Source organism: Pseudomonadota bacterium, assembly GCA_039193195.1.
In the GTDB taxonomy this organism is placed as follows: domain Bacteria; phylum Pseudomonadota; class Gammaproteobacteria; order Steroidobacterales; family JBCBZW01; genus JBCBZW01.
The window spans coordinates 1-46,882 of record JBCCWS010000047.1 but is presented as its reverse complement, the minus strand read 5'-3'; the positions used below and the strand labels follow the sequence as shown (position 1 = coordinate 46,882).

The following is a 46,882-nucleotide window of genomic DNA, read 5'->3' as shown; positions in this document are numbered from 1 at the left end:
CTAGTTCGCAAGATGGCAGCGGGAGTTGCCACCCTGGCGCTGGCGCAGCCTCGCTGTCCTAGTCGTGAGCCCCCAGCAGCCGGCACGGTCACCACCCACCCTGGCTGACTATCCCGCCGGTCCAAGGACATCATCTGCATGGGCGAAGCAATCCCCACGCAGGATCCCAAAGCCGTAGTCCTCCGCCCAACCATTGGCCTGCGCATTTGGCGGTCGAGCACACTGCAGAAGGAAGTCCCTGATTGCCTGTGGCGAACGCTTGGGGTTGCCGGGCTCGTAGGGGTAGCGCGATCGCAGTGCTGCCACGATGCCTGCGGCGACAGCGCACGCAGTCGAGGTGCCCGTGTCGACGAAGCCACTGCCCTCGGCCTCAGAGCCAAGAAAGTGGGTGTAGGTGACGAGGTCAGGTTTCTCGCGAGTCAGCGTGCCTGGACCGCGCGACGAGTAGCCTATGACGGCATCGTCCTTGCGAACTCCCCCAACACACAACGCCTGCGGATGCGAGTTGGCGCCGTTAATCACGTCGAAACCCTCAACATCCAGCGCGCACCCGTCGTGCGGACATTCGGCGCCGCAGTTGCCAGCAGCGAACACGATGTCCGCACCAGCCGCCGCCAGGGCCGTGACGGACTTGTTGAAGGGATGATTCGGATTGTCGTGATAGCGGCCCTCATGAGTCGCCGGAAAATCCGTCGCCGGATCCGTGACAGCCCAACTGTTGTTGACCACCAGGGAGCGAAAGCCCCTAACCTCAGGCGAAATCTCCGTGAGCAGTGTCGTCAGATGCTTGTAGGACTGGGTGGCAGCGGCGAGCGTGTCGTCGATGTGCGAGCCATCCCCAATGTCCTCTCTCTTGCGACGCATCGCATGATCGAGCAGCGTTGCCTTTGGGGCGGACAGGAGTGCGGCGAATGCGCACTGGGTGCCGTGCCCTACCGGCGCCTTGCCAACGGGGAAGTCGTGACATGGGTCCGGCGTCCAGCTGTACTTGGACTTGAAGCGTACTTGGTGCGGAGGATGATGCGGCAGCTGAGTGCCCAAGTGTTCGACGTTGATGCCCTTGTCCACGATGGCGATCGCTACACCGTCGCCCACCATGGGCTCGAGATGGCTGCTGGGAGCAGGCGCGCCGTGCAGCTGATCCAGCTTTAGAAGGGCTGACACTTCTTCCAAGCTAGCCACCGGGTGGCCGGCTGGGCAGGACTGGGCCCAGCTGACTCTCGGGTTGGAGAAGACCTTGCCTGCTGCGCGCTTGACGAGGCGATCAAGATCGCTCAGATCGATGCGCCCGCGCGCCAGAAAGACCTTGTCAGCGTCCTCCCCACCCCGTGAGGGCGCGATGAGCGACGGGATGACCTCAAAGGTAGTGGGCAGCGTGCCCAAGCGATCGCGAAACAGCGATAGCACCGATTTAGCGTTATCGGATTTGCCTCGTGTGCGGCTGCCAATCGCCCTAGCAACAGCGACCACCTTCGGACTTGCGGGCAACTCCAGCAACACTTCGAGGCTTCTCTCAACGGGCATGGCTTTTCCTTACAAGGCTGGCAATCCACGGTGTGGTGGGACGGCTGCTTTAGCACCTTGGGTTAGGAGTGGACTGAGAACCTGGATCCTCTCACTACCGGCTCGACACTCGAGACCGACGAGCAGCCAAACGACGATGCCGGCACCACCCAGAACACCTCCGTCCGCCCTCTTCCGGCTCACTCAAGCTGGCGTCGCAGGCAGTCCGCGGGATGTCCATCTAACATAATCTAACTCATGCGCCCGCGCCCCGTTGGGAGATACTCAGCTGGTGCGGAGCAGCCAAGAACCGCCGAGCGCGGACCTTAGGAAATTGACCTCTACCGCAACCGCCGACACCGACCGCCAACCTACTCTTTAACCTAGCTTGGCTCCCCGATCCGCCGGAATCTAGCCAATGAGGCGGGCCCCGATACACTTCAATCACTATGATAGCCTAGCAGTGAGAAGTGATAACAACGCCGGAGAGAGGGAGATCAGAATCCTCACCGGCTGGCTCAACCAGCAAGGAAGGCGAAGTAGATGGCAAGCGCAACGATGACATGCCTGGGCGTCATGGGTTTGGTTCAGGAACGTCAGCCGGAGGGGCAAGGCTTCCACACCTGGCAAGCGGTCCTACCCGACGTGCGCCGTGGGGTCGGGGATTCGAGGCGTCTGCGCCGTAGCATTTCACCCCACCTGGCGGGCGTCGCGATTGAGGCAAGCAACATCATCCCCGAAGGCACTACCCGGACACCTGACCATAGGAACGTCGGCGGCAGCCCGTTTCCCCAATCCAAACGTTTCGATATCTTTCTTTTCGACCGCGAACTGCTAACCGTTGAGGGAATCACCGACCCGGTGCTGGAATCCTCGTTAACGCCCTTCAAGTCGACTTCTACCTTGTCGTCTGAGGAGGTTCACAGGGACCGCAGCCATAGTTTCCCCCTGCAGCACGACATGCGCTGGCTTCCAAGCCTTCGAGACCTACATGCCAACGACCCGGACGTGGGTGTCTTCGACCGCGCGCGAGTACTAGACGGCGCTTTTCCTAGGGCACCCACTGACAAGCGCGCACACCGCTGGGCGGTGGCGACGGTGCCGATCACAAGGGGGCAACTGCGAGTCCACAATGTCGAAGGCAGCAAGTTCGAATTCATAGACGACAAGCAGGCAATCGTCTGGCATCAGGACGTCTACAAGTCGTTGCGTTGGTCCTTCGAAGCGGACGCGCCGAAGTTGCGCTTCCGAAGAGCGGCCGATGACGAGGGCACGGTGATCGCGTTAACCGGCGCATCGATCAACATGATGCTACTGAACTGGGACAAGGACGACGTTTTGGCTCCTGCGACCCGCCAGTTCGAGTCTGAGTGGAACGCACTAGTGAGTCGGGGGCCCTACAGAAGCCGTCCGCAAACGCTGGAGCACAGGACTCATATCACCGATTACGACTTTGCCGCCGCGTACTTCTTGGGCCGCGACCTGCCAAACCGACACGTCGTCGTACCTCGCCGACGCTCCGGCCTTGAAGGCGTGTCGACGCGCACCAGCACGTGCAAGAGTCCGAGGCTTACTGACGGCGGTTAGGGGTACGGCGCTCCCCCGCGCGCTCACACGGCGATCGGGCTTCGGCACGATCGCCACTGCGCGAAACTGCCGTCGACTCGACCGGTCGCTGGGCGGCGCCCGGTCAGCGCCACCCTAAATGCCAACGATGTGCCTGGGCGGTGAGCCTCAAAGACCGCTCTCCTGCGACGACTCCAGCGCCACCCCTAGGTGACGCGCAGTGAACGCATACTCGTCCGCCAGCTCCTCGATCACCATCCACGTGGGCTTACCCGAGCCGTGACCAGCGCGCGTCTCGATGCGGATAAGCACGGGCTTGTCGCCCTCATGGGCCTCCTGTAAGCGGGCGGCGAACTTGAAGGAATGCCCCGGTACAACGCGGTCGTCCGTATCGGCCGTGGTGACCAACGTGGCCGGATACGCCGTGCCGTCTTTCAGGTTGTGGTATGGCGAGTAGCCGAGCAGGTAGCGGAACATCTCCTTCGACTCGTTGCTGGAGCCGTAGTCGTCGGTCCAGTAGCGCCCCGCCGTGAAAGCATCGAAGCGCAGCATGTCCATGACGCCCACTGCGGGCAGGGCCACGGCGAACAGGTCCGGACGCTGCGTCATAGCCGCGCCAACCAGCAGACCTCCGTTGGAACCGCCCTTGATCGCCAAACGTTCGCGCGAGGTATAGCCCGCATCGATCAGGTGCTCGGCGGCGGCAATGAAGTCATCAAAGACCTTCTGCTTGTTCATCTTCTTCCCAGCGTCGTGCCACTCGCGGCCGTACTCGCCCCCGCCGCGCAGGTTGGCGACGGCGTAGACCCCGCCCATTTCCAGCCAGGCGAGGCGACTCACGCGGAATCTGGGCTTGAGCGAGACGTTAAACCCACCGTAACCGTAGAGGATCGTTGGGTTAGTGCCGTCGAGATCGATGCCCTTGCGGTGGGTCACAAACATCGGGATCTTGGTGCCATCCTTCGATGCGTAGAAGACCTGCCGTGTCTCGTAGTGCTCTGGGTCGATGTCGAGATCGGGACGGAAGTGCAGACTGGTCTCACCCGTGAGCAGGTCGTAGCGGTAGATGGACGGCGGCGTAGCGAAGCTGGAGAACGTGTAGAAGGTCTGGGTGTCGCCGCGCTCACCGTTGAAGCCCGCTGCCGTGCCGATGCCGGGCAGCTCCACCGCGCGCACTGCTCGCCCCTGCAGCGTGTAGAGCATCACCTCTGACTTCACATCGCTCAGGTAGCGACATACCAGCAGGTTGTTGACCATGCCCACGGTTTCCAGCACCGCCTGCGACTCGGGCACGAGCTCGCGCCAATGCTCCACTGCCGGCTGGCGCAGATCGATGGCAACTACCCGTCCCCGAGGGGCCTTGTAGTTGGTCTTGAAGTAAAGCACCGGGCCATCGTTCTCAATGTAGCGGTAGCTGTTGTCGAAATTATCGATGAGCGGCACGGGCGCCGCGTGGCGCTGCTCGAGGTCTTTCACGTACACGCGGGATCGGTCATCGGTACCGACGCTGATGGCAATCAGGAGATAGCGGCCGTCCCCAGTGACCTGGGCGCTGTAGTTCCAACCGGGATTCTCCGGTCGCCAGTACACCACCACATCGTCTGCTTGAGGAGTACCCAGGCGGTGGTACATGACCTTGTTCTGCAGATTGAGGCCTGTGAACGCCGCGCCTTCCTGCGGGTCGGGGTATTTGCTGTAGAAGAACCCCTGGCCGTGCTTCTCCCAGGAGACCGTCGTGAATTTGAGGTACCGAAGTTCGTCTGCGAGGTCTTCACCTGCAGTGATGTCGCGCACACGCCAGGTGCGCCAGTCCGACCCCGACTCCTGGACGGCGTAGGCTGCGTAGCGCCCGTCATCGCTCACCACCACTTCGCCGAGGGCCCTGGTGCCGTCCTCACTCCAAGCATTGGGGTCGAACAACACGCGCCAGGGCCCCTCCGCGCTGGCCCCTTCGTACATCACGTAGTGGTCCTGCAAGCCACCGTTTCGGAAATGAAACCAGCGACCGCCCACCTCGTAGGGCGCGGACTGCTTTTCGTAGTTCCACAGTGCTGTGAGGCGCTGGCGTAGATCGTCGCGCCCGGGAAGTTGTTCGAGATAAGAGAAAGACACCTCGTTCTGAGTTGACACCCAGTCGCGCACGCCCTCGGCGTTGCGCACATCTTGCTCAAGCCAGCGATAGGGATCGGGGACTCTCACCCCGAAGTACTCGTCGATCTGATCGACCTTCGTCGTGTCGGGATAGTCAACTGACTGCGCCTGAACTCGAAGGCTCGACGACGTGCACACGAGCAACGCGCAAAGAACAGCGGGGAAGGCACGCGGCGCGAGCGGTGGTCGAAGCGTCATGAACATCATGGGTCCTCCTACTGGGGTCGAGACTAGCGCGGTAGGCGCAGTGTTAGGGTCGCGGACGCAGGGCAGCCTCGCGGCCAGGGATAGGATCATCGAAGGAGAAGGGCGTCTCCACCGGTGGGTTCTCCTCGGCTTGCGATATGAGCGTTGCAAGCCTATCCGCGTCCAAGGCAGTGAACGTGCCCATTTGCCGAATGCTCTCAGCCCCACAGTAGCCGACCCAGATAGCCTGCGACAGGACCTCCAGCGCTGTGTCTTGCTGCCCATACTCGGCGCGCACGCGCGCCATCTCGAACAGCATCTGCGCCGTGAACGGATGGCGCTCGCCGTGGGTTTCCCGTGCACTCGTCAACGCCTTCGTGATGTACCCCTCTGCGTCAGCGAGGCGGTCGAGTTGAGCGAGGCAGAGGGCCAGTCGAAAGTAGGCCTTGATCGTGGAAGCGTGCGTTGGGTCAAAGCTGATCGAGAAGCCATCTCCCGCTTCGAGATAGGCCTCGCTCGCTTCCATAGGAAGCCCCTGCGCTAGGTGCGCATCCCCGAGGTGCAGCAGGGACAAAAGCGTGTTGGGGTGGATATCGCCCTCAACCTCGCGCTGCGTCTCGATCACCCGGTTCAGGCGCTCGACGGCCTCGCGAAGGCGACCGGTGAGCAGGTAGACGCGAGCCAAGTAGTACCGGGTGAGCACGGCCCTGGGATGATCCTCGCCCTCCACCCGATTGACTACCGGGATCAGGTCGGTGAACAGCGCTTGCGCTTCGCCGTAGCGTCCCATGTCGGTATACAGCACGCCAAGGTTGCCGAGCGAGCTCAGGGTGCTGGGACTTTCCGGGCCCGTGATGCGCCGCGACGCCTCAATGACCTCCCTCAGGAGCAGGGCAGCGGCTTCGTTGTCTCCCAAGGTCGCGAGCGACCCGGCGAGACTACTCATGGCGTTCAGCGTGCGGGGATGATCGGGCCCCAGCGTGCGTCTCAATCCCTCATACGCCGTCCTGATGTAGGGAAGCCCATCCTCCGCACGTCCCGGCACGCGGTGGCGTCGCACGAAGCGCGAGGCGTGGTAAGACCAGGCTGGCGGTCGAGCCTCGATGGGCTCGTGCCGCAGGTACCGCTCGATATCGCGCGCGAGATCGCGGGTGGAGGCGTAGCGTTGCGCGGAATCCGGGGCGGTCGCCTTCAGCACGATCGCATCGAGATCGCCCGCGATCGTGCGCGCGAGCCCTGCAGGCGCAACGCGTCGCAGGCGCGCGATCACGGCTAGGCACTCTTCAGGCTGCTGAGATAGCAAGTCGCTGGACCGACAGATCGACCGCTGCGCAGGCGTTCGACCAATGCGCCGATCGAGTCGCTGCGGTCGAAGGGCAACTCCCCACTGACCAACTCGCACAGCACCAAGCCGAGGGAGTAGATGTCGCTTCGGGTGTCGAGGACCGTTGCTCGCTAGCGCCTAGCGCCTCCGGGCTCATGTAAACGGGTGACCCCGCGATCGACGCCTGACTGACGATGCCGCGCATGGGATTGGAGAATGCCCGAGCGATGCCGAAGTCGATCCCCTTCGCCACAGGCTCGCTGTCCACCTCGGCGATCAATAGATTGGCGGGCTTGATGTCGCGGTGAAGCACGCCCTTGTCGTGCGCGTAAGCCACGCCGGCGCACACCTGGAGGAATAGGTTCAGGCGCAATTCGATGCTAGCGCGAGAGTCGTCGCACCACATGATCAGGCTGCGCGCTTCCTCCACCAACTCCATTGCCACGTAGGGCGTCCCCTCGCCCGTCGTACCGCTGTCGTAGAGCGACGCACTGTTCGGGTGCTGCATACTCGCCATCGCTTGCGCCTCTAGGGCGAAGCGGGCGCGGTCACGTTCCGTATCGAACGCGTGCGTGACTTTGAGGGCGACGCGCCGTTTGATCGGTTCTTGCTGCTGAGCTAGGTACACGGTGCCCATGCCACCAGCGCCGAGATGGCGAAGAATCTGGTACTGACCGATCTGGTCGGGCACGACGGTACTTCTCGCCGGTGGGATGCTATCCGCTGCACCCTCTGCGTCGGCCGTCTTCGCCATGAAATCCGTCCGCTCTAGGCGGGCGTCCCAGGCGAGCGACCACTCGATGTGGGGCGGCAGCTGGGGTGATGCTCGCCCGATCTCAGCAAGCCGAGCCGCCCGCCTCTCCTGGGGTTGATCTAGGACCTCGTCGACCAGCGACTCGATGAGCTTATATTGTTCTTCGGTCAACATCGTGATGGCAAGCTTGCGCCGCGAATGGAACCTTGGAGGAGACTACCATGCTCGACTCGCCTTCTCGGCTGCAGCGCGCCCTGGTGGCCGCCAGGTATTGCCCGGGCCCAACAGGCTTTCGCCGGACGCCAACCATCACCGGTGGTGTGTGAACCCGGCAATCGACTGTTGGAGATGTCATGTCCTGACTGTGCCAGAATTCCGCAATGGAATTGACGATTGTGAAAGGCAAGACGTGTGACCTCATCAAGGTAGTGAGAGACAACGGCGCGGTCGACATCAGTGAGTTTCCAAAAAAGGGGGTCGTACCCCACGATGCCGTGCATTGGATCGTCGAGCGGCACATGGGGATGGTCGCCGGGTTCTGGGGGACTGTCTTCTCCGGGGTAGGCCTAGATGCGGTCGCGGACCGCACCAGGGCTGGGGGTCACGCCAGCTCCACGCGCGCGGTCGCGCCTGATGCCACCATCGTCGAACTGGTCCAGGCGGAGCGGCTGGTGGAGTGCTTCGAGGCTGACATGTGGAGTGTGCCGTCGGCACCGGAAGTGTTCCGAGACGTACTTCGTGCTGCCTGCCTGCAATCCCAGGTTGCGGCACCGGCGATCACTGATGCGGACATCCTGAAGATCCGCAAAGCATTGAAGGCCCTGCACGAATCATGGGGCGCGATACCCCTGGGCACGTCGTTGGGCTTCGGCGTCTGGTCCGCTCCGATCAAATAGAAGCGCTGCCTGGGCGCGCGCGCGCCGGAAACGCCCGACGGACGACCTATCGATGCCCTATCAGGCATCGGCGCCACGAGCAAAGCTAGGGTCAGCGCGGCGGCGGCGCCGACCCTGGCACGTTTAGAAGCGCGGTAGTTCGCCGTTGGCGATCCAGGGCATGCCAAATGCCAAGGCGACGCTGACGAGCAGACCGATCATGGCGCGCACCACGTCGGTCCCCACATCCTTGAGCGCGGCGCGGCGCCCGCGTAGATCCGTCAGCACGGCAATGGCCAGCTCGCGCCCCGCCAGCAACCCGAGGAACACCCAAGTGGTACTCATCGGAATATCGTTCAGCTGCTTGAAGTAAAACAGTACGCAGCCGTAAACGAAGTCGATCAAGGTAGCGGCGCGGATGTCGGTGGTGTGCGTCTTGGTGAGGACGATCTTCTGTATCTCGCCGCCCCGTGTGGCGAAGACGTAGGCGTGCAGAACCAGCATCGTCCCGGTAGCGAACAGCAGCAAGGTGGGAGTGAAGCTCACCTGCACACCGTCGGCAAGCTGTACCGTTTCCCGCGGGAGGTAAATGAATATGTTCGCCAGATCCTGCATCAGCCACTGGGACCAGAGGAAGGCCGTAGAGCTCCATTGCAGGATGGCCCAGTGCACGCCCGGGGGACGGTCACCCGTGCGACGAATCCACCGCTCGAAGGTTCGGCTAATGAGTGCGTAAAGTAATGCTCCAGAGGCGAAGGCGACGAGCCAGCCGAGCGCCGACTTGGTCAGCATGGACTGGAGCACGCCCTCGGTGGCTGCGCCGCCAGTCACCGCGAACATCGTGAGCACCATAAACGTGGTGGACACAGGGATGCCCAGCTGCGTGAGGGCGAGGAGGAACAGCGGGGGCACGGCATGCCACCACTGGATGCCCGTCTGCGGGTATGGAATGGTGTTTAGGCGGCCGAAGGCTATGTCGCCGTCCAGCGTAAAGAAGCCCCAGACCATGATGGCGACGATGATCGAGCTGGCGTAAAGCCAAAGCACCCACCAGGGACGGTTACTGTTCGAGCTGAGGAAGGTGCCCAGCGTTTGAATAGCGTCGTTGGCAACGATGGAGTACGCCGCGAGAAGGAAGCCTACAACTGCAAAGATCTCGATGCTCAAGGAGCTGGCCTGGTGCTAGTCCTGACTTTTGTCCACCGGTAGACCGGTCCGTGTCAAAGGCAGCAGGCTGCCCGAGCGGGATTCTACCGATCTTCGCCTTCGAGTCCATAGAGACGAACGAATCTCCATTAGTCTCCGGGCGTTGCCTCTGCCGCCGGGTCATCTACGCGCAGCTTTCGAAGTGGCTCAGCCGGTGGAAGCGCATCCGTGTGCCCGGGCCGAAGGGGCCCGTGGCCTGAACATCAAGAGCCGCTACGGCTCTCGCCATAGCAGACCATCGGGATCAGGGCGTTGGATGATGAGGGTGTCCGCTGGGTCCTGAAGTGGAGAGAGCCCCCTTCGGGACCCGGGTTAGCTGGGGTCGCAGAGTAGTCGCGACCAAGGACCCTGCCAGCTCGGCGCCCGCCAGGCACCCCAGAACTGCACGGCATCATCGGCGCACATTCCGGGCGAAGCGGATTGTTAAAGTCCGATGACAGTCCCCCGGAATGGTCCGACCTCGACGGTACTTCCCGCCCCAGCCATGGCACGAAGCCCCACAGTTGGCTGGGTAGGCTGGGCGTTGGGCCACTTCAACAGCATCCGCGAAGACGATGAGCATCGGCAAGGCATCGCCATCAGGATTGCCCAGCGGGCGCAGGCACGTGGCCACTGCAATGGCCTTGAACAGGAGTCAGCACGCAATAGATGCCCACTGGCGCCGCCGGCTCGGCATCTGCTGGCGCATTAGTGATCGCTGCTCCTCCTGGACCACACCAAGTGCTCTTCCATCTGCGAGTCGGTCAGCACGTCCGATAGCTGGGCCCGTACGCTCTCCTCGATCTTCTAGATCTCATCGCGCAGCGCGTGCATCTTCTTTCGGTCACGGCGCGAGCGGCCGCCACCGCCTTCGATGCCGCCTTTTTCGTCGCTGAAAGGACGTACCTCCATGCTGTCGCGCAAAAATCGACTCAAACTCCGGTTCCTGGTCCGCCGTTAGCGCTAGTGCCCTGAGTTAGAAGTTCGTTGATGAATTCGCACGCGAGTTTTTGTCCCTGAGCGCGGCGCGAGGACGAGCGTGGCAGGTCCCACGGGAGGAGGAGCAACGTGTTCTGGGGCGAAATGGGGCCGCGAAGTCATCAACGAACTTCTAACTCAGGACACTAGGCGTTCCTTGATCTCACTCAGCTGCGTCCGCATTTGCCCTGCATCGCGCCGCTGTGTGCTTGAGCATGGACGGCGTTGAAGGCCGGCGCACCGGCAATGAACGCCAGGGCGACCGCTGTTGTCAGATTTCGCATCGCTCACGCCTTCGGATAGGGTCGAGGCCTCCAGAACGGCCTCACCTCCCTTTTGACGCTTGGCTGGGTCCTTTCCTTCCACCGCTACCCGCAGATGACCGCCCGCAAGCCAAGCGTCGGACCGGAAGGCGATGGGCGCGACTGCGCATGCAGCTGGTGCGAAGGCGCCCGCTCCGGTGCGCCGGGAAGTGCTTCGCGCGATACGAACCACCCACGACGCTCTTCTCTCCCAGTGCGAAGTGGGCTAGCGTTTCCTATCCCTCAGCCGTCGAGCGTCAACCATGCGACTGCACCTCTCCACCTGGCAAGAAGTGGAATCCTATCTCCAGTCCAGCACGTCGATTCTCATTCCCATCGGGTCCACAGAGCAACACGGCCCTACTGGCCTCATCGGAACGGACGCGCTATGCCCAGAGATCATCGGTGCTCTGGCCGCCGATGAAAGCGGTCTGTTGATGGCACCAACATTCAACGTGGGTGTCGCGCAACACCACATGGAGTTTGCGGGTTCCATGACCCTAAGACCCTCAACGTTCATTGCCAACATGGTGGACTGGGTCGACTCGCTGGCGAAGCACGGCTTCACCCACTTCTATTGGCTGAACGGGCACGGCGGCAATATCGCCACCATCAATGCCGGCTTTGCAGAGATTTACGCGAGCCGTTCTTTGCAGACAGGCAACAGCAAACCCCGGGTTAGGTGCCTACTGCGTAATTGGTGGGACGGCAAGGAGACCTTCGCGAAGTGCAAGGCGCTGTACGGAAGGGCGCACGGTGCTCATGCCACGCCTTCCGAAGTCGCTGTCACGCAGTTTGCCTATCCAGAGCACATCAAGCGCGCGGCGCTGTCTCCTCAGATTGCCCCAAGCGGGGAGTTTACCGACGCTGAGGACTATCGGCAGTGTTTCCCGGACGGTCGCATTGGCTCCAATCCAGGGCTAGCGACCCCGCAAGATGGAGAGGTCATCGCCAAACTTGCGGCCCGAGAGGTCGCCGAGGACTTCAAGCGCTTCGCCAGTGCTCGTTGAGCTCTGGTAACCGATCCGGGCAGGTAGCGATGCCTTGTCGAACTACATACCTCCGCTTGCGCGTGCGCCGTGAGAGCTTCGCCGCGAACCCTTGAGAAGCCGCTCTATGAAAACACTGATTGTGCAGGGCTCTTCCCGCCCGTTTGGCGATACCTACCAAATCGCTATGCAGTTGGCCCGACAGCTCGATGCGGACCATATCGATCTCCTCGACTACCGGATTTACCCGTTTCGCTACGAGCAGAAGTACCCCTCTGACGATGACTTCATTCAGCTTGTGGAAACGAAAGTGCTAGCTTGCCGGCAGACCGTATTCGCCAGTCCCATCTACTGGTACTCGATGTCTGGCTCCATGAAAGTCTTCTTCGATCGCCTGAGTGACCTACTCAAGAGCCGCACAGACCTTGGGCGACAGCTCAGGGGCAGGCGGATGTCCGTATTGTCCGTTGGTGCAGATGCAACGGCTTACCCTTCTTTCCTCGCTCCCTTTCGTCTCTCCGCGGAGTACTTGGGCATGGACTACGGCCCGCAGTGGCACGGCTGGCTCGAGGACGGGGAAGCACAGATCACCGAGCAGTAACCCAACCCGCAGCGGAACGAGCGTTGCCGGTGGCGCGCAGCCAGAAGACGGCGGAGGATCGACGGGTCGAGGCCGCCCCCGTTACCTGGCACTGGATGGCCGCAGCGTTGATGCCAGCACCCTTCGAGATGAGCGCGGCTAGCGCCTATTGGCGTGAGCCACCCTTACGGTATTGGCGGTCCGAAGAGTACGTAGACCTCGCCTGTGTTTTCCCGGGTGCCGCGGTCAGCGCCACCAGCGCTCACGGCAAGATCGGGACGTCCATCGCCGTTGAAGTCCTGGAGCACCGCCATGGCGCGACCGCTGCTGTCGTCCGGGTCAATACCGTACACCACGAAGCCCTCGCCGCCGTCGCCACCATTTTCCGCCAGCAGGCGATCCACTGGCGCGATGGAGGGCCAATCGGTCAGCCCAAAAATCACGTAGGTGGCACCCGCATCGGCGCCCCCCGGCCCGTCATCACCAATAGCTGATACCAGGACGTCCGAGATGCCATCACCATTGAGGTCGCCGCCGGCGCCCCTTGCACCGATCAGCGCCGATATGTCGCCCTCGCCCTGACCGTCCTCAAGCGTCCCCACCAGTACGCCGCGGCTCCCGTCCCCGCCCTCAAAGGGACTGAAGGACTCGACGAAGATGTCCGAGGGCAGGCCGCCGGCACTGCCAAAGACAAGGTAGACCTCACCGATGCCGCCATTGATGAGGCTGTTGTCAAACAACAGATCACCAACGCCATCGCCGTTTGCATCTCCAGCGGATACTACGTCGGCGATGGCGTCGATCGTATTGGGTTGACCGTGGATCACAGTGCCTATGGACCCGTCACCGCCGTTGATGCCGTACAGGTCAATCGTGTCGATGACCGGTTCCCCGACATCCCTTCGGCCAAACACGATGAAGCCCTTGCCCGGCCCGCTTCTGTCTGCGGGCTCCAACCCAAGCGCGGCAGTCATGGCGACATCGTCGATACCATCGCCATTTACATCCCCGGCGCATGCGACATCTGTGCCCAGGGCATCGAAAAACGATGGACCGAGGATTGCAAAGCCCTCGCTGCCGTCACCGCCGAACTCGGGATACAGGCGGTCGGTCCAGAACTCTGCGCCGAAGCTCTCTTCACGCCCGAACACGACGAAGACCACGCCCCGCGCAAAGGAATCGCCGTCCGGAGCTTCACTGCCTGGCGCCCCAACGATGAAGTCGCCGATGCCGTCCCCGTTGACATCGCAGTTGCCGGCGATGGCGCTGCCGAAGTAGGCGCCGGGTTCCAGTCGTCCACGCAGTACGAAACCCTCGCTGCCATCACCACCGCCAACTGTCAGCAGGTCCTTTAGGTCAATCAGTGGCGCGAACCCATCAGCGCGACCGAAAAGCACGAAGACCTCGCCACCGAACGGGCTCTGCGAGAGGTTGTGACGCGTGCCGATGAGCAGATCATCGAAGCCATCGCCGTTGAGGTCACCTGCAGAGGCCACGTCCGAGCCAGCCTCGCCCTCCGCAAAGGCCCCCCGTAGAACAAAACCGCGACTGCCGTCACCGCGCCCAGGCAGCAGGTTTGCGAGATCGAATATGGGTTCGATGGGCTCGCTCCGCCCAAAGATGACGAAGGCGAAACCGATATCGCCCTGCCCAGTGCCCATGCGATCGAGCGGTGCGCCCAGGATGAGGTCGCTGAGGCCATCTCCGTTTACATCGCCCGCACTGCTCAGCGTGTACCCGATCTGCTGCCCCTCAAAGGGCCCCACGAAAATGGTGCCGCGCGTGCCGTCACCGCCCGCGACAGGCCGAAGGTCGCTCAGCAGGAATTCCGCGGGCCAACCTTCGTCAGCCGCCAGCGCGGCGCTAGTGCTCAGCAATGCTAGTCCGCAGAGGCTAGCGGTCACCTGATACAGGGTGCGCGCTACCATCGTGTTGCTTGGTTTGCTCTTGTTACTCATCTCGGGTCCCTCTGTAGTCGGTAAGCGACAGATGAGTCGTCAGCCGAGGTATCTCTTGGGCACGAGCTGCCGACGAGTGAGTGGCTGCTATAGGTCTGTTGGTCTTACCACTCGATTAGCGCGTTCCAAGTTACCACTGCCCCGCTCCAGTTCCAACGGGGCTGAGGCCCCGAGTGTCTCGCGGCATCGCTGACGCCACGAAGAGCGGACGGCGGAGGAAGGCCTGCACGGCGCCTTGCATACGCCTCAGCTTTAGTCACTGATCATGGCCGCTAGGCTGTTTCTGCTGCCGTGCAGACCATTATTGGCAAATGGATCTGCCGGTGGCTCTTGAGCGCAGCGCAGCGCGCCAGGCCGACAGCCCACGAGACTGCCCGGACTTGGCGCGCAATCAGAATGGCCCTAAGTCCCAGAGGAAGGCCGTGACGAGCAGCACGATAGCCGCCGCGCCCATGAGCACAAAGCCCAGTACGGTTCCCAGTCGCACAGGTTCCTGCAACCGCCTAGTAACCGTTCGCACCGTGAGCGCGAGACCGCACAGCGCCGCCAGCAACAACAGCCAAGGCCCGATCGGCGCGGGCCACGCCATCCCGGCGACGAGGGATTCCTCAGCGATCTTGTAAGCCTTGCCAGCGCCAATCCCGAGCAGGGCGAGGCCGCCAACGCCGGTGAGCGCAGTGACGAAGGCCAGCAGCCTCGTCGAGCCGTCGCCGATCGCAAGCCCCTGAGCGCCACCGAAGACACGGATACGGGCAATGACACCAGTAGGGATGAGCAGCAGTCCGATTAGTAGAATCAGCGCCGATGTGCCGGCGGAGACGCCAGCGATGATGAGCGGCTTCTTCTCATCGAGCGCCAGAAGCGAGAACGCGCTGAGTGGCAGGTCTGTCGTCTTGTAGCGGGTGAACTCCGGCGCGCCCGGACCTTCCTCAAAGCACAACGCATCCAGTTGGCCAAGGTCCTGACTCGGGTCGTCGTAGAAGGCCGTGAGCACCTTACCGGAACATTCACTCATGGATCGGGTGGGGCCGTGTCCAGCGTAGGGCACTAGAATCAAACGGCCGTTGGAAAAGCCCGGCGCAATCAACTCGGCAAGCGGCGGCGGCGTGATCGGATCCCAGCGGCCGTTGATGATCAAGGTGGGAATGTCCGTTTGCACTAGCTGATAGTCCGCGCGGTCGCGGGGGGCGGCGCCCCCATCGATGCACGCCTGCGCCAGCGCCTGTGCCCCCTCGAGCGACGACACCGCCGCAGCGACGCGGGGATACTCCTCGAGGTCCTTCGGGAGATCATCGGCCGCCGCCTGGTAGTAGCCGTCGTTGCACCTAATGGCGGAACTCATCCCCTGATCGCCACCGCCTGACAGGATGCCGCCCAGTCCCGTGAAGAGATCGGAGTCACCCTGCTCAAACTTCTCCACGAGATGATCCATCACCGCAGGGATCGCTGGGTACTTGTCCTGCTCATACAGCATCGAGAAGGCAAGGAAGCCGCCAATGTAGGGCGGAAGATGGAACTCCCCCGCCGGGACTACCTCTTCATCCGGCGCGTCGACTCGCAGCCAGGGCGCGTCGAACAGCGCGTCAAAGCGCTCCTCCAGCCCCTCGCAGTGAGGGCCTCCCGTCTCGTCGCACCGCTCGAACAGCTTTTCGAAATCCAGCGCGAGCCACTTACCGAACCGCATGAGCTCTTCGAGGTTGTTCGGAACGATCGCATCGATGACCAGCGCGCGAATGCCGTCGGGATCGATCTGGGTGAGCATCTGGCCGAGATGCGAGCCGTAGGAAATGCCCCAGACATTCCAGGTGTCAAAGCCAAGTGCGCGTCGTAGGGCTCGCACGTCATGGGCGTTCTCAACAGTGTTATAGGCGGAAACATCCACTCCGCGCGCCGTCGCAGCGTCGAGACAGTCACGAATGCGTTGGGCCATCTCCAACTCCGCCTCACGCATGCTCTTCGCCACGGACAGCTCCGGGCGGATTGTGCCAAAGAACGGGCAGAAGGCGCCGCTCTCCTCGATCCCGCGCTGCTGCAGGATGTAGATGTCGCGCGTCTTCAGCAGGTCGTGGTCGATGAAGCGTTTGACGTAGTATGCGACAGGAGCCCCGGGACCGCCCGTGAGATAACCGATGGGGTCGTCGCGCTCCACCAGCTCCTCTTCGTCGTCGTCTCCGTCCTTGTCCTCATCGTCCGGATCCGGTTCCAGCCCGGCCTTGGCGTGCAGCTTGGTGAACAGGAGGCGGATGGTGCGGCTGTCGGGATCGCTGCGGTTCTCCGGCACCTCGATGAACCCGCAGGTAACCTCGCCAGGCTTGTAGTCGACGTCGTCCTTGAATGGACAGACGACGTTGATCGGACCGTTGACACTGTCGTTGAACATGGTCGGGATGGTCAGGTCGAGGGCGGCCGTCGTGCCTCCACCTAGGCCTTCGGACGGCTGAACGTCAAACGCCCTTTGCAGCTCGCGGGCGGGTTGGTCCAAGGCAGGGTCGTCCTGGGCCAGGGCGCCGTTGAAGAGGATCGTGATGAGGACAGCGGTACGGACGAACATGAGAGCAGTTCCGAAAAATTAGGCAGACGCGCAACGGTAGCGGTGCAGCTTCTGTTCCACAAGCGGCGCTAGCCGTCAGAGAACTGCTGAAGCAGGCAGGCGCGTCGCTCGCCGACACCAAAGTGCTCGGCTTGATCCCCTTCGCGTTACCCACTCTCGTATGCCCCACCCTCCCTAGGGGCATGCCACCGCTGACAGGCAGGCCTCCTGCGGGCCTCGGCGCGACGGTGAAGGAGGATCTGTACCCAGTGCTATAGTCTGCGCGGCCGCTGGCGCACTGGAGTAAGGCAATGAGCAACGGACCCGATGTCATCATCCTCGGAGGCGGCCACAACGGCCTGACCTGCGCCGCTTACCTCGCACGCGCGGGGCGCAGCGTCCTGGTGCTGGAAGCGCGCTCACGCGTCGGCGGCGCGGCCGTGACCGAGGAATTCCACCCCGGCTTCCGCAACTCCCTCGCGAGCTACACGGTCAGCCTCCTCAACCCCAAGGTCATCGCCGATCTCGACCTGCACGGCCACGGCCTCGAGATCCGCAATCGGCCCATCGGCAACTTCATGCCCCTCGACAGCGAACGCTCCCTGGCTACCGGCACCGATCTCGCCGGGACGCAGGCGGAGTTCGCCCGCCACTCCAAGCGCGATGCCGAAGCCTTACCCGCCTACTACGACTGGCTGGAGCGAGCCGCCTCCGTCCTGCGCGACATGCTGCTCGAGACCCCACCGAACGTGGGCGGTGGTCTCCTCGATCTGTGGCGCGCAGGACGTCTCGCCAACCGACTACGCAAGCTGCCGCAGCACGATCAGGACGCCGTGTTCCAGCTCTTCACCGCCAGCGCGGCTGACGTGCTCGACGGCTGGTTCGAGAACCCCCACATCAAAGCCCTGTTCGGCTTCGACTCCATCGTCGGCAACTTCTCTACCCCCTACTCGGGCGGCAGTGCTTACGTGCTGCTCCACCACGTGTTCGGCGAGGTGAACGGGGTATCAGGCGCCTGGGGCCATGCCGTGGGCGGCATGGGCGCGATCTCGGAGTCTATTGCTGCCGCTGCCCGCGCGGCGGGTGCAGAGATCCGCTGCGATGCACGGGTCGCCGAGGTACTGGTGAAGGACGGGAAGGTCGCCGGCGTGCGGCTAGAGGACGGCACGGAGGAACGCGCACCTATCGTCTCCGCTAATGTCACGCCGAAGCGGCTGCTGCTCGACCTCTTACCGGCGGGGACGTTGCCATCTGAGGTCCAGCGGCGAGTAGAAAGCACGCGGTATGGCTCTGGCACGTTCCGCATGAACGTCGCCCTCGATCGCCTGCCCACCTTCGCCAGCCGGCCCGCCCCCGGCCCGCACCACAGCGCGGGGATCATCGTCGCGCCGACGCTGGACTACATGGAGCAGGCCTACGTTGACGCCCGTCGTGAAGGCTGGGCGCGTGAGCCCATCGTGGAGATGCTCATCCCCAGCACGCTCGATGACTCACTGGCGCCGCAAGGCCAGCACGTGGCCAGCCTGTTCTGCCAGCACGTGAGTCCCCAGCTGCCGGACGGACGAGAATGGGACGAGGTGCGCGATACGGTCGCCCGGCACATGATCGACACGGTCGATCGCTATGCGCCCGGGTTTGCTGACAGCGTCCTTGGGTATATGGCGCTGAGTCCCGCGGATCTGGAACGCAAGCTCGGGCTTACCGGCGGAGACATCTTTCATGGCGCGCTGGCACTGAATCAGCTTTACAGCGCGCGGCCCATGCTTGGCGCGGCCAACTATCGCATGCCCGTGACGGGGCTCTACTTGTGCGGTAGTGGCGCGCATCCCGGCGGCGGCGTGACGGGGGTGCCCGGTCACAATGCGGCGCGAGAGATTCTGCGGGATCGGGTGGGATGAGAGCACGCAGGGTTGATGGCGCCCGAGGCGAGCGAGCGGCCGCGGACGGGCAGACGCTCGGAGCGAAATGCACTGCGTACGGGCCAGGTCAAGACGCCCAACCTCATGCTGCATCCCCAAGGGTGCAACCCGAAGAGGGTTCAGTAACGGCTAAGGTGCTATCGGTAGCATTGCCCGTACCCAAGTTCACCGTCACCGATAGTGATTGGGGATCCCACGCACCGAGCGCCGCCCGCGCCCACCAAACCGCCGTGAGAAGGATCCGGGATCAACCGGTGTCTGCGGCAAGTAGCAAGTCGCGAACGATGCGCGCTGCTACACATAGGTAGGTGCTCCTCGCGTTGGTCAAGCGAGCGGGCGCGAAGCGGCACGCTTGGGCGCAGTCACTCGCCGGCGTTGTAGAGCACGGCGGAGTAGCTGCGCTTGTCCGTCACGTCCACGTTGCGAGGTTCGCATCGGCGGGACTGTGGGGCAGCTTCAAGGATACACCTGACGGCTGACGCCGTTCGAAAGAGCAGCGGGCAATCCCCTCTCCCGCTATTACTCACGGTTCGCCACCACGCACGCCCGAAAGGCTTCCGTCCAGGCGGGAATTCGGTCCCGCCTTCTGCCGGCGAATTCCGTGTCGACAACCGTTTCGCCTAACGCGTTCTTGAAGACCAATCGGACGGGCTCCCCTTGAGCCACGCGATACAGCAACTCATCGGCCTTTGCGCCGTAGAACCAGAAGCCCGAAAACGCCTGACTGATGTTATCGCTGCCGCGTCGCTTTCCGAACTCAGCTGCCTCTTTCCTATAGCCACCGAATTCGAGGAAAGCCAACTGCTCGTTGGATTGAATCTTCTCGTGGGACCAGACCTTTACGCCGAAGATGGTCTCGCCGATTCGATAGCGGTCTGCGTCGCGGTAACTGGTCTTGGCGAGTATATGGAACATCATCGTTCCAAAGTGGGTGTTGGCCAAGAAACCTTGTTCCTCCGGACGAGCTGAGTTGCCCGAGTTGTACTGCCTCGTCAGCTCGCAATTTCGCTCATCGATTCGAAACCGCCAATCTTCCCAACGCGCGGGCTGGGAACTCCCAAGGGACTCAACACTGATGAGGGCGCCCGCGATAAACACGACGAACGCTCTGGGCAAACGGCGCAGCTATCGCTCCGTTAGTCAGAATCGCCGAAGCACCAGCCTACACCATCGTGTGCATTCGGGGGGACGCCGAATGCACTCTCCGCGCGTGACCACGCTCCTCAAACGACCTCCACCACCAAGGATGATCCGCACTGAAATTGACCGACCGCAGCGACAGCGAAGGGGGGTCAATTTCCCGTGTCGGACTCAATGCGAATATTAGGCTTCACCACGCTAACCAACAACGGCCAACACGCCATACAACCCCAGGAAAGCGCCGACGATGTAAGGGGCATAGTATGTCAACTTTAGAGCAACAGGCACCACCCATCGCTCGAAGCCACTGTGCGAACCCCAGCGACTACAGGTCTTGCTTCGCAAGTTAATCTCGTACCGCTCGAATACAGACTCGACCATATGAACCGGAATCATGGCGACGATAAACCACACGCCAAGGAAGACGAGCTTCCAATGACCATCCGGGATGGAATCTCTAATGCGGCCAACGCGGCAAACGCCGCCGCCGCATAGAGCAGGAGAAGAGCGCGAACCAGGACCGGTTTCCTCGCGAATCCGTGGCTTGGGCCGAGCTGCGCATCACGAGAAGTCACCCCAGCCGCCCAACGCACAGCTCAGTGGCGCTCGCCCCTGGCGTAGGGGCCGTGGGGACAGGGTCCAGCGACCACTGCAGCTGGTTGCTGGGCGGCGCACCGCCAGCAGGCTCCGTTCGCCACCTTGCGAGTCGGTCTCTACCGGCGAGCCTGCAATACACATCAGCTTCATACCAGCCAGTCTACACCGCGATGCAGATCCATATTCCAGCACCCAAGAGCGGACGAGGCGATTCGCCGTGATACACACCTTGGCGAAGGCCCGGACGGTGCAATGGGCACGTGTTCGAGAGTTGGCTTGCCAAGCTGCTGATGCTGAGGAGCGATGTAGGGAAGCTGCGCGTTCAGGGTGCTTTCGCCACCCACCCGCGCCACGACATCGCAGCGTAGAACAACTCGGCGTCGACGAACCCCGCCTCGGCGATCAGCTCGGCTTCGCGCGTAGCACACAGCGTGCTTAACACTTCTTTGAGGCGTGCGCGAGTGGTAGCAACGTCGGCGGCATCAGCACCTGCGTTGAGCGCGAAGCGTGCGTAGCGGTCGCGACGCATATCGAAGTCGGGGGCGTCGCGGTCTAGGCATAGATCCACCAGGACGAGGCGGGCACCGCGTGGCAAGCGTTCGCGGATCGCTGTCAGCGCATCGCGCTTGGCGTCCTCGCCCTCGAGGAAATGCAGCGTAAGGAGGCAGGACGCGCCGTCGAAGGGGCCCGGCGGTGAATCGCGCATGTAGCCACACGTCAGTTCGACGCGATCCAGGACGCCCGCCTCCCGTAGGGTGATGCGCGCTTGCTCGAGCATCGCCTCGTGGGGATCGACGCCGACGAAGCGCCACCCCGGCTGTAGGCGGGCAAAGGATGCGGTCTCCAAGCCGCCGCCGGCGCCTAACACCAAGATGCGAGCGTCAGGGCCCGCGTGTTCTGCGATCAGCTGGGCGGCCATGGTGTGCATAGCGTCGTAGCCGGGGACGAATTGGCGGGGACCCGCCACGTAGGATCTTGCCTGCAGCGGGTCGGCGTAACGGCGGTCGGTCATGGGCGGCTACCTCGAAGCGCTTGCCAATGGTCATGAGGTCACTGCGGCGCATCCGCGGTGGCCAAAGCGCTTTGTGGCGACCGCTGGCAACCTCACCTTGGTACACGGCGCCCGGCGACACGTCCTTCGTGACAGGCCATCTCCACCACGGCCTTCAGGATGGGAACAGTCTCGTCTTCGGCGCCGGCCACAGCCCGAACAGTGACACGAGGGAAATCACGTGCCGCCGCCTGGGGCGCTACAGCTGCTGCCACTCCGTTGGCGCCATTCCGAAGCCCCGACGGAACGCTGCCGCAAATTTGGAAGGATTCGAGTAGCCTGACTCAAGGGCGATGTCGAGCACCGTCCCGCGGCGCTCGCGGAGCAATGCGGCCGCTCGATGCATGCGCACCTCATTCACGTACTGCGACGGCGTCACGCCAAAGGTCAGGCTGAAGGCCCGGGAGAAATGGGCGCGACTGAGATCACACAGTTTCGCGAGCTGCTCGATCGTGGGTGGCAGCACGCCGACGTCGTTGACGTACTCGCGCACGCGCGCAGCGTGCAGGGCGGACAGGGGGCGCTCGCGCACCTTGGGCACTACGCGAGTCGCACTGTGTTCAAGCAGCGAACCAGCAACCGCCAGCAGCTGCTCTTCTCGCTCGAGGGCCGAAGTCACAGTGTCGGTGACCACCGAGGCGCATCGGATGAACTGCTGACGTAGGGCCCTCGAATCCAACGCACGGGACGCCAGCGCCTCCACGTCGATGCGAGCGTCTTCGCTCGCGTCCGCCATCAGCTCGAAGAGTAGCGCGTCGTCCACGCCCAGCTGCAGCGTGGTGGCCTCCGGCCAGTGCCCCTGCGCCCGACTTCCCCCAAGGCGTACGGCCATGTTGCCTGGGATCATCGGGCTGTCGAAGGCGATACCGTCGTAAGCGAAGCGAAAACGGCCCCCACCGTTCAGGAGCATCACCAGGTGGATGCCCAGGGGGCCCGGCGAGTCACCCGAGTACGGCCGCAGATGCGACTTGTACACGAGCGCCTTGCTGTCTTCCGACAGGCTGAAGGACTCGATACGGGTGCCCATCGCCTGCACCTCGGCAATCGTCTCAGCCTGTTCAGCGGTAAGTGAGGACAGCTCTGGGTTTCGCACAATTGGAGCAGACCGCACTCTCGCCGGCCGCCTTTAATAACGAATCTCATTCGTATATTAGCGGCGAAAATATGGATTTGACCAGTACTTTCGGGCCGAACGCGTCGGCGCGCTCTGGCCTGTGGGCCCTGATTTCCCTCATTGCCACAAGCCCCGCGACGGTGTGGGGACAGGACGGCCCTGCCGCCACCGACGGTGATAGCGACTTGCCCGTGGACGAGATCGTCCTGGTCATCGGCAGCAAATTGGGCCAGACACGCGCCGAAGTGGCGCAGAGCGTGGCGTACCTCGACGAACAGCGCCTGCGCGATGACTACATCCTCAACGTCGAGGACGTCTTCGACCGCACCGCCAACGCCTTCACCGGCGCCACCCTGTTCGGGGCGTACAGCATCCGTGGCGTGAAGAGCACCAACGTCACGGACGGCTTCAGCCGAGCGAACGCCCTCTCCACCGTACTCATCAACGGCACGGCCCTCGGCATTTCCGCCACCGACTACGTGAAACCGTCGCTCTTCGATGCGCGCGTAGTAGAGATACTGCGCGGACCCCAGTCCGTCGCTCAGGGGCCGAATGCGCTGATCGGCTCCATCGTCATCGACTACAACGATCCCACCTTCGATGGTTACGAGGGCAGTGCCGTGGGCGAGTTCGGCGAACTGGGCACGCTGCGCCTGGCTACCGTTCAAAACCTTGCCCTAGTGCCGGACGTTCTCGCGGCGCGCATCACGCTGGAAACACGTCAAAGCGATGGGGCTGTCAACAACCCCACCACCGGTCAGGACGATGTGCAGCGTACGGACGAGGAGACCATTCGCACGCAGTTCCGCCTGCAACCCCTGAGCGATGAGCGCCTGGTGATCGATCTGACCTACTTGCGGAACCGCTCGGACTCTAACCCTTTCGCCAACAGCGAAGCCAACGATTCGATTGGTCAGAGCTTGTTCGACCGCGTGCAAACGGTGGACGAGCCAGACAGCTACCCCTCGTCCTTCGACTTCCTCTCCCTGGAGGCCGATTGGAGTATCGACGATCGCTGGGCCCTTCGAAGCGTTACGGGCTACGGCGACTTCAGATCAACGCAGCGCCTCGACGGCGATGCGAGCCCCGCCCCCTTGTTCGTCATCGACTTTGATGTGAGCGAGGAGATCCTGAGCCAGGAGGTGCGCTTGCACTACACATCGCCACGCCTACAGCTGCTCACGGGTCTGTTCTACTCCGATGCTCGCTTCGAGAACGGTTTCGATTTCCAAGGACTGCTGCCCGGCGAGAGCGGCGAGTTGATTCCCTTCAGCCAGTTCCAGACAACGGCAGAGGACGTGAAGCAGCTCGCCGTCTTCGCCAAGGGCAGCTTTGCCCTCACGCAACGCCTACACGCGACGCTGGGCTTGCGCTTAAACCGAGAGGAGCGTGCCCAGCGCCTGCTCACGGACCAGCTGGGTGCACCGCTCAGCTTCGACGGCGACGCCGACTTCACGCAGATCTTGCCAAGCGCCTCGTTGCGGTACGACATCAGCGAGCAGAGTGCCATCGGCGCCCTCTACAGCCGCGGCTACCAGGGCGGTGGCTTCGCCGTCGGACTGATCCTAAATGAGGTCCAACCCTACGATGAGGAGTTCATCGACAACTACGAGATCTTCCTACGCCATCGCACACTCAATGATCGCCTCACGCTGAGCGCCAACGTGTTCTACTTCGACTGGCGTGACCAGCAAGTGCCGTTTACGCCCGAGGGTGGCTTCCCCGGCCTGGACGAGTTCATCGCAAACGCTGGCTCCTCCTCCGTATTTGGCCTGGAACTCGACGTGCAGGCGCAGGTCACCGAAACGCTCTCGATGTTCTTTTCTATAGGCGTGAGCGACACACAGTTCGACGAGTTTACGGTGGATGGGCAAGACCTTAGCGGTCAGCCATTCCCCGGCGCTCCCGACTTCAACCTCGCACTTGGGTTGACCTACCAATCGCCCACGGGGTGGTTCGGCGCCGCCACGTACACCTACGTGGATAGCACCTATACGGAGCTCGCATCGCCGGACTTCACGGCCATACGTGCGCGCAATCTATTGGCCGGGCGGGTCGGCTATCGGCGCGAGCACTGGTCTGTCTTCGCCTTCGGCCAAAACCTGCTCGACGAGGACTACGAACTGGCGGTGTTCGATCGCCGCGTGCTCGGCGTTCCGGACCCGATCGGGCGCGTGGCCGATCCACGCGTGGTCGGCGCCGGCTTCAGCCTCAACTGGTAGGGACACCGCCATGGACACCGCCAACCGGGGGCTCGCGCGCTGGTACTGGGTACACAAGTGGTCGAGCCTCATCTGTACGGCCTTTGTACTGCTCGCTTGCATCACCGGTCTTCCCCTTGTGTTCGCTGAAGAACTCGACTCACTTGGTCACGCGCACGCGGGAGCCGCAGACGAGAGTAGCTGGCTGGACTTCGATACCCTGCTCCAGCGAGTGCAAGCCGCTCGACCGCAAGCGGTGCCTCAGTTCGTGATCCGCGAGCCGACCACGCCGGGCATCACGGTCGTCGGAATGGGGAAACGCGTGGATGCCCCCCTGGTGGAGAGCGAGCAGGTGCAGCTGGACAACGCCACCGGGGAGATCCTTGCCGCGGGTGGCGAGTTCGACGGCGTGCTCGGGGTTTTGGCGCAGCTGCACATCGAACTGTTCGCCGGGCAGCTCGGCACCCTGTTTCTCGGGTTGATGACCGTGTTTCTACTCATCGCGCTGATCAGCGGCGTCGTCATCTACGTGCCCTTCATGGGCAACCGCACCTACGAGCGCCCTCCGGCGCGCAGCAGCCAACGGCAGCGTTGGTCCTGGCTGCACAACGGCCTCGGGATGGTGTTGGCGGTATGGTTGTTCACCGTGGCACTCACGGGCGCGATCAACACGGTGGGGGCGCCGATCATTCAGCTGTGGCTGATGACTGGCGTCAGGGATGCCGTCGCCTCGGATACGGTGTCCGTTGAAGCGAACGCTACGCTTAGCTCCTTCGAGCAAGCCTACCGCCGAGCCGCCCGGCAACTGCCCGACTCCGATTTCTACTTCGCCATGTTCCCCGGCACGGAATTCTCCAGCGATCGCCACTACCTGATCTTTCAGACCGGGCGCTCGCCCCTGGCCTCGCGTTTGTTCAAACCCGTGATCGTCAACGGCTATTCGGGGGAGTTCGTCGGCGCGCCCGAGTTCCCTTGGTATCTCAAGGCTCTGCTGCTCTCACAGCCTTTGCATTTCGGCGACTACGGCGGGCTAACGCTGAAGATCGCCTGGTTTGTGCTCGATGTGGGAGCGATCGTGCTCCTGTGGAGCGGGGTGGCCTTGTGGCTACGTCGCCGACGGGCGCGTCATCAGCAGCACGGCGTGGCCGCGGCGCCCGCGCAAGGCGTCTCGTGAGCGAGCACGAGGGCGGCGTGTTGAGGCGCCTGTGGGCCGTCCCGCTTGCGGCTGGGGCTGTCAGCGCCGTTGCCCTCTACGCAGCGCTGGTCAGCGAGGCGTGGGTGGACGTGGTCTCGGGCGTTGCACTGGCTGCCGTGGGCGCCTACGCCGCGAGGTTTACCTTCCGCGCCTTTCTATCGCGCAAAAGCTAATATATCTGATAGTATCAAGTATAAAAGTGATAAGACCTACACTGGTAGCGAGGACGTCGCCAGAGGCAACCGATCAGGAACCCTCAACCGCCCAAGGTCGCGAGACTGGCAAGGCGCGTTGCCCGAGGATATGGCCAGTTGACGATGCCATGAGTACCCCTCGCCCGTACTCCGACGAGGGCGTTCGTCGAGAACCGGCGCTCGCACCGGTGTACGCTCGCGACGGAGGGCGCTGGTGCAAGCAGGGCGGACCCATGGCCGCGTGTCAAGGGCACAGCCCCGCGCCTAGGGCAGGATCACCTCGAAGTTGACGATCTGAGTCTCTACGTCGCCGACGATTTCAGTGTCGGTTAGCGTATCAACGTCGGTGCCGCCATCGAAGCTAGCGATGCCCGCTGCCTGCACGCGGGTGCCACTCACCGTGTCCATACCGTCTGCAAACTGCGCTCGGAAATCACCGGTAGCGGTGATGTCCGTCAGCGCGGCAACGTCATCACCGCCTGCCGTGTTGAGATCGATCATTCCGAACGCGTCGGTGAGCTCGATGCGTAGAGAATCGGTGCCTTCACCGGTGTTGGTTTCCAGGGCGTTGACCCTCACCCCCGACAGCGTCACCGCGTCGTTGCCGACGCCCGTCTGGATGTTGATTGTACCGGCAGTAGCCTCACGCAGCGTCACGGAATCGTCGGCGGTGCCAGCATCCACCACGAGATTCCCCCGCACCTGCACACCCGTCAACTCCACGTTGACGGGCCCCTCGTCAGTGCTGATGAAGAAGTCCGTGCCGACGAAGGTATCGGCGAGTGCAATGCGATCGGACCCCCCGGCCTCGCCCGTGACAATCCGAAACGTGCCGCCGACGCGCAGCGCGGCGAAGTCCGTGATGACGTCGCTACCGGGGCCGAGGTCTATCGTGAGATCGCCCGCCAGCCGCAGACCGGCAAACCGGATCACATCGCCGCCGCCGCCGAGGCCCATCTGAACCGAGTTGATGGCCCCGAAACCCACCGCGGGCAGGCCGTTGATCGTGGTGCCGTCCCGACCGATGAGGACCACCACACCAGGCGCCGGCGAGGTCATGTAGATGGCGTCCGAAAAGCCACCGCCCACGACGGTGAGCGTGCCGCCCAGCTTCGTGGCCGAGATATCGTCGGAAGCGAGAGCCAGCGCCGGTAGGAGCAGCAGGGCTGCAGCGGCGGTTAGGGAGTTGCGCGTTAGTCGCATCGTCGAAGCTCCTGCGGTTACGGCCAGCACGTCCATGCCCGGCCATACCAGCAGTTTAACGACGCCGGCAGTAGAAGAGAACGCCCGCGTCTGTCTTCGCCACGTTGGGAGGAGGGCGGACATCCGGTACATCGTTCCCCAACGCAGGTTGTGCCCGGCCCCTGTGCCACGCAGGCTCCCGGGCCTGGCACACTGGCGGGGTAAGGGCGCGAGTGTGTGTCTTAACTGGATCGCACCCCATTCAGTTGCAATCCGCAAGCGCTCCCCCGCTGCAATAGCGTTGCAGGCAATCGTCGTAGTGCGATCGATGGTGCCCAGACTGACCGGTGCTCCACACAAACGTCGAAGCTTCCAGCTTCGATAGGGAGACAGCAGTCGCCACCGTAGGCCTCTGGGCACGCCCGTGAACGCAACCCAAGTACCCTGCCCTTTCGCGGGGCAGGCCGCGGGATCACTCAAGGAGGACGCCTGATCCGCCGAGACCCGCCGCTCGCTTGCGAGTCCGCGACGCCGAGCGGAAACGTGCTCTCCCCGCGGCGCCGCTCACTTGCGGTCGCCGAACCCCTAACGACGATTGACCCAAATCTGCAACAGTTCATTCACTTCGCCAGTAGCGTCTTCCAGGAGCCCGGCGGGGAATCGAACCGCGAGCGGCTCGCCTGACACGTTCAGGCAGAGCTCGTGATCGCTGTATCTATCATTCAAATCGCCAATGGCGAATGGCCGCACAAGCCGTTGCGGCTGCCGATAGCACCCTACAGGAAGGGCGCGAACTGAGCCCGCAGATCCACCGCTTCGCCAAGCTTGCGACCGATTCGCTGAAGATCGGGAATGGCCTTGACGTTGTCCATTACCAAACCGTCCGGATCGATATCCCCCAAGCCTGCCGTCGCTAGCGCCTGCGCAGACGTTTCGACATCGTAGCGCGCATAGAGGAAGCGGCGGTCCGTCTTTGCTCCGTCGGCGGGAATCAGATCACCCACCTCCCTGTCCAAGGGCAGACCGGCAACGCATCGGCCAAGGCAGCGACAACTCAGGTCGTTCTCGATCGCCATCGCCAGCATGAACTCCCGCGGGAGGGTCTTAGCGGTGGCAATGAGGCCCTCACCACCAGAATGGGGATCGGGCAGCAGCCGATAGCTGTAGCTAGTGCCTACGGAAATCAGCATCATCTTGTCTTCGCCGCTCTCCCAACCGCATCGGTACTCGGGAGCGGTCGCCATCTTGAAGAGCAAGAAAGCGGGATTGTTGTAGGGCGTAACGCCACCGTCCTCGAAATAGAACTGCTTGTCCGGATCGCTGGGGTCCCACTGCAGCCGCTCCGGTGCGAAGTACGTCGGTGCCGCCGAGCTCGCGCGCACCAACTGCCAAAGCGGGATCTTGAGGTTGCAGTCTTTACGCTGCGGATCGTTGTACTTCGCCGCCGGATTGGTGCTCACCGGCCAGGGGCTGTCGGTCTCCACATTGCGCGTCACAACCATAAGGTGCTTGTCGCGCGACAAGCGCGCCTCATTCTGCAATTCCAGAATCGATTTCTCGGTGTACTCGCGCTTCAGTCGAGCTGTCAGCTTCTTGTGCGAATAGCTGCTGCGGCCGCGCGTCCAGAGGCGCTTTGCCAAGCCCTTCTTGTCGAAGATATCCGCGCCCTCCTCCACGTAGAGCTTCTCGAGTTCGTCCACCGTCTTTCCAAGTGACAGGCCCGCCGCGATAATGGCGCCGGTGCTGGTGCCCGCGATGTAGTCAAAGAACTCGTTGAGCCGCAGATCGGGCTTTCCGGTAACCGCGCGTAGATCCTGTTCGATCTTACGCAGCGCACCGAGGGAAATGACACCGAGGATGCCACCGCCATCGAGAGAGAGCAGGCGTTTCTGGTCGGGGTTGAACATGGTGTGCTCCTGTTGCGACCTGTCTCCAGACCGCGTGTGCTTCCTAACGGCTAACTCAAATGATACATGTGGGCCGCGGTCCGCGCCGCCGTTCGCCTACCGCGTTGCGGCAGTACACGGCGCCCTTCACAGCGCCCGAAGGTGAGTTGGGTGCGGTTGTGCGCATATCTTTCCATGCAAGGTATCATGGTCATCCTTCGCCCGCGGCGGTCGACCATGGATTCAGCCCCCCGCACGATCAGCCTTCGACCTGGGCCTAGCCCGACTGGCGGCGGAGACTGCCCAGCACTGGCCAAGCAGGGCACTGATCGCACCACCAAGTCACTTGCAACTTGTGGGCAACTTGGAATCTGTGAGTTCTTGATCACCTTGGCACACCTGAGGACACCATGGAGGCCGCTGGGCTACGGGGAGCACACGATTGGCAACGCGCAATCCTGAAACTCCACGCGAGCGAGTGGTTTCGTTTGCGAAGGGACTCCCAGGGATCCCTGAGCGCCTACTGCTTTCTCACTCTCGAGGCGGAGTTCTTTTCATCGCTGGCGCAGGTGTTTCGGAACCCTCTGGTCTGCCTGGCTTCAAGCGCCTGGTTTTGGACATCTACGCCCAACTCGACCCGCGCGCTCACACGTCTCTGCAACTGATCGCTGAAGCCGATGATGCGAAGAAGAGGCTGGAAATCTCGGAACTCGACCTCTTCGATCTATCCGATCAACAGATCGTAGAGTTGAGGCGATTCCAACGATCCGAATTCGATGTGACGCTAGGTATGCTCGAGAGACGAATAGACTCTCAAGCGAGCGAGACTAGCAAGGTCAGGCAAGCCGTAAGAGACACTCTGTCCAAGCTGAACCCCAAACCATCACCTATCCACAAGGCCCTCATTCAACTGTCAAACCGTGGCGTTGCTACGGCGCTTGCCACGACCAACTTCGACCTACTCCTGGAGGATGCCGCGCAATCGCTAGGGCTGCAAACAACGACATCTTCCCTCGGCGCCATTCCGAGGCCCGGCCGAAGTAGAGAGTTTGCCGGCATCCTTCACATTCATGGTGCCCTCAAACGCGACCCGGTGGATCCATCTGACCTCGTGTTGTCTGATCAGGACTTTGGCGAGTCTTACCTGCGACGACGAATGGCAACAGACTTCATCCACGACGCGGCTAGGCTGTTCAACCTCGTGTTGGTGGGATATCAGGCAAACGATCCCCCGATGCGCTACCTGCTGAATGCTGTGGCGGCAGACGGGTTGAGGTTTCCAGACGTGAGAGAGCGTTTCGTGTTCGTCGGCTCCGAGAGCATTGACAGGGTCGAAATGCAGGACTGGAGGTCCCGAGGGATTACGCCAATTTGGTACGACAGCAAGAACTCGCACGCCGCACTGCTGGACACGCTGACACGCTGGTCACAACTATCTGCAATCAACGGCGAGCAACAAGTCATAGAACGCACGCTCACGAGCATCGTGAACAAGTCCGTTGACGCAGCCACGGACGCGGAACGAGACCTCTTTGATCACCTTGTTCGGCGAGGCAACTCGAGAGAGAGAAATCGATTGACTAGGTTAGCGTCGAAGTCTAAGCCTGACCTGGGCTGGCTCGATCGCATAGTTGCCATTCTCCGGGAACCCAGAGGCGAAGAACGGAAATGACTCGTCATTGGCACTCCCTAGATGACCGCGATCAGAGCGTGTACCAGGCCACGTCTGCTTTCCTAGAGAGTAGGCTCGAGGAACGCCGGACAATCAATTGGGCCTTGGCCCTATCAGGGGGCGACTGGCCACAGCGGCGCGCAATCATAGATCTGTTGCGTGGGACAACAGACCGCCCGCTCATCGAACCATGGCGAACTGCCTGGAGCCTCATTGCCGACAGCTGGACTCAACCGTTCGCGGAGGAGCCTGGCTCGACCGCGGCACGTCAAGCTCAGGCGAGAATCGATGCTGGCGATAGCTCAAGCGACTTAATCGATTCGATCGTAAAGAGAGTTGCACCGCGACTAAAGGTAGCCCGCCTCTCAGAGAGGTACTGGAATGACTCACAAGAGCCAACGGAACCCAAAGGAGTGGAAGACCTGTTCCTCGCGTCGTTGACAAGTGGGCCGCAGATCGATCCGAAAGTTCTAAAGCTGAGTGAGGTCTCGGATCCAGGGTTTGCCCTCGCCCTGGCAAACGCCCTAGAAGACGCCGTGGTTAGAGGACTCGATGTTGCGCGGCGACTCGGTTGGGATGGCGAGACCACAAGCTGGAGACTAGGCCAAATCAAGCGAGTTTACTATGTGCCTGCCGATCACTACCACGCTGACGATGAAGAGCCGGATCGATTCAGCTCCGGGGTATCGCCGGCAACGAAACTACTTCATTTGGTGGTGAGCCGACTATTTGAGATTGATAAGCGCGGCGCAATGGAGTTCGTTGAGAAGTGGAGAGCTTGCCTCGACCCGATCCGAACCCGTCTGTGGGCAGCCCTCGCAAGAGACCCAGCAATTGCTCACCACAGCACTGTAGTCAGCTTTCTCCAGTCACGGAGCAACCGACAGTACTGGGACGTAGGGGAGTTCCCAGAGATCGCCGAGCTGCGAGCGCGCAGATTCCGTGACATGAGCGTTACTGCCCAAAAGCGGGTAGCGAATCGTATCCGCAGACTGCCCCCGAAGAACCTATGGGCGAGAGACTTCCCATCATCCGCGTTGGACGACGCGAGACACCATTGGGCGGCACGGGAACTCCAGCGCATCAGAGCCGCCGGCGCAGCGCTTCCTGCAGAAGATGAGGCGTGGCTAGCCGAAAGGATAGTCCGCTTCCCAGACCTGTCCGCAATGACGCAGGTCGACCATGGATTCCCCGAGTCTATTCGAGTCGAGAGCGTACCCGACACCCCCGACCGTCGCTTCGATTCGCTCACTGGACTCCAACGGCTGACGGCACTCGAAGGGGCTCTGGGAAGCACCCGAAGCAGTTGGCGCGATGATCCAGCAAAAGGGGCGGAGGACTGGATCAACCAAGCAGGAAACGCCGACAAGCTTGTCGATGACTTCTATGCGGCTGGAGATCGCGCTGGGGAAGCTCCAAGGGTGTGGGAGCGTTTCGGCTGGGCACATCAGCCATCCGATCAGCGACCAGATGGCGCCAAGCAGAGGCTCGCCAGCCGACTCATGGATTCACTACACACACTGCCCGATGCGACCACTTTGCAGGCAGTCAGCGGCATCACAACCTGGATTTCCAACTGGGCTGCGTGCGTGTGGAGAGATCCGAATACCATGGCCGTTTGGGAGCGCCTCTGGCCCGTTTCAGTCACAGCCACGAACAATGACCCGAGGACGGAGGGAAGGACCGACCTCGATACCGTTATCGAGTCCAGCTCCAGTTCCGAGCCCATGGATCTAGATACACTCAACACCCCCACGGGCAAGATGGTGGGGTTGTTTCTCGCTGGGCTCCCCAAGCTCCATGCAGAGCCGACTCCGTTCGCCACCAACCCTGACCTAGCACGGATGAGAGACGACATCGCTAACGCCCCTGGACACTCGGGCCGAATCACTCGTCACCGGCTAATCGCCGAGCTACCTTACTTCCTGGCCGCCGATGATCGATGGACCCGAGAGCACCTGGTTGAGCCTCTGCTATCGGACTCATCGGAGTCGGTAGCGCTATGGAGGGCGGTTGCTCTCAGAACACGCTATCACGAGGTGCTGAAAGTCATTGGGGCGAGCATGGCAGAGCGGGCTCCAGATAGAGGACTTGGTCGTGAGTCTCAGGGATCTCTCATCTTCAGTCTCGTCGTTGAATCGTTGCATTCACTGCGATTATCGAGAACGCCAGCCGTATCTCATGCAAGGGTTCAGCAGGTGCTTCGCTCACTCGACGGTGAAGCTAGAGTACACGCTGCCGGATCAGTCAGTCAGTTCCTCCGCGAGATGGCTGCGGGGGCTCCAAGCGATCCAGCGCTATCGCCAGAGGCCATCTTCGACTCGGCAGTGGAGCCCTTTCTAAAGGAGGTGTGGCCGCAAGAGCAGTCGCTGTCGACGCCCGGCGTGAGCAAGTCATTGGTGGAAATTCCCGCCGCGTCAGGCGATCGTTTCTCGGCCGCCGTCGCTGCGATCGAGCGATTCATCGTGCCCTTCGACTGCTGGTCCAGCCTTGAGTACGGGCTCTACGGAGACACCGATGGGCAACCCAAGATCAGGCAAGTGGATAGCAAAGACAAGGCCAAAGCACTGTTAACGCTGTTGGACCTGTCCATCGGTACGTCCGATCGTGCGGTTGTCCCGTTTGATCTCCCAGACCTGCTAGATCACGTAGAGAGTGTTGCGTCAGATCTCGCCACAACGTCGACTTTTCGTCGTCTCGCCGCGCTGGCGCGGTAGTCCCCCTAAGGGCCGCGCGGCTGGCTTAGATCACGAGACCGCGGGCGCAAGTCTGCCCCACTTAGCTCCCGGCAAGACGAGTGATCACCTCCTCCAAGGTAACCACATCCGCATACCGCCGCCCCACATCACGCAGATTGTCATGGTGCGGCCCCTCCGCCATATCCCCACAACAATCCTCCGGCACGATCACCCGATACCCATTAGAAAACGCATCGATGATCGACGCCCGAATACAGCCACTAGTAGTACACCCGGTGATGATCACCGTATCAACTTGATGCTTGATTAAAAACGTCTTCAGCGGCGTCTCGAAGAAGATCGAAGGCGCCGTCTTGCAGAAGGTGAAGTCGTGCTCCGGATCGTGCACACGCTCATCGATTTCCGTAGAGGGGTGCCCGTAGAAGAAGTCCTTGTACAGCACCTCCACCTTCCAGTAGGGAATGTCTCGCTTGGACTCGTAAGCTGTGTAGCACTTCGCCACGGGCAGCCCACGTGGCCGCGCCACTTCCAGCAGCTTCGCTGTGTTCGCCACGGCACGGGCCACATGCTCGGACTTGCCCAGCTCGTACTCAGGTTGGGTAAACCCCTTCTGGAAATCCACCACCAACACGGCGGCGCGCTGGCCGAAGCCCACCGGTACTGCGCCGTATCCTGCATCCTCGTGCTCAGCCATTGCTTGCCTCCCCGCCGCGGCGGCTCCGGTTTAAACGAGTCCCTTAGGCCGCGCCGCGGGTCGCGCCGCGCGTAAAGCGGGCGAGGAACTGCGGTTTGCTCGGAGGCTTCAGGCCAGTCTCAGCTTCACAGCGCTCGATCAGCTCGCTGAGCTCGCCGCCGCGGTCGAAGAGCTTCTTCTCCGGCCGCGCCGCGCGCAGTTTCGTCCGCAGAGCCTCGGTCGCACCCTCGTCCACCGTGTAGTCCTCGTTGACAACGACTCCGTAGCGACGGGCACCCTCCTGGGTCACCAGGCCCCTTTCCACGTCCTGCGCCACCCGTTCGGCCGGGCGCTCATACGGGTCACCCCAGCCGCCACCGCCCCAGGTGTCGAAGTAGAGCAGGTCGCCGTTCTTCACCTTCACGTGATCGCACTTGGAAGGCATCAGCTCTTCGGAACCGTCCGTGCGCACGAGGATCTTACGGCTCCGCTCGCCGGGCAGCCCGCCGTTCACCCCCCACGGGTAGGTCAGCCAGCGATCGTCATGGATCGAGATTTCGCCGTCGGCCAGGAAGCGATAGCCCATGCGCAAGCCGTTGCCACCACGGTGCATCCCCGGTCCACCACTGTCCGCCAGCGTCTCGTACACATCGATACGCAGCGGGAAGTTGCACTCGAGGAATTCGTTGGGCACGTTCGTGAACGCAGGCCACAGCGAGTGTCCATCAGGCCCATCACCCATCGGCTTGCCGGGAATACCGCCGAAGCCGATCTGATACAGCTGGTACCACTCCCCATCCTCCTTGTACCCCGAGTACATGAAGTGAGGACTGTCGGAGAAGCCCGCGGCGCACAGGAAGTCCGGGTTGCCCTGGCCGAAGAGTCCAGAGATCACATCGAAGATCCGACCCAACGCATGCGTTCGGCATGACAACGCCGCCGGCCGCTGCGGCTTGAGCAGCGTCCCATCCGGAATCCGCACTTCCATCAGGTCATAGAAGCCGTCGTTGAACAGGATCTGCGGGTCGAACACCATGATCATGAACACGCCGCAGAACATCTTGAACATCTCTTCATTGAGATAGAAGTTGATGCTGCCGATGGACTGCGGGTCGGTGCCCTCGAAGTCGAAGATGACCTTGTCACCCTCGCGCCACATGGCACAGCGAATCTTGTAGGGCCCCATGCCCATGCCGTCGTCGCAGATGTAGTCCTCGAAGAACTGCTTCTTCTCTGGGATTTGCGTGGTGATGAGGTGATGCATGGCGCGGTGATTGCGATCGAGGAGCTCCTGCATGGCGCTTACGATCACGTCCTCACCAAAGCGCACGGACATCTCTTGGATGCGCCGGTCGGCGGTACGGCACGCGGCAAGGATGGCGTTGAAATCCGATAGGTTCCAGTGCGGCAGACGGCAGTTGTGCAGGATGAGCTTCAAGATGTCCTCCTGCAGCTCGCCCTTCTTCACGATCTTGGTCGGCGGCACCACGATGCCTTCCTCGTAGATCTGGCGTGCGTCGGTCGGCAGGGAGCCGGGCACCTTGCCGCCGATGTCGGTCATGTGGCCAAACATGGCGGCCCAAGCGATAAGGCGGCCGCTGGCGAACACGGGGCGTAGCACGAGCCAGTCGTTGGCGTGGGAGATGGCGCCGCGGCACTCGTAGGGGTCTGTCGTGAGGATCACGTCGCCCTCTTCGATGGTGCCGTCGTAGCCTTCCATAAAGCCGTGGATGAAGGAGCCAAACTGGCCGACGACCATCTTGCCGTCGGGGTTGGCGATCATCGGGAACTCATCGTGCTGCTCGCGGATGCCTGGGGACATCGCCGTGCGGAACAGCACCGTGTCCATCTCGTAACGCGCGTTGCGCAGGGCGTTTTCGACGATGTCGAGGGTGATGGGATCGACGTCCACCTTGGCGAAGGGCGTCTCGTTGGTCTGAACAACTGTTGCGGTCATGGTGCTCTACCTACCTTACGCGCCAACCGGGCGGATGATGATGTTGCCGTACTCGTCAACGGTGCCGTTGTGGTCGGAGAGAATGAGTGACGTCGAGTCCATCTCCACCACGATGGCGGGCCCTGGGACCACGTTGCCGGCCTTCAGCTTCGAGCGATCGTAGATCACCGCCTCCCGATCCTCATCGTCCATGAAGACGTCCTGCTTGCCGATGGCGGCCGCCGCGGCATCGGCGCCGCCGCTCTCCACCTTCTCGGCGGTCACTTCGGTACCTGAGCCTTCTACGACGGCGCGTAGGTTGACGATCTCGAGCTCCACGGGCAGGGCGAAGGTGAACAGCTGCGTGTGCATCGCTTCGAATTGCTTGCCTACAGCATCTAGGCCCTCGCTGCGCAGGGCGTCGAGGGTGGTGTCGATGGTGAGCTGGAAGCCCTGGCCGAGGTAGCGCAGGTCCACCTGCACGCTTCGATTCTGTTCGGCGCGCGGCACGTTCTCCGCGTCCAGTGACGCGGCGGCCTGCTCGCCCAACTCTTCGAGGATATCGACCACCTCCTGCGGGGAGGTTTCGGAGAAGCGACGGATGAAGGTTCGCGACGCTTCATCACGTACGCTCGTGGTGGCGTCACCGTACGCACACAGCACGCCCGGGCCCGGCGGGATGATCACCGGCCAGGACGACATCAGCTTGCCCAGGGCATTCGCATGTAAGGGCCCGGCCCCGCCGAAGGCGATCAGGGCGTAGTCGCGTGGGTCATGCCCCTGCTCCACCGATACCAGGCGCAGGGCGCCGAACATGTTCTCGTTAACGATATCGATGATGCCGGCGGCCGCCTTCTTTAGCGGCAGGTCCAGCGCGTCGGCCACCTTCTGTACGGCCTTCTCGGCGAGCTCGCGGCTGATCTCCATGTCGCCGCCAAGCCGTGAGTCGCTCGGGAGGTAGCCGAGCACCACGTTGGCGTCGGTCACCGTCGGCTCCTCGCCGCCCCTTTTATAAGCGGCGGGGCCGGGATCGGCACCGGCAGATGCGGGCCCTACGCGTAGGGCTTTGGTCAGTTCGGGCACGTGGGCGATCGAGCCGCCGCCGGCACCGACGGTGCGCACATCGACGGAAGAAGCACGCACGGTCACGTCGTCCACGCTCGTCTCGCGGCGCAGCTGGGCAGCGCCTTCGCTCACCAGCGCCACGTCCGTGGAGGTGCCACCCATGTCGAGGGTCAGCAGGTTCTTGTAGCCGCCCTGCCCCGCGATCCACACGGCGCCGGTCACGCCGCCGGCGGGGCCGGACATGAGCAGGCTCACGGGCAGCTCCTGGGACGCCTTGGCGGAGGCGAGGCCACCGTCCGAACGCAGGATGTGGAGCTTCACATCGTTCATCTGCTTGGCGAGCTCGTCGCTCAAGTTCTTGACGTAGGCTGCGACCTTTGGCCTCACGTAGCTATTCGCCACCGTGGTCACCGTACGCTCATACTCCTGCATCTCCGGGATCACTTCGGCAGAGATGGACACGGGAATCCCCGGCATCTCCTCGTGAGCGATCTCGCGAATGCGCTTCTCGTGCGTGTCGTTGGCGAAGGAGTTGATCAGCGAGACCGTGAGCGCCTCGATGCCCTTGGCCTTGAGCTCCTGCAGCGACGTGCGCAGCGAGTCCTCCTGCAGCGGATCGACGATCTCACCGCTGGCGGACGTACGCTCGTCAGCCTCGCGCGTCAGCTCCAGGGGCGCGAGCGGCTCAGGCTTGTTGAAGATCACCCATCCGCCGAGGCCACCGGGCACGTAGGAGCGTGCGATCTGCAGCACCTGACGGTAGCCCTTGGTGGTGATGAGGCCCACGCGAGCCCCGGTGCGCGTGAGCACCGTGTTGGTGGCGACGGTCGTGCCGTGCATGACGTGCGAAATCGCCGTGGGGTCCACCCCCGATTTTTCGCAGACCTTGTTGATTCCGTTGAGCACGCCGATGGAGGAATCGGCCGGTGTCGATGGCACCTTGGCTGTATGAATCTGGCTGGATCGCTCGTCGATCAACAGCACGTCGGTAAAGGTTCCCCCGACGTCCACTCCCAACCGATAACTCATCGCCCTCTCCTAGTCGTATCGGTCGACGCTGAACGCCGACCGGTGCGCGACGACACGGGTCGCCGCGCGGGTGAATGCTGCTCATCGTCCTCAGGCCGCGGGCGGCGCGGGAAACACCCCTGCACGCGTGACCATGGCCGGCATGGTCGCGTCGAGAATGTCGCCCAGCCAGCGGGTCGTGTCCATGATGCCCTCGATGTCGATCCGCGCATCGAAGCCCATGCGGTCGATCATGTACAGCACATCTTCCGTTCCGATATTGCCTGTGGCGGCGGGCGCAAAGGGGCAGCCGCCCACGCCACCGCAGCTCGCATCCAGGGCGCGCACGCCGGCTTCGAGGGCCGCGTAGGCGTTGGCCAAACCCGTGTTGCGCGTGTTATGGAAATGGCATCGCGGCGGCGGCGAGCCGGCTTGGGCCAGCAGGTCGAGCATATGGCTCACATCACTGGGTGCCGCCACACCGATCGTATCCGCTAGGGCGACCTCGGCCACGCCGTAGTCTTCCAGCGCTTTCACCAGGTCCACGACGCGCGGCGGGGAGACTTCGCCCTCAAAGGGGCAGCCGAAAGCAGCGCCGATGGTGACGCCACAGGTTACGCCATCGCGCGCCGCGGCCTGCGCGATGCGGCCGACGGCTTCCAGGCTCTCCTGGGTGGTCACGCGTTGGTTGCGTTGATTGAAAGTGTCGGTAGCGACCACCACGCAGTTCACTTCATGGATCTGCGTGGCAAGGGCGCGCTCGTAGCCGCGCTCGTTCAGCACCAGGCCCAGGTAACGTACGCCCGGGGGGCGTGGCAGACGGGCGAGTAACTCATCCACGTCTGCCATCTGCGGCACGCGTTTGGGATTGACGAAGCTAGCGACCTCAATTCTGCGCACCCCTGCGCTGATCAGCCGTTCGACGAACGTCAATTTTTGCTCGGTGCTCAGCAGCGTGGGTTGGCTCTGGATGCCGTCGCGCGGCCCCACTTCCACGATCTCCACGCGCTGCCGCGGTTGGCTCGCGTTGCTGCTCAATACGCCCCCGTACGGACGCCCCCGGTCAGCTCCTATTCGGATAGAGGCGGCATCTCATTGTATACGATCTGAAGAATTTGATCTCGTAAGCCCGCGTAGCATCGCTGAAACGAGGCAGGTTGGATACAATCCTGGCATATCCCCCCTGCTTTGGCGACAGCCAACAAGGAATGCTTCTTATGTCGGACAGCCCCGCCGCCCCCTTCGGTCCGCTCGCTGGACTGCGCGCCCTCGAGATGGGGCAACTGCTCGCCGGGCCTTTCTGCGGCCAGCTGCTCGGGGATTTCGGCGCCGAGGTGATCAAGCTCGAGCAGCCGGGCCGCGGCGATCCCATGCGCGACTGGGGCCGAGAGAAGGCGAACGGCGAATCCCTGTGGTGGCCCGTCGTCTCGCGCAACAAGAAGTGCATCACCCTCAACGCCCGCGAGAGGGCCGGCCAGGAGCTGATCCTCTCGCTGGTCGAGAAGTCCGACTTCCTGGTGGAGAACTTCCGCCCGGGCACACTGGAGCGGTGGAACCTCAGCTACGACGCCCTGAAGGCGGTCAACCCGGGACTGATCCTCGTGCGCGTCACCGGCTACGGCCAGTCGGGCCCCTACGCCGCTCGTGCGGGATACGGCGCCATCGGCGAGGCCATGGGCGGCCTACGCTACGTGGTAGGTAGCCCGGATCGTCCGCCGAGCCGCATGGGCATCAGCATCGGCGACACGCTGGCCGCCACCTTCGCCTGCGTCGGCGCCCTCTCCGCCCTCCACCACCGCCACGTCACCGGCGAAGGCCAGGTGGTGGACTCGGCGATCTATGAAGCCGTGCTCAACGTGATGGAGTCGCTGATCTCCGAGTTCGACGCCACGGGCTTCGTACGCGAGCGCACCGGCGCCATTCTGCCGAACGTCGCCCCGTCCAACGTCTACCCCACGAGCGACGGCGAACACCTGATCGCCGCCAACCAGGACTCCGTCTTCACCCGCCTCTCCGCCGCCATGGGCCGCCCGGAACTCGCGGAGGACGAACGCTACGTCTCCCACAACGCCCGCGGCGAGCATCAGGAGGAACTCGACAACCTCATCGCCGACTGGACCCGCACCCTCGACGGCAAGAGTCTGGAAGATCTACTGAACGAACACAGCGTACCTAACGGTCGAATTTACCGCGCGCCCGAAATGCTCGAAGACGCCCACTTCAAAGCCCGCGACGCCATCATCCGCCTCGCCCACCCGAGCTTCGGCGAGATCGCCATGCAAAACGTGGCGCCCAAGCTCTCGGCCACCCCCGGCGGCATCCGCTTCGCCGGCGCCGCCCTCGGCGAGCACAACGACGAGGTCTACGGCGACCTCCTCGGCCTCGACGCCCAACGCCGGTCTGCCCTGCAGGCCGACGGCATCATCTAACCGGGAGCGCCAAGACCATGCCCAGCGTGCACATCAACGGCCACGACATGTACTACGAGATCCATGGGGAGGGCGATCCCGCCATCTGCATGGGCGGCTGGGGCACCTACTGCCACGGCAACACGGGCAACCTTGCCCGCGGCCTCACCGATCGCTACCAGACCCTGATCATCGACTACCGCGGCATCGGCGAGTCTTCCGACGACCCCACCATCCCCGCCACGATGGAGTTGCACGCAGAGGATGTGATCGGCCTCCTCGACCACCTCGGCTGGCGCCGCGTGCACTTCGTGGGGTTGGTTGGCATGGGCGCATGTATCGCCCAGCGCGTGGCCATCGCACGACCCGACCTGGTCCGCTCCATGGTCAACATGGGCTGCTGGGCCGCCGTCGACGACTACCTCACGGACCAGCTCAACATGTTCTTAGACGTGCACGTGAAGCAAGGCTTCGAGGCCTTCCAGCGCTTCGTCTGCTTCATGTCCTTCCTGCCGGAGTTCTACAACGAGAACCGCGGTCGCCTGGTACACCCGGACGGGCCTTGGAGCGAGCTGCGCGGGCGCGAGGTCACGCACGGCCGCCTGATCGACGCGTGCGTCTCCCACGACGTGCGCGAACTGCTGCCGCAGGTGCAGGCGCCGACGCTCGTGATTCACGCGGCGCGAGACATGGTGACGAGCCCGCGCTACACGGGCGTGATCGAGGCGCTGCTCCCGAACGTGGAGGCGGTGACCATGGAGGACGTGGCCCACGTGGTGGCTGGTCGGGAGCAGAAGATCGCCTTCTGCGAGATCCTGTTCGACTTCCTCGAACGTCACTGAGCGCGCAGGCGGGACCCACCACTCCCAGGTCCCGCCCTCCGCCGTTCGTTACTCGTAGCGCAGCGCCAACACGGGCCTTGCCATCGCCGCCCGACTCGCCTGCAACCCCACCGTCAACGTCGCCACCACCAGGGCAGCGAGCCCACTAGCGACGAACAGCCACGCCCAGTCGAGGGTGGGCACGCGATAGACAAAGCGCGTCAGCCAGTCGTTCATGAAGAACCACGCCACGGGCCAAGCGATCAGGTTCGCAAGCAGCACCAAGCGACTGAAATCGCCCGTCAGCAGCAGCACGATGTCGCCGACCCCCGCGCCCATGACCTTGCGCACGCCGATCTCTTTGGTCCGCCGGTCGGTGGTGAAGGCGGCCAGACCGAAGAGTCCCAGGGTGGCGACGAAGATCGCTAGGCCCGAGAAGGTGGCGAACATCTGTGCCTGGCGCCCCTCGCCCCGATAGAGGGCGTCGAAGCGCTGATCGAGAAACTCCCACTCGGGCGGGGTGTTCGGCACCAGTCGACGCCACACATCCTCGAAGTGCGCGATCGCCGATGCCGGGTCGCCCGGGGCGATCTTCACCGAGATCGAGCGCCCGTAGCCCGTGTTGGGCTCGGCGAACACGGTGGCCTTGATCTCGTGGTGGAGCGAGGAGAAGTGGATGTCTGGGATCACGCCCATCACTTCGCGCTCGATGAACATCGTGAGGTCAGCGTCGGCCGCCGAACGGATCACCTGACCCACGGCCTCCTCCGGCGACCACCCAAAGCGGCGCGCGGCAGACTCGTTGAGCACGGCGCCACCCTGCGTCACCGGGTTCTCCGGCGTCGGTGCTTCCACCCGCCGTTGGCTCTCGAGGAAGGTGCCGCCGGCGAGGAACTCGATGTCGTAGTGGTCGAACCACTGGTAGTCCACCTTGAGGTCGGCGATGGCCATGACGTTCTCACGCGTGAACTGCACGTCCGGCCCCACGTAGCCGCCGCCATCGAGGTTCTGCATGCCCGGCACGCGCGAGCTGTACACCGCCGACTCGATGTCGGGGTGAGCCTCGAGGGCCTGCTTCATCGGCTCGTAGAGCTCCCACAGGGGAGCGAAGAACGGCAGTCCGCTGGTGAGATTGCGGGACTTGTCGTAGCCGAGGTCGAGGTTGCGGGCGTACTGCATCTGCAACATCACCACGCCGGTGGCGATGAGCAGGGCAATGGACGTGGCGAACTGAAACACGACGAGCACGCGACGCAAGAGGTTCGACCCGGTCGAGGCATCCCGCCCCTTGAGCACCTGGGCCGGACGGAACTGGGACAGGAACAGCGCCGGGTAACTCCCTGCGAACACCCCTACCAGTAACGTCCCACCCACCAGCGCCAGCAGCGCGTTCGGGCTCAGCAGGTCGATTTCCAACGGCCTTTCGACGAAGCTCGCGAAGAGCGGCAGGGTGAGTTCCACCAGCGCGACGGCTAACAGCATGGCGAGGGCCGTGAGCAAGATCGACTCGCCCAGGAACTGGGCCACCAGCTGGCCGCGCGAGGCGCCGATCACCTTGCGCACGCCCACCTCCTTTGCGCGCTGGGTCGACAGCGCCGTGGTGAGGTTCATGAAGTTGATGCACGCGATGAGCAGCACGAACAGGGCCACCGCCGAGAACGTGTAGACGTTGTTGATGCTGCCGTTAGCTCGCCACTCGGCGTCGCGGTTGGAGTGTAGGTGAATGTCGCCGATTGCCTGCAGCTCGAGGCCAGTGCCGTCGTTGGCGTTCTCCCCGAGATGCTTGATCAGGAAGCTGGGGAAGCGTTCCTCGAGGGCCTCCGGCGAGGTGCCCGATTGCAAGCGCAGGTAGGTGTAGTAGTTGTTGCTGCCCCAGTTCTCGAGTTGATCCTCGCCCAGCAGCAGTGGCACGGCCGTGATCGAGGCGAGCATCTCGAAGGCCATGTGCGTGTTCGGCGGCAGATCCTCGATCACCGCCGTGACCGTGAGCTCCAGGCGCCCCATCAGCTGCAGCGTCTTGCCGACCGCCGGCTCACTGCCGAAGTAGCGCTCGGCGCCGCGACGGGTCATCACCAGGGAGGTGGGACTCGCGAGCGCCGAGGCAGCATCCCCCTCCAGCACCTCGAGCCCGAGGAAGTCGATGGCGTGCGTATCCGCCACCACCATGTGGTTCTCGACCCGCGGCTCGCCGTCGACGGTCAGGGTCACCTGCCCTGGGACGAGCATACGAACCTGGTCTTCGACCTCGGGGAAGTCTTGCTGAAGCAGCGGCCCGATCGGCGGCGCCACCGCAGCCAGGCGTAGGTTGTTGCCGTAAAAATCACGTACGACGCGATGGGTGCGTTCGGCATCCACCCAATGCTTGTCGTAGCTGAGCTCGTAGCGCACGAAGAGCGTGATGACGATGCACGAGGCGAGGCCGATGGCGAGGCCGATCACGTTGATGGCGCTGAACAGGGGGTTGCCGGCGATGTGTCGCCAGGCCACCCGCAGGTAGTTGTCAAGCATGGGCCACCTCCCTGCCGTGGCGCGGCGCCGGCACCACGTTCTCCGCCAGCACGCTGCCGTCGAGCATGTGCACCGTGCGGCTCGCGTGGTTGGCGTGGGTGGCGTCGTGGGTGACCATGATGATCGTGGTGCCCTCCTCGTTGAGCTGGTTGAGGAGGTTCAGCACTTCTTCGCCGTTGGCGCTGTCGAGGTTGCCCGTGGGCTCGTCGGCGAGGATGAGCTTGGGGTTGGTCACCACCACGCGGGCGACGGCCACGCGCTGCTGCTGACCGCCCGAGAGCTGCTGCGGGCGATGGTCCGCCCGATGCGCGATATTGATCTTCTCGAGCACCGTCTGCACGCGCTGGCGCCGTTCACGCGCGGGCACCTTCTGGTACAGCAACGGGAGCATGACGTTCTCCGCCACGGTGAGCTCGTCGACCAGGTTGAAGCTCTGGAAGATGAAGCCGATGCTGCGCTTACGCAGCTGCGCCAGGCGACCCTCGCCGTAGCCGGCGACATCTTCGCCATCGAAAACGTAGCGACCACTGCTCGGCGAGTCGAGCATGCCGAGCACGTTCAGCAGGGTGGACTTGCCGCAGCCCGAGGGGCCCATGATGGCGATGAACTCACCCGCGCCCACATCGACGCTCACGTTGCGCAGCGCCGTGGTTTCCACGGTACTGGTGCGGTAGACCTTGCTTACGTCGTGTAATTCGATCATGCCTAATCCTCTGGTCAGGTTGTTGGGTTAGCGTTCGATCTGCAGTCGATCGACGTCGATGAAGGTGGCGTAGGAGGACACGATCACGCGGTCCCCAGGCACCAGGCCCGCTTCCACCTCGAGGCGATTCGGGTTGCGGCGACCGAACTGCACCGGTCGCCGGCGGGCGGCCGTGCCGTCGGCGTCGAGGACGAAGGCCCAGGCGCCACCCGTGTCGTTGAAGAAGGGGCCGTTGGCGAGCAACACCGCGTCGCCTTGCGAATCCCCCAGCTGCAGGCGCAGCTGCAGGGTCTGGCCGCGACGGATGTCGGTCGGCGCGCTGCCCAGGAAGCCCAGATCGACGCGGAACTGCGCACCCTGCACCTCCGGATAGATCTTGCTGATCTCTAGGCCGTACTCACGGCCGCCGTCGGTGAACACGGCCTGCTGGCCGAGGCGCACCTGGCCCACGTAGAACTCGTTGACCAATGCGGAGGCCTTGAAGCCGTCGACATCGTCGATCTGCCCGAGGCGCTCGCCGGGCGCCTTCGACTCGCCGAGTTCCGCATTCAGCGAGGTGAGGTGGCCATCGCGCGGCGCCCGCACCATCAGCATGTCGAGCTTCTCGCGGGCGAGCGCCAGGTTGCGCTCCAGCTGGCTAACGGAATTGCGAAGCTGATCCACCTGCACCAAGCGGATGCGCTCATCCACCTCCTGGCTCTCGCGGGTGACCTCGCGGCGGGCACGCCAGTAGGCGAGCTCGTCCTTGCTCTCCTGGTATTCGTTGTTGGAGAGGAACTGGCGACCCTCGAGGGTCTCGTAGCGCGCCACGAGACGGCTCAGGCGCGTGATCTGGTAGTCGATCTCCACCAGGTCGCTCTTGAGGCTCAGGCGGTTCTGCTCGATGGCGAGCTCCGTGTTGCGCAGGTTGTTCAACTGCTCGGAGATCTCGGACTCGCGGGCGATCACCTCCAGCTGCAAGGTGGTGTTGGACAGCTCCACCAGGGGCTGACCGGCCTCCACGAAGGCCCCCTCCTCCACCAGCACGTCCTCCACGCGCCCGCCCTCGATCGCGTCCAGGAACACCGTGCGCTGGGGCTCGACGCTCGCGCGCAGGGGGATGAAGTCCTCGTAGGTGCCTTCGGACACCTCGGCGATGCGCAGGCGCTGGCCGTCGAGGGTGAAGGACGTGGTGGGCTCGAGGCTACGCAGGGCGAACGCGCCGCCGGCTACAGCAACGATGGCGATGGCCGCTCCGATCCAGAAGCGGTGGGCGCGGCGCTGAACGGGGCGGTCCATCGCGTGCTCGGGGGTGTGCGGGTTCCGAGTGTTCATGGTTTGGGTAGAGCGATTTCCATGCCAAAAATCGCCACCCAGTAGAATCAGCAACCTAGCGCCCTCCGGCGACATCCTGCACCGTTCGATTTTCGAAATCGAACACCTCCAGGCGTTCGTTTTCGAACAAGCGTGCGGTAGAGTCCCCGCCATGCCAGGCCAGGGAACCTTCCTCGTCATCGACGACGACGCCGACGTGCTCACCACCGCGCGCCTGCTCCTGCGCTGGTTCAAGCGCATCCTGGAGATCGCGCCTGACGCGGTGGTGTGCTGATGACCACCGGACGAGTGACAGCGGATCTCGGGGGTCGGCCCCGTGCTGGAGCTATTGCAGGCGCGGATCGAGCGAGATGAGTGGGCCGCGCAAGGCGGAAGCTGATGCGTGAGCCGGGCGCGCCGAAGGCGCTGGAGTAGACCCGCGCTTGATCCTCAGCAATTCGCTAGGCATCCATCGCTAGCGCATTTTCTGCAAGGCACCATCTGCAAGGCACCATCGAGGTGCCTTCCTCACCATGTTGGCAACTTCGCTGACACCAGCGCAGGCGTACGCCTACGCCCTGGTCCAGGTTGACGGTCAGCGAGCATAGTTGATGTCGCGCTTCCCCACCACGCGGCAGCCTACGCTGGCCCGCTCCGCAGGGCCTGCTTCGGCGCGCTGACGCGTGGCTACCCCTCCGGGGCTGTATCTGGACCTGCGACCAGGCGGAAGCCCACG

General features: G+C 63.1%; 33 protein-coding genes. 13 read left to right on the top strand and 20 right to left on the bottom strand.

Translation table 11 applies throughout. The features are described from left to right. Nucleotides 1-108: 108 nt before the first annotated feature. Entirely contained in the window at nt 109-1,524 is a 1,416-nt protein-coding gene (locus AAGA68_23080) for a S8 family serine peptidase (GenBank protein ID MEM9387957.1), read from the bottom strand. A 522-nt stretch (nt 1,525-2,046) separates the two neighbouring features. On the opposite strand from AAGA68_23080, the gene AAGA68_23075 reads away from it, so the two are divergent. Next, the gene (locus tag AAGA68_23075; GenBank protein ID MEM9387956.1) at nt 2,047-3,090 is read left to right on the top strand and encodes a hypothetical protein; all 1,044 of its coding nucleotides are present in this window, start codon (nt 2,047-2,049) and stop codon (nt 3,088-3,090) included. Nucleotides 3,091-3,237: 147 nt separating this feature from the next. Here AAGA68_23075 and AAGA68_23070 read toward each other — a convergent pair whose 3' ends face one another. Genes AAGA68_23070 through AAGA68_23060 form a run of 3 tightly spaced genes read right to left on the bottom strand, consistent with a single transcriptional unit; the run spans nt 3,238 to nt 7,658 of the window. Further along, a complete protein-coding gene (locus AAGA68_23070) occupies nt 3,238-5,427 on the bottom strand; it encodes a prolyl oligopeptidase family serine peptidase (protein MEM9387955.1) in 2,190 nt (729 codons plus the stop codon). Nucleotides 5,428-5,470: 43 nt separating this feature from the next. Further along, entirely contained in the window at nt 5,471-6,676 is a 1,206-nt protein-coding gene (locus tag AAGA68_23065) for a tetratricopeptide repeat protein (protein ID MEM9387954.1), read from the bottom strand. Nucleotides 6,677-6,689: 13 nt separating this feature from the next. Further along, nucleotides 6,690-7,658, bottom strand: a complete 969-nt coding sequence (locus AAGA68_23060; GenBank protein MEM9387953.1) for a serine/threonine-protein kinase — start codon at nt 7,656-7,658, stop codon at nt 6,690-6,692. Between the two features lie 221 nt (nt 7,659-7,879). Between AAGA68_23060 and AAGA68_23055 the strand changes: the two genes are divergently transcribed. Beyond that, nucleotides 7,880-8,380 (top strand): hypothetical protein, encoded by a 501-nt coding sequence (locus AAGA68_23055; protein ID MEM9387952.1) that lies wholly within the window; start codon nt 7,880-7,882, stop codon nt 8,378-8,380. Nucleotides 8,381-8,503: 123 nt separating this feature from the next. Here the strand turns inward: AAGA68_23055 and AAGA68_23050 are convergent, their stop codons facing one another. Together AAGA68_23050 and AAGA68_23045 are read right to left on the bottom strand one after the other, a co-directional pair. Beyond that, on the bottom strand, nt 8,504-9,526 hold the full coding sequence (locus AAGA68_23050; GenBank protein MEM9387951.1) for a hypothetical protein: 1,023 nt from the start codon (nt 9,524-9,526) through the stop codon (nt 8,504-8,506). A gap of 825 nt (nt 9,527-10,351) precedes the next feature. Next, on the bottom strand, nt 10,352-10,480 hold the full coding sequence (locus tag AAGA68_23045) for a hypothetical protein (GenBank protein MEM9387950.1): 129 nt from the start codon (nt 10,478-10,480) through the stop codon (nt 10,352-10,354). 607 nt (nt 10,481-11,087) lie between these two features. Between AAGA68_23045 and AAGA68_23040 the strand changes: the two genes are divergently transcribed. Together AAGA68_23040 and AAGA68_23035 are read left to right on the top strand one after the other, a co-directional pair. Continuing rightward, complete coding sequence (locus AAGA68_23040; GenBank protein MEM9387949.1) at nt 11,088-11,834, top strand: creatininase family protein; 747 nt, start codon at nt 11,088-11,090, stop codon at nt 11,832-11,834. 106 nt (nt 11,835-11,940) lie between these two features. Continuing rightward, on the top strand, nt 11,941-12,414 hold the full coding sequence (locus AAGA68_23035; protein MEM9387948.1) for an NAD(P)H-dependent oxidoreductase: 474 nt from the start codon (nt 11,941-11,943) through the stop codon (nt 12,412-12,414). Nucleotides 12,415-12,578: 164 nt separating this feature from the next. On the opposite strand, the gene AAGA68_23030 is transcribed toward AAGA68_23035, so the two are convergent. Further along, a complete protein-coding gene (locus tag AAGA68_23030) occupies nt 12,579-14,351 on the bottom strand; it encodes an integrin alpha (GenBank protein ID MEM9387947.1) in 1,773 nt (590 codons plus the stop codon). A gap of 391 nt (nt 14,352-14,742) precedes the next feature. After that, the gene (locus tag AAGA68_23025; protein ID MEM9387946.1) at nt 14,743-16,902 is read right to left on the bottom strand and encodes an alpha/beta fold hydrolase; all 2,160 of its coding nucleotides are present in this window, start codon (nt 16,900-16,902) and stop codon (nt 14,743-14,745) included. 290 nt (nt 16,903-17,192) lie between these two features. Between AAGA68_23025 and AAGA68_23020 the strand changes: the two genes are divergently transcribed. Continuing rightward, the gene (locus AAGA68_23020; protein MEM9387945.1) at nt 17,193-18,779 is read left to right on the top strand and encodes an NAD(P)/FAD-dependent oxidoreductase; all 1,587 of its coding nucleotides are present in this window, start codon (nt 17,193-17,195) and stop codon (nt 18,777-18,779) included. A 540-nt stretch (nt 18,780-19,319) separates the two neighbouring features. On the opposite strand, the gene AAGA68_23015 is transcribed toward AAGA68_23020, so the two are convergent. The 3 genes from AAGA68_23015 to AAGA68_23005 form a co-directional block, all read right to left on the bottom strand. After that, entirely contained in the window at nt 19,320-19,742 is a 423-nt protein-coding gene (locus tag AAGA68_23015; protein MEM9387944.1) for a hypothetical protein, read from the bottom strand. Nucleotides 19,743-20,859: 1,117 nt separating this feature from the next. Then, the gene (locus AAGA68_23010; protein MEM9387943.1) at nt 20,860-21,549 is read right to left on the bottom strand and encodes a class I SAM-dependent methyltransferase; all 690 of its coding nucleotides are present in this window, start codon (nt 21,547-21,549) and stop codon (nt 20,860-20,862) included. A gap of 238 nt (nt 21,550-21,787) precedes the next feature. Next, complete coding sequence (locus tag AAGA68_23005; GenBank protein ID MEM9387942.1) at nt 21,788-22,615, bottom strand: AraC family transcriptional regulator; 828 nt, start codon at nt 22,613-22,615, stop codon at nt 21,788-21,790. Nucleotides 22,616-22,752: 137 nt separating this feature from the next. Here AAGA68_23005 and AAGA68_23000 point away from each other — a divergent pair, with 137 nt between their 5' ends. The 3 genes from AAGA68_23000 to AAGA68_22990 are packed head-to-tail and all read left to right on the top strand — an operon-like array spanning nt 22,753 to nt 26,271. Beyond that, the gene (locus AAGA68_23000) at nt 22,753-24,924 is read left to right on the top strand and encodes a TonB-dependent receptor (GenBank protein MEM9387941.1); all 2,172 of its coding nucleotides are present in this window, start codon (nt 22,753-22,755) and stop codon (nt 24,922-24,924) included. 10 nt (nt 24,925-24,934) lie between these two features. Continuing rightward, entirely contained in the window at nt 24,935-26,077 is a 1,143-nt protein-coding gene (locus AAGA68_22995; protein MEM9387940.1) for a PepSY-associated TM helix domain-containing protein, read from the top strand. Then, on the top strand, nt 26,074-26,271 hold the full coding sequence (locus tag AAGA68_22990) for a hypothetical protein (protein ID MEM9387939.1): 198 nt from the start codon (nt 26,074-26,076) through the stop codon (nt 26,269-26,271). Before AAGA68_22995 ends, AAGA68_22990 begins: the two co-directional genes overlap by 4 nt. Nucleotides 26,272-26,556: 285 nt before the next feature. Here the strand turns inward: AAGA68_22990 and AAGA68_22985 are convergent, their stop codons facing one another. Both AAGA68_22985 and AAGA68_22980 read right to left on the bottom strand, forming a co-directional pair. After that, complete coding sequence (locus AAGA68_22985; GenBank protein MEM9387938.1) at nt 26,557-27,495, bottom strand: hypothetical protein; 939 nt, start codon at nt 27,493-27,495, stop codon at nt 26,557-26,559. 755 nt (nt 27,496-28,250) lie between these two features. Continuing rightward, nucleotides 28,251-29,381, bottom strand: a complete 1,131-nt coding sequence (locus AAGA68_22980; protein ID MEM9387937.1) for a patatin-like phospholipase family protein — start codon at nt 29,379-29,381, stop codon at nt 28,251-28,253. A 592-nt stretch (nt 29,382-29,973) separates the two neighbouring features. On the opposite strand from AAGA68_22980, the gene AAGA68_22975 reads away from it, so the two are divergent. Then, nucleotides 29,974-31,032, top strand: coding sequence for an SIR2 family protein (locus AAGA68_22975; GenBank protein MEM9387936.1), 1,059 nt, complete (start codon nt 29,974-29,976; stop codon nt 31,030-31,032). 2,267 nt (nt 31,033-33,299) lie between these two features. Beyond that, the gene (locus AAGA68_22970; protein ID MEM9387935.1) at nt 33,300-33,749 is read left to right on the top strand and encodes a hypothetical protein; all 450 of its coding nucleotides are present in this window, start codon (nt 33,300-33,302) and stop codon (nt 33,747-33,749) included. A 61-nt stretch (nt 33,750-33,810) separates the two neighbouring features. Here the strand turns inward: AAGA68_22970 and AAGA68_22965 are convergent, their stop codons facing one another. From AAGA68_22965 to AAGA68_22950, 4 genes are all read right to left on the bottom strand, one after another. Next, nucleotides 33,811-34,425, bottom strand: coding sequence for an isochorismatase family protein (locus tag AAGA68_22965; GenBank protein MEM9387934.1), 615 nt, complete (start codon nt 34,423-34,425; stop codon nt 33,811-33,813). Between the two features lie 43 nt (nt 34,426-34,468). After that, entirely contained in the window at nt 34,469-36,361 is a 1,893-nt protein-coding gene (locus tag AAGA68_22960) for a hydantoinase B/oxoprolinase family protein (protein ID MEM9387933.1), read from the bottom strand. A gap of 15 nt (nt 36,362-36,376) precedes the next feature. Further along, nucleotides 36,377-38,434 carry a hydantoinase/oxoprolinase family protein gene (locus AAGA68_22955; GenBank protein ID MEM9387932.1) on the bottom strand — a complete coding sequence of 686 codons (2,058 nt, stop codon included), beginning with the start codon at nt 38,432-38,434 and terminating at the stop codon, nt 36,377-36,379. 90 nt (nt 38,435-38,524) lie between these two features. Then, nucleotides 38,525-39,451, bottom strand: a complete 927-nt coding sequence (locus AAGA68_22950; protein ID MEM9387931.1) for a hydroxymethylglutaryl-CoA lyase — start codon at nt 39,449-39,451, stop codon at nt 38,525-38,527. Between the two features lie 179 nt (nt 39,452-39,630). On the opposite strand from AAGA68_22950, the gene AAGA68_22945 reads away from it, so the two are divergent. Further along, the gene (locus tag AAGA68_22945) at nt 39,631-40,842 is read left to right on the top strand and encodes a CoA transferase (GenBank protein MEM9387930.1); all 1,212 of its coding nucleotides are present in this window, start codon (nt 39,631-39,633) and stop codon (nt 40,840-40,842) included. A gap of 17 nt (nt 40,843-40,859) precedes the next feature. Beyond that, nucleotides 40,860-41,663 carry an alpha/beta hydrolase gene (locus AAGA68_22940; protein MEM9387929.1) on the top strand — a complete coding sequence of 268 codons (804 nt, stop codon included), beginning with the start codon at nt 40,860-40,862 and terminating at the stop codon, nt 41,661-41,663. 48 nt (nt 41,664-41,711) lie between these two features. Here the strand turns inward: AAGA68_22940 and AAGA68_22935 are convergent, their stop codons facing one another. From AAGA68_22935 to AAGA68_22925, 3 genes are read right to left on the bottom strand one after another with little or no spacing between them, the layout of a single operon-like run. After that, on the bottom strand, nt 41,712-44,150 hold the full coding sequence (locus AAGA68_22935; protein MEM9387928.1) for an ABC transporter permease: 2,439 nt from the start codon (nt 44,148-44,150) through the stop codon (nt 41,712-41,714). Then, nucleotides 44,143-44,853: an ABC transporter ATP-binding protein gene (locus AAGA68_22930; GenBank protein MEM9387927.1), complete on the bottom strand. Its 711-nt coding sequence runs from the start codon at nt 44,851-44,853 to the stop codon at nt 44,143-44,145. Before AAGA68_22930 ends, AAGA68_22935 begins: the two co-directional genes overlap by 8 nt. A gap of 27 nt (nt 44,854-44,880) precedes the next feature. Then, the gene (locus AAGA68_22925) at nt 44,881-46,131 is read right to left on the bottom strand and encodes an HlyD family efflux transporter periplasmic adaptor subunit (protein ID MEM9387926.1); all 1,251 of its coding nucleotides are present in this window, start codon (nt 46,129-46,131) and stop codon (nt 44,881-44,883) included. Nucleotides 46,132-46,318: 187 nt separating this feature from the next. Here AAGA68_22925 and AAGA68_22920 point away from each other — a divergent pair, with 187 nt between their 5' ends. Beyond that, complete coding sequence (locus AAGA68_22920; protein ID MEM9387925.1) at nt 46,319-46,441, top strand: hypothetical protein; 123 nt, start codon at nt 46,319-46,321, stop codon at nt 46,439-46,441. The last annotated feature ends 441 nt before the right edge of the window (nt 46,442-46,882 follow it).

Excerpts from the sequence above, each read along its gene's own strand:
- AAGA68_23080 (MEM9387957.1), bottom strand. The coding sequence starts at position 1,524 with ATGCCCGTTGAGAGAAGCCTCGAAGTGTTGCTGGAGTTGCCCGCAAGT.
- AAGA68_23075 (MEM9387956.1), top strand. The coding sequence starts at position 2,047 with ATGGCAAGCGCAACGATGACATGCCTGGGCGTCATGGGTTTGGTTCAG.
- AAGA68_23070 (MEM9387955.1), bottom strand. The coding sequence starts at position 5,427 with ATGATGTTCATGACGCTTCGACCACCGCTCGCGCCGCGTGCCTTCCCC.
- AAGA68_23060 (MEM9387953.1), bottom strand. The coding sequence starts at position 7,658 with ATGTTGACCGAAGAACAATATAAGCTCATCGAGTCGCTGGTCGACGAG.
- AAGA68_23040 (MEM9387949.1), top strand. The coding sequence starts at position 11,088 with ATGCGACTGCACCTCTCCACCTGGCAAGAAGTGGAATCCTATCTCCAG.
- AAGA68_23035 (MEM9387948.1), top strand. The coding sequence starts at position 11,941 with ATGAAAACACTGATTGTGCAGGGCTCTTCCCGCCCGTTTGGCGATACC.
- AAGA68_23030 (MEM9387947.1), bottom strand. The coding sequence starts at position 14,351 with ATGAGTAACAAGAGCAAACCAAGCAACACGATGGTAGCGCGCACCCTG.
- AAGA68_23025 (MEM9387946.1), bottom strand. The coding sequence starts at position 16,902 with ATGTTCGTCCGTACCGCTGTCCTCATCACGATCCTCTTCAACGGCGCC.
- AAGA68_23020 (MEM9387945.1), top strand. The coding sequence starts at position 17,193 with ATGAGCAACGGACCCGATGTCATCATCCTCGGAGGCGGCCACAACGGC.
- AAGA68_23010 (MEM9387943.1), bottom strand. The coding sequence starts at position 21,549 with ATGACCGACCGCCGTTACGCCGACCCGCTGCAGGCAAGATCCTACGTG.
- AAGA68_23005 (MEM9387942.1), bottom strand. The coding sequence starts at position 22,615 with ATGGGCACCCGTATCGAGTCCTTCAGCCTGTCGGAAGACAGCAAGGCG.
- AAGA68_23000 (MEM9387941.1), top strand. The coding sequence starts at position 22,753 with ATGGATTTGACCAGTACTTTCGGGCCGAACGCGTCGGCGCGCTCTGGC.
- AAGA68_22995 (MEM9387940.1), top strand. The coding sequence starts at position 24,935 with ATGGACACCGCCAACCGGGGGCTCGCGCGCTGGTACTGGGTACACAAG.
- AAGA68_22985 (MEM9387938.1), bottom strand. The coding sequence starts at position 27,495 with ATGCGACTAACGCGCAACTCCCTAACCGCCGCTGCAGCCCTGCTGCTC.
- AAGA68_22980 (MEM9387937.1), bottom strand. The coding sequence starts at position 29,381 with ATGTTCAACCCCGACCAGAAACGCCTGCTCTCTCTCGATGGCGGTGGC.
- AAGA68_22970 (MEM9387935.1), top strand. The coding sequence starts at position 33,300 with ATGGCTGCGGGGGCTCCAAGCGATCCAGCGCTATCGCCAGAGGCCATC.
- AAGA68_22965 (MEM9387934.1), bottom strand. The coding sequence starts at position 34,425 with ATGGCTGAGCACGAGGATGCAGGATACGGCGCAGTACCGGTGGGCTTC.
- AAGA68_22960 (MEM9387933.1), bottom strand. The coding sequence starts at position 36,361 with ATGACCGCAACAGTTGTTCAGACCAACGAGACGCCCTTCGCCAAGGTG.
- AAGA68_22955 (MEM9387932.1), bottom strand. The coding sequence starts at position 38,434 with ATGAGTTATCGGTTGGGAGTGGACGTCGGGGGAACCTTTACCGACGTG.
- AAGA68_22945 (MEM9387930.1), top strand. The coding sequence starts at position 39,631 with ATGTCGGACAGCCCCGCCGCCCCCTTCGGTCCGCTCGCTGGACTGCGC.
- AAGA68_22940 (MEM9387929.1), top strand. The coding sequence starts at position 40,860 with ATGCCCAGCGTGCACATCAACGGCCACGACATGTACTACGAGATCCAT.
- AAGA68_22935 (MEM9387928.1), bottom strand. The coding sequence starts at position 44,150 with ATGCTTGACAACTACCTGCGGGTGGCCTGGCGACACATCGCCGGCAAC.
- AAGA68_22930 (MEM9387927.1), bottom strand. The coding sequence starts at position 44,853 with ATGATCGAATTACACGACGTAAGCAAGGTCTACCGCACCAGTACCGTG.
- AAGA68_22925 (MEM9387926.1), bottom strand. The coding sequence starts at position 46,131 with ATGGACCGCCCCGTTCAGCGCCGCGCCCACCGCTTCTGGATCGGAGCG.
- AAGA68_22920 (MEM9387925.1), top strand. The coding sequence starts at position 46,319 with ATGCCAGGCCAGGGAACCTTCCTCGTCATCGACGACGACGCCGACGTG.